This window comes from Inquilinus limosus (genome assembly GCF_051487185.1).
Classification (GTDB): Bacteria; Pseudomonadota; Alphaproteobacteria; order DSM-16000; family Inquilinaceae; genus Inquilinus; species Inquilinus limosus_F.
The window spans coordinates 1-57671 of the sequence record NZ_JAHVDK010000017.1 but is presented as its reverse complement, the minus strand read 5'-3'; the positions used below and the strand labels follow the sequence as shown (position 1 = coordinate 57671).

The following is a 57671-nucleotide window of genomic DNA, read 5'->3' as shown; positions in this document are numbered from 1 at the left end:
GTAACCGGCCTGCAGGCCGTCCGACCCGTCGGGACTGGAAGACTGGACCGTCGTGCTGTAAGTGGCCGAGGATGACGACGTCTCGTCGGCCGTGGAAATACCCGACTCTGAAGAGACAAAGGTGTTGCGCGTAAAGCTCATAGCCGAACTCCCGGGCTGGTGTTCATGTAAACCGTGCGCCCGCGCGTGATCGCCTGCGCCTCAGACAGCCAGATCGGACACATCCCGGCTTGGGGAGAGAGGTCGTCGATTTCAAGACGACCAATCGATATTGGCCGGCAAAATGTCCATTGTATCGACCTCGAGGTGGAGCTCCGGCGTCTCGAGTTCCATCGCGTCCACCCGAACCGCTTCGAGATAGGTGGACGATTCGGCGACCGGGTGGTCACCGCCGGTCTCCGTCGCCTCCTGATCCTTTGAGATCACCAGATCAGGACCGGTCGCGTCGGCGTCTGTTTGGGCATTGGCGACGGCAGCGCCGCCTTCCTTTGCCTCGGCCTCGGCCTCTGCGGTTGCAGAGCCCACCGCGACGGTCTTCCCGCCCAGCTTGTCGAAACCGACGGCGACATCGACCGAACTGGATGCCGTCTCGCCGCTCGCGGCAGCGCTACCGGTTGCCCCGACCTTCGTACCGCCGCTCTCCGCCTCGGCTGTTGCCGAGACGGTGGATTCCACACCCTGTTCATTGGCGCTGATGCCCAGATGGGCTGAAATACGTGCGGACTCGCCGCTGGCGGTAATCTTTGCCGAAACTTGCGAACCGTCGGCGTCGGGCACCGCGGACAGAAGATTATCGAGAACCAATTCCGGCAGAGTAAGGAGTGAGTTAAGCCATGCCATCGAAATCCTCCCTGCGTCTTAATCGAGCAACTTTGTTAGAGTCATTCTAGGTGACGCTGCAGCGCCTTTCCCGGACACAGAAGTATTAATCCGAAAGTCAAATTTCCCAGCGCATGCGGTGGTCATCGTCATCGGTGAAACGGCTGCGCGTTCCAATCAATTGACCGGTCATGGCCATGGCGGATGACCAGGCCTGACCAGCAAGACTGCCATTGTTGATGGCGATTCCAGCTACTCCTCCAGCTCAGCGGGTCGATCAGCCGGATTCCGCATCGACCGTTGCTTCCACTCCATCGAGAGCCCGTGCGGATCACAAGTGGCAAGCGTCAGAGTCGCACGTTTCCCGTCGAGATATCGGCTGAGCTTGAGGGGATTGAACGTCGCGGTCGGATTGGGGAAGGCGACTTCACCTTCGACCGAAACGCGCCAGACCGGAGCCGTCTTGCTCGCCGAGAGCAATATCTCCTCGATGCTCCTGACCTGCTCGCCATTGAGCTGGTAGCTCATCACCGTGTGATACACGCATCGCGCCTGATCTGACGGAATCTCCGCCAGCGCGCTGGCCAGATTCGCCACGGCATCGCCGCCCCTGATCCGGGGCGGGTGAACGGCTGCGATCCTCAAAGCGCCCTCGAGCTTCGCGAACCGGTCAGTGCGCTCGGGCCACACAAGGGCTTTGAGCCAGCGCCGCTCGTTCTCGTCGCCGATATCGATCGGGTAAAGCTCGAGACCGACGCGCGATGCCACGGGCGGCGGGCGCCTTCCCAAGAAGGGCACGCCGGCTCCTTTCAGCAGGCATGAAAGGACAAGGCCCGTATCGGTTCGGCGCTCGATCTTCGACTCGCCTTGCTCGTCTGTGTATCGATAGGCGTATCGATCGAAGTTCAGATTCAGGCCGGCGCTGGATCCGATCTCAACGAGAGCGAGGGGGGCGTTTGCCGCGTGTGCGACGATGTCGAATGCGGGCGCCAACAAGGCGCTCCGGCCAACTTCGTTGGTGTTTGTGACTCGATTCGAAATGATGTCGACGAGGTCGGCTTCATAAGCACGGCAAAACGCCTCGAACGACGCGAATGCGCCGTCATCCACGGGCCTTTTGCCGCCCACACTCGGGTAGTAATCCTTCAGCGGATGATCGACGCCCCCGAGCAGGAGGTAGTGTACCGCCCCGAAGATGAGATTGGCTGGCGGTTGACCCTTCTTGCGCCGTGCTGCCATGAGTTGAAGTGCGGGGCTGTCCGCAATACCCGATGCCAGATTTTCGTAAAGGGGTGAGCCGCCGCGCCGAGCCTCGTTGGCGAAGAAGCGAAAATAGTGAGCGCTTGTTTCAAACACCGCCATGATACGCATCCGTCAAGGTTAAAATACGCCGTGGATCTTTGGCCTGGGTACAAGGTCAGTGTATTGGAACGGCCTTCATTTTGCTGGGACAGAACTAGGCCAAAGCTTCTTCCATTTCTCTCGCCATCTGCTTTCTTTGCCGCTTGAGGCTATACGTTAGTACGTGTCCCACCAGCTCTTCGTATTGAATTCCATGCAATGCGGCTGCGCGATAGATCACCGAGGCCGGCGACATGTTGCAGGCGATGTTCACCTCGATGAACACCAGCCGATCGCTGTCCGGGTCGTACCGGAAGTCGAAACGCGCGTAGTCGAATGGCGAGATTTCGGCCGCCATCCTCGCAGCGGCCTCCAGAGCCTGCCGAGCCCCGGGCCCGTTGTAGGGAGCGGAGCTGTAGGAGTGGTCGAGGCCCCGCTTGCCTTCATGGGTGACGATGTTGTCGCCGGGGCGGCCGCGCTCCTCGAAGGCTGCAAGGGAACATGGGGGAAAGCCTTCCACGACCGGAACCGTTATATTGATGCCGGGCACGAACTCTTCGAGGATGAAGTCCCGTCCCCCGTTGCGCGGATCGGAGATGATTTCGAGCGCACGGCGCCAGTCTGATTCGGTGTCCACCTTTGCGAGCGCCTCTGACGCGATCCCTCCTCGTGGCTTGAGTACCCAGGACCCGGACGGGCTGGATTCGCCCATGTCCGGAAGGCCCTGGCTGATGATCCTGTGCTTGGCCACAACCAGCCCCAAGGAGGCGGCGACCTGCTTCGCCAGCACCTTGTCCTCCGAAATCGCACGGGTTGGTGCCGATGATCCGAGGCAGGGGACGCCGCGGAAGGCCGCGATCGCAGGTGCCAGGAGCTCGTGGCCGTCGAATACGGCATGAGAATGGATCGCGTAGAGGAAATCGAAGTCGAGGGGCCCAAACAGCACCTGATGCTCGCTCGCGGGTGTAACCCTGAAGCCGAGTCCCCGTATCGTTTTGAGCAGCACTTCATGGTAGGTGACGTGATAGCCATATTTGGCCTTGCGTTCCGTGCTGGAATCGAGGGCATGGCGGGCCAGGAACAACACATGGGCCGCCTGCTCCTGGGCAGACGGCCGCAACAACCACCTGGTCAACTCGCCTTCCGTGCTGGAGCGGACAAGCGGACCCCCGCCGTCGACCCTCTTTGGGAGACTTTGCCGATTCCTGGCACTTACGACGATATATCGGATGTGGCGTTCCCGTGCCCCGAATAGATACTTATATGGCTCATTGCCCCGCAGGAAATCGTAGCTTTTGAAGCCATTGTCGATGGCGTATCGGATGCTATGCGAATGCAGAACGAAACCCGGGGGAGGACTACTGACCGTCTCGTCACGGCTGCCCACATAGAAGAGCAGTGATCGATTTTTGGTATCAATTATCGAAGCGAGCGCCCCAAGCGGGATTCCTTGTTTCCACAAAACGGGCAGAAACAAAGATCCGCTTTTAAAACAATGCGTCAGCATCCTGCGTTGAATCTCCACTATGCTATCAATTCGATCTCCTTTTCGATCTGCCCATTTTGATTTCCAAAATCGAAGTAGTATATCCAGATCGCGATCAATTGTATCGTGATCAGAATGCGTGATCTGAAAGCCTCCGAAACCATCGAGCTTTCTCAGGAAGCGTCTAATTTTGGACCTAGTATTTGGCCGTAAGCTGCTGAGGTAATCCTCCCACTGGGCTGGAAGATCCACGTAGGGACATACATAGTTGTCTACGTTGTCTCTCTTATTCATGATCTTTATATGCTTCGTTTCGAAATCCTCAGATGAGAGAAGCCTTAGAAGCATTCGAATTCGATCGTTCGAAGCGAGTATATTTTCCAGATGAAGATCGTCCCAATCGAGATGTTTCAAGGCCTTTGCAAATGCATATATTGCATTTTCTTGAAATTCAGGTACACAGATGAATCCAGTATAGTCAGCTAGACGATTGCACGCCGTAGAAATTTCTTTGCGGATGTTGCCGTCTTGCGTCCTGCTCATCCTGTACTTGAGGGGGAAGAAGGCCACCGGGGATGAGGATGGGTCGGCATTCGGCTTCACGCACAGTATAAACCACCCGGATGCATCACCAAGCCACCCGGAAAGGAAAGTCCATGACAGAAAAAACTGAGCTTCCGGGTCTGCGTCATAGACGGCATCCCATTGGTCTCTGGACTTAACGAAGTCGGGCAGGTTGTTTATGAGATTGACATACATCTTGTCTACCTCGATTCCTCGTCTCGGGAAGCGCAGGCCTTTTGTGAGCGGGACGCGAAGACCTTTGATGCTACCCGGTCCAGGCTGGCCTGAGGCTGCTCAGACGGTGCATCCACTTGAGGAGGAGGGCGTCTGGTCCTACGTGAAGAATGCGATTCAGGCGGGCATGATCCGCTCGTCAACGGCACCTCGCCACGCCCGCCGAGTTCGGCGCCCTCATCGCCAAGCGTTGCCGCATGGCTGCAGTTGCAGCCATGTCGCCGCTGCCCTTCGTTCGATCGGAACTTGTCCGTGAGATAGGTCGGAGTTGGTCAGCCGACCGCCGACGTGGTCATGACGGTCGACTGAGAGAACTCATCCTCGACCGTGAGGGCATAGGCATCGGCGGTGACAAGCGAATCCTGTCCACTGGCCTGAGCATCGAAGGTCGCAGTCGCGTGATTGCCGTCGAGATCGATGTCGGCGTCACTGTCATGCGTCTCCGTAGTGTTGGCTATGACCAGCGTTGGGAGGTCAATCAGCGGGACATCAATCGCCGTGAATTTTGTGGCTGATTGGTCGTACACGCCGTCCTCACCAGTTCCCGAACTATGCTTGGTATTCGCGATAATGATGTCGGCACCCGAGACGGAAGCGTCGGTAGAAGCGCTGGCGAAGGCATCTTCGCCCTCGGCGGCCGCCGTGGCCGTCACTTCGCCTCCCCCTATGCTGGCGAGGCCGAGGTCGTGCATGCGGGACGTGGAGTCCACCTCTGTCAGCGTGTCCTCGCCGCTGGCGACGGCATCGCCATAGAGGGTCGCTGACATGCCGCTGCTATCGGCCGGTGGCTTACCGGTTGAGCCAGCCAAGATACTGAGAATTCCCATGTCTGCCCCCCTTTGGCTAATACTCCCGCGCCATGCCGCGAGTGTTGGCGACGATTTCGTCATCACCAGTGTAGGGTGTTGGTTGAAATCTGTCGAAACGCTAAGAAGCTTTACACCGAAAGACGGCGAGCCGCGGGAGGTTTGCCATAACGGCGGCGGCTTGGCTTCGGGAGGACTTTCGGCTCAGCGGCAGCGTGAATTGGCCAAAGGTTCGCATTGCGCAGGCCGGACATGGCGGGTCCTGGCCCGCGCAACGCCTTCAACGCGCACGGCCGCGGTGGGGCTGCTGAATGACAAGGCCCGACAACCCATCGATCTTGAGCGCAGCCTGGCGCCAGGCGCTGGGCCGACATGGTCGAGAGAGCGCAGGCCGGCGACGTCCTCGATGCCGCAGGTGGTCAGTCGACCACCGATGTGATCACGACGGTCGACTGGGAGAGTTCATCCTCGACCGCGAGGGCAAAAGCATCGACGGAGACCAGAGAATCCTGCCCGCTGGCCTGAGCATCGAAAGTCACTGTCGCAATATTGCCATCGAGATCGACGTCGGCATCGTTGTCATGCTTGTCCTTGCCTTTGTATATGACGACTGTTTCGCCGTCCTTTCCGTCTTTATCAGTCGCCTTGAATTTGGTGACTGACTCGTCATAACTGCCGTCCTCGCCGCTTCCAGATTTATTTTTGGTCTTCACGACGATCTTGTCCGCACCAGAAACGGAAAGGTCGGTATAAGCGCTGGCGAACGCATCCTGGCCTTCGGCGGCCGCCGTGGCCGTCACTGTGCCTTTCACGACAGTGGATTGAGGGCCATCGCGCATATTCACAGTGGCGTCCACCTTGGCGAACGTGTCCTCGCCACCGGCGACGGCGTCGCCGTAGACAGACGCTGTCATACCGTTGGTATTAGTCGGCGTCCCGCCGGTCTTGCCTTTCCCCATGTCCGATCTCCCCTAATGATTAATGCTTTCGTGCGATATCACGAGATCTGGTGAGGCCTGCATGATCACATTCTGGTGGCGTGGTTTCGATTTGTCGAAATACAAGGAGTTGTACACCGAAAGTCGGATTCTCTTGCACCATCGGATTTACTGCCATGGGTGAAGCCGGTCATTGAGGGCGGACACCAGCAGTGGTCCGCCTACGGTCCTGGTTGCGGATGATCGCGGCGGTCTCCGATCGGTGCTTCGATCATTTCCTGGTCAAGCTTGCGGCGAGCAGCGCCACCTGGGTGCGATTGGCCAATCCCATTTTCCTCATGATATGGCGCACGTGGACCTTGACCGTCGCCTCGCTCATGTTGAGCTCGCGTGCGATCTGCTTGTTCGATTTCCCCTGGCGCAGCCAGTCCAGAACCGCGAGCTCACGCGGCGTGAGGGCGCCCAGCACCGAGATGGCGAAGGCCGGATCGTCTGCTGGCGCAGTTCTCGCTGCCTCGGTGGCAAGCGGCGAGGTGGAACTGGGGCCCGCAGCATCGGAGAAAAGTGGCACGGCGTCCACGAATCCGCTCCTCGTCGCCTCCAGCGCGATGGGAGCCTGACCGCTCAGGCCCCCTTCGATTGCGCCGGGAATGCTCTCGCCCTTCGCCTCATCGGGGAGCTTTGCCGTCGGTGGATCGATGCGGCGCACACCGATCTCGCCCGCATCGAGCCCGCCTGGGACCAGTTCGGGCGGCGTGTCTTGAAGCAGCTGGCTCGATATTGCGAGTTCCGGCGGCGGCACCAGGGTGCTCTCTGGCGGAGTGCGGTTGGCTGACTCGTCTTCCGGCGTCGCGCCGGCCGCCTCTTCTGCGATCAGCGGCGGTGGCGAGGCAGGAGGATGGGCCCCTGGATCAAGGCTGGCGAGGAGGGGCTCGGCCGGTACGAACGTGCCCCCAGCCGCCACGAAACGCAGCGCGTCGACGACCTGTCGGAGCTCCAGGGAGAGCGGAATGTAGCCGCTCACGCCTCGCTCGATCGCACCCAGGATGTCATCGGCATCCGTGCTGTCGGACAGCACGACCACGGGCAAGCCGGGCAGACGGGAGCACGCGATCGTGATATCGGCCGACACGCGGGGATCGGCGAGACCGCTTCCGGTGGCGTTGATGAGGACGAGTGCCGAGCGGCCCGGCGGATCCGGTGGCGCGAGATCGGAGGCATTCTCGAAGCGCAACACCCGAAGATCCTGCTGCGCCGTTTCCAGAGCCTGGGCGAACGCCTCCCGCGTCCAGGAACGCGCATCCACCAGCAGGACCGTGATCGTCGCCTGAGGCCCGGCGCGGCCGTCCTCCGCGCCATTCCTGCTCAAGGGGTAGCACCCAAGGTTGGCGCGCCGAACGCTCCCGTCCGACGTTCGAGCACAGCCTGCTCAGGGCAGGCCGGCTGTTCCGGCTCTGGCTGGCCATTGCGCCGCGACCGCATCAACGCGTCGGCCGGAACAAACGAGCCGCCTGCCAGGACCATTCGGATCGCCTTGATGACGAGGCGGGGCTCCAGGCTGGTCGGAATGTAGCCGCGGGCGCCTTCGCGGAAGGATGCGACCACCTCTTCGGCCTCTTCGCGGTCCGACAGGACGATGACGGGGGTGGAGCTCAAGGCGCGGCCGAGATCCCGCAGCTGCGCAGCTATCGGTGCTTCGGTGACCGAGCGCATCCCGACGCACATGACGACGCAGCAAGGTGCAGGTGTGTTCACGAGCACTTCCTTCAGTAGCTCGGCGACGCCACTGAATGGCCGCGTACCCTTGCGGATGTAGGCGCGCAGCAAGATCTGCGTGCTGGCGCGGCGTAATGGAAATTCATCGATCAGCGCGATGTTGGCAGTTCGGCCGTTCCTGCCGCGCAATCTCACGTCGTTCGAACCTGGCGCCACCGGTGTCGCCGAAATGCAAGCGGACTCCGGAGTGTCGACCAATTCCCGTATCGCGACGTGCTGCTTTTCCTGCGACATGTGTTCCCCCTTCCTTTGCCGGTTCCGAGACATTGCCACTCCGGTAACATCTCGAGGGCACTCCTACGGAACGACAACCCGAATGGCAGACCGGGGCACGCTATGGTCGGGTGCCGGCTCCATGCGGGTTGTTCAGTGCTGCGTCTGGTGTCGGAGCTCATTTGAGCAGGGGAACCAAGTTTTCCCCCGACGATTCACGGCAAATCCATAGCGGGCACTGTCCCGGAGGCTGCCCCAACATCGTCTGTTCTACTGCGATTTCTTTCCTATCGTTGAGTGATCCCGTATTCGACTTAAGTTATCCTGCATTTTTGCACAAAAGTCCACTATCTATTCAGAGCATGGCTAAAGATAGTCACGATCCAGTCAATATAAGTTGAATTCGGAGATCGATTTATATCGGCAAAATGAGAATGTGTATTAGCAAGATTACAGATCAAAGGTGCTGTTAATCTTTGTTAATCTGGCCGGTATTCGACACGCGGTCGCGTACATTGCTGGCTGGGCGCCACTTCGGGGCGAGCTTTAATCGAGATAGGCGAGGTTAAATTGCGTCAGCTCGATAAGTGCCGCACGGTCGATAAATTCGACCTGGGAGTTCTGAAATGCGAGAAGCCGGCGCTGCCGCAAGTCTCTGAGCGTCCGATTTATATGAATTGTAGTCAACCCTAAAGCATCTGCAAGGTCTTGTTGAGTCAATGGGCAGGTGAATACGCCATTCGTTTCATGGTCGATCAAATTGAGCCTGGCCTCCAATTCGAGGAGGAGGTGGGCGGTGCGGACCAGCGCAGATCTCCTGCCAACATTGACCAGGTGCTCGGCCAGAATTGCTGCCTGCCGAGACATGGCCCAGCGCATTGCTGACCTGATCCGGGGCCATTGCCGAAAGGCCGAGGAGAGGACAGGCAGCGGAACTTCCGCGATCTCCGCTGCCGTGACCGTGGCGAAACCCCGATCGCTGCTGTGAAGAGGACCGCTGCCCACACCGAAGAGATCGCCGGGGATCAGAAAATCGATGATCTGCCGGCTTCCGTCGGGCAGCTTCTTGAAGGAACAGCACCAACCATCACAAACGATCAATACTGGCCTCTTCCTCTGCCCTTCCTGTACCAGCTCTCTTCTTGCGGTATGAATTTGGCGATTGCTCTGCAATGCTCGGATGGCCGAAGCCTCCTCCGGAGACAAGGTCAGGAAACGGCTGAGCTTTACGACAAGAGAATTCTGTCGTTCACTCATGGCTCTCATCCGCCTCAATAGATGATCTCAAAAAACTGAAGCATCTAGGAAATGCTATCACTATCCGACAGGGCTAATTGGCGGAGGCTCATACCCCAGTTTGCTCCATGCGGCGTATTCAACCTAGGGTGGGGCTGAGGCGATGTGGCGTATCCAGAAGGATGAGGACGGATCGGATGATGATCGACGGGGGAGGAGGCCGGGCGATGCCGGCGAAGCCGCTGGCCGCTTCCCGCCGTTCGGGGGATCCACTGGAGGCGCGTAACGGTCCCGTCCGATTCTGGCTCGGCACCAAAGTGCACCGTGGGACGAAGGCCGGTCTCTGGCGGTCGTTCATGGGGTGCGGGGAACGATACCGGGTCTGCGTGGCGGCTCGGTTGGCCTCGCTTCGCGATCCTTTCAAGTCCTGACGATTGTCGGTTGCGTATGCCGCAACCATCTTTGTTATAGCTGGCTACGCATTGATATTCCGACGCACAGCCCCGCCCACGAACGTCGGCGGGGCTTCCGCTATCCGCCTTTGGATATAACGGTGTAGCTATTGGCGCCCTGCTGGCGCAGCCCGCACCGTCTGACCTTCCGGTGCAGCATCGCACGAGAGATGCCGAGGGCCGCGGCGGCGGCAGTGACGTTCCCGCCCGTGCGCTCCAGGGCGAGCCGGATCACTCGTGTTTCGGGGGAGACCGCGCAGCCATCGCCACTGGCGGCCTCGTCGCGGCAGGTCCCGAGCGGCGGCGGCAGGTGATGCGGCAACACCATGCCGCCGTCGCCGTCCAAGGCGACGGCAAAGCGCAGCGCATTGCGCCGCTCCCGCAGATTGCCGGGCCAGAGGTTGACGGGAGCTCCAGCCTGATCGCTGCGGCGGAAGAACAGGTCCTCGCGGCAGAGGCCGTCCCGCACCCGCTGCGGCAGGTCGCCCACGGTCGCGTTCGACTATTCGGCCTTTTCGGTCGACGGGCGGACGGACCTCAGCACGGTGGTCTACAATCCAGCGATGCCGGCGGATACGCTGAAGATCAGCTCGTTGATCGGCTCGACGCCAAGCCGCGAGGGATATGATCATTGCTGCGAGCAGCCGGCGCGAGAGCCGGGTCGTCGCGGGAGAAAGTGGATCGGCATAACCGCCGGGTGTCCTGAACAGATCCTTGACACCCTGGCGACCCAGATGCGGGGGCCGAGACATGCATGAGACGCAAATTGATTCTTCTCAATCACGCCCGATTTAATCTAAAATTTCTCGATTCCTGTATCGGATGTGCGATCGGGAAATCGGATGTGACCCGATATAGATGGACGTTTGCGGGCGCTGTTCCGGCCGTAGGAGATAGGTCATTATTCGCTTTCGTCGCGGATGGAAGCATGGATTGCCGGGGAAGGCGGACCTCCTGACGGCACGTCAGGCTAGGCAGTTTTTTCTTGTATTCCAGCCGATTGTGGCCGTCGCCGATGGCGACTTGTGGGGATTCGAGGCACTGATGCGTTGGCGCCATCCGATCCACGGCGAGATCGCGCCCAGCACCTTCATTCCAGTCGCCGAGGCCTCCGGCCTCATCACCCATTTCGGCGAATGGGCTCTCCAGGACGCCTGCCGGCAGGCGGCCGCCTGGCCCTGGTCAGCGCAGGTCTCGGTCAACATCTCCGCCGCGCATATTCGATCTGCCGGCTTCCCTTCGATGGTGGCGACAGCGCTTGCGGACAGCAGGCTGGATCCGACGCGACTGGAGCTCGAGATCACGGAATCGGTTCGGCTCGAGGCATCAGCGGAGATCACGGGGGTGTTCGAGCAGTTGAGGGCTGTCGGCATCCGACTGGTTCTCGACGACTTCGGCACCGGCTGGTCGTCCCTCGACATGCTGCGGCGTTTCCCCTTTGACGGCCTGAAGATCGACCAGTGTCTCGTTGCAGATCTCCCGGCCAATCCGCGCGCCATCGCGATCATCCGCGCCATCGTGCAACTCGCCAGAGACATGGATATCCGCGTGACGGCGGAAGGCGTGGAGAATGCCATTCAACTGCGAATCCTGCGGGATCTGGGCTGCGAGCGGCTGCAGGGGTTTCTGGTGGCGGTGCCGGAACCGGAGGCGGTGGCGCCGAGCCGGGACCTTTGGCGTGCGCCGGTGCAGTGAGCGGTGGACACGGCGTGCGTCCTGTCGCTGAATGGACGTTCGGCAGAGGCCCAAGGTTGGATGTCCTAGGGCCGGAGGGTGGGGATGGTCGCGATCGGTCATGGCAGGAGCGTCTCGGCTGCGGCGGCGATTGAACAATGCCGTGCGGCGGTCGGCGACGTGGTCCCCCGCCTCCTTCTGGTTTTTTGCGGCGGCAAGCACGACGGCTCCGATATCCTCAAGGCGCTCCGGGCAGCGTTCGGCGACGAGGTCCCGATCGTCGGCGGATCAGCGGCCGGCGTTATCTGGCGAGACGGCCTCGGCTACAGCGGATTGGAGGTCGGGCTCGTCGCCTTCGGAGAGGGCGATGTCCTGCCCCAGATCGTGGTCAACCGCGACCTGCTGCAGGATGAGCATGCCGCCGGGCTCGCGCTCGGACGGAGGCTGGCTGAAACCGCTGCAGCAGGCTCTGTCGTGCTAATGCTCTACGACAGTGTCGCCAACCCGTCGCCGCTTCGGCTGCATCCGGCGAGCGACCTTGTCGAGGGGCTGCAGTCGGGCCTTGCCGGCCATCGGATCCGGCTGATCGGCGGCGGAACCCTGACCGACATGAATCTGTCCGACGCCTGGGTGCTCGATGGCGCGTCCGTCACCAAGCACGCGGCCGTCGCGCTGGTCTTTCCGCCCGGGATCGGGGACGAGACGGTCATCCTGCATGGCTGCCGCCCGGTCAGCACATTCATGGAGATCACGCGGATCGAGGGGGCAGAGGTGTTCGAGCTCGACGGCCGCCCCGCGCTCGAGGTGATCGAGCAGATGCTGGGCGTGACCCTGGGCACCACCGCGTCGCACGACCTGTCGCTGATCGCGACGCTGGGCGAGAAGCAGGGGGACCCATACGCGGCTTACGACGAGAACAGCTATGTCAACCGCCTGATCCTGCGCGCCAACCGGACCACCGGATCGATCACCCTATTCGAGAAGGATTTCCGCCTCGGCACGCGGGTTCAGATCATGTCCCGCGACAATGCGCTGATGCTGCAGAGCGTTCGAAACGGGATCAGCGCGATCAACCAGACGCGGCGAGAGGGGCAGCCGCTTCTGGCGATCTATATCGACTGCGCCGGCCGTGCCAGCGCCCGCAGCGGTGCCGCGGTCGAGGAGGCCCGGCTGGTGGCGGAGGGCCTCGACCCCGCGATCCCTTTCCTCGGCTTCTATTCCGGCGTCGAGATCGCGCCCTTCGATGGCTATAGCCGGCCTCTGGACTGGACCGGCCTCCTGACCGTGCTCTCCGTCCGATGAACGGCGAATCACGAAGGGCTGTCGGCGTGTCGCCCGGTCAACTGGAGCGGGAGCTCGCCTATTACCAGCGCGAGTGCAACGATCTCGGCGCGCGCCTGCTGCGGCTGCAGGAGGAACAGAGCCAGGCCTTCCGGGAAGCGCGGCGCAGCCGAACCCTGGCCAAGCTGATCCGTGAAGCGCATCGTCTCGCGGACACGGTGATCGGCCCGGATGATCTCGGCGACCAGATCCTGGAGATCGTCGTCGACAATGCGATGTGCGATCGCGCGGCGCTGCTGGTCGAGGAAACGCCGGGGAGCCGCACCTTCCGTGTGACGCATGCCATCGGGCTGCGTGAGAAGGCGAGCTCGCCGATCACGCTGCCGAGCGTGCCGGATTTCTTCTTCACCACCGCCCAGACCCGGATCGAGCCGCCGGCCTATGAGCTCACGGGCATCCTGCAACTGCCCTATGTTCTCTGGGCGTATGACCGCATGACGGGCCATGCGCTGATGATCGGCAACCGGTCCGAGGCGAATGTGAGCCGGGCCTTCGAGGCCGGCGACCAGGAACTCATCGAGGGGGGCCTTTCGGTCTATATCGACGTGCTGGCCCGCAAGCAGGCGGAGCAGGAGCTGCGGCGCGCGATGCGCGCGGCGGAGCAGGCCGACGAGGCGAAGGCCGCCTTCCTTGCGACGCTCAGCCACGAGCTGCGGACGCCGTTGAACGCCATCATCGGCCTGGCCGACATCCTGTCGTCGAAGCGGCCATCAGCCCTGACCGCGGAGCGGTCTGGCGCCTATGCGGCCGAGATCGCCGGCTCGGGCCGCCACCTGCTGCGCCTCATCAACGATATTCTGGACTATTCGGGTATCGCCCGAGGCCATCTGGCCATCCAGCCCGAATGGATCCGCCTGGAGCATGCGGTTGGCGCTGCCGTCCGAGCGGCGCAGGGCATGGCGGAGGAGCGGGGCGTCGCGCTGTCGATGACCCCGATCGATCCCGCCTTCGGCCTGCTCGTCGATTCGGTTCGTTTCCGCCAGATCCTCGACAACCTGATCGGCAATGCGATCAAATTCACGCCGCAAGGCGGCCAGGTGACCGTCGAAGCCATCGCAGCGGACACATCGGTCCGGCTCCTGGTCAGGGACACCGGGATCGGAATGCGGCCGGAGGACATCGCGGTTGCGATGGAGCCGTTCCGTCAGCTCGAAAACGCGGTGACCCGCAAGGCGGCGGGCACCGGGCTGGGCCTGCCGATCACCAAGGGCCTTGTCGAAGCCCATGGCGGTTCTCTCGCGATCACGAGCGAGCCGGGCCGCGGGACAACCGTCTGCGTCGAGTTTCCGGCAGATCTCGGCAGCCCGGGTCGGACGGACAGCCCGAAGGCAGGGGGCTGATCCGGCTCTTCTCGAACGGCGAGAGTGCGGGCCGATACGGAACGACCGGACTCTAGTGCGGCCATATCGGCACGACGCCCTTGGGGGTGGCCGACAAGGTCGCGAGGTTCTCGTCGATGGCGCGGAACAGCCCCCAGGTTTCGCCGTAGTTCCGGGGGAAGCCAGGGCATCCCGCATCCACGTCCCTCTGCCGGGCGTGGATGTAGTCGGTCCATTGCTTGGTCGACGGGCGGCGATGGTGGAAGTCGTGGCACGGCGCGTCCCCGACCAGGACGATGACGCGGACCAGGAGCTGGACTGTGAGCATGTTCAACCACCAGCCGCTCCAGGCGACGAGGCCCGCGAGCGACCAGGCCGAGTCCCGCGGCGGGTGGGCGCCCGGAAACACACCGGCGGTCGCCAGGCAGACGAATTCCTTGTCGCGCGCGGCGATGAGCGCCGGCTCCGGAAAGCGGTGCTCGCAGAGAATCCGGCCAATCGTCGCCCATTGCAGGAACAGCGTCAGCGGCAGGAACCAGATGACAAGGTAGGTGAGGGCATGGCCCGCGAGCGTCGAAGCCAACACCGGAAGCGCGAAGGCGGCCATCGCCACCACATTGTGCCGCGGGTCGTGCGAGCGCATGGCGGCACGCATGCGGCGAAGCAGGAACCGGAGATGGAAGCCGGGCGAAAAGACGACGTTGACCAGCACCCGCCGCCACAATTCGCGCTTCGGCAGCTCCGGCTCGAGACGGCACATGCCGAGGACGAAATCGGCGAACTCGTCCTCCTCCGTCAGCAGCTTGCGGGCGCTGTGGTGATGCATGTGCTCCTTTCGATAGTGGTCGAAATGCTTGAACAGAAAGACGGCGGAGATCAGCCGGCCCACGGCGCGATTGCGCTCCCAGGTGCGGAACACGGTCCCGTGAGCGCAATGATGGAACACCACCACCTGAAACAGCCCGAGACCGGAGGTGGTGAGCGTCAGTGAGGCGAAGAGCAGAAAGGCGCCGGTGACCATCGGGACGATGGTCGACAGCACGCCGAGCAGCAGGCCTGCCGCGACCAGGAGACATGCCTGATACACGAAGTGCGTCGGGGAGCGTGCGACCTCGGCCTCTTCCGGAGCCGGCCGGGCGGTCAGCCAGGACAGGAACGGCTGAACGGCGGCCGGCAGCCGCGCAGCCATTTCGGCACGGGGATCGCGCCGTGCAGTGAGCGCAGCCCCGCGCGCACCGGCATCCCCAATTTCGGCGACAATGGTGGACATGAAACGCTCCTTCCGCATCGGCACGGCGTAATTCGTCATGACTCCGAGAGGAATGAAAGCCGTCTCAAAGGATGCGAATTACCCAAAAAGACTGCCTGATGCTCGCGAGGCGTGAAAGCAACAGTGTCGCCCGTCAATAGATGGAGCATTTGCACGCCGGCTGCAGCGTAGTCTTTGGATCAAGATGACGCCTGTGTCGGGGGCGGAGCGGACAATCGGGCGGTCGGGGCGGAAGGATGCAAGACCCGGTCCCCGCCATCGGCCGATGAGGCCCGATCCGACTAGCCGCTCAGGGCAGCCCGACCGTCCTGGCCCGCCAGAAGCGTGATTTCGACCCGGTTTCGGCCCCGTGCCTTGGCGAGGTACAAGGCGCGGTCGGCCGCCCGCATCAACTCGTCGACGCCGATGTCGCAGGCCGGCGCCACCGCCGCGCCGATGCTGGCGGTCAGCGGAAACGCGCTCCCGCCGGCCGGGTTGAATTCCTGTGCAGCCAGCCTGGCCCGGATCCGCTCCGCCGTGGCGGCGACCTCGTCGAGGTCGGCGTCGACCATGACGACGGCGAACTCCTCGCCGCCGAGCCGGGCCACGAGATCCACGGCCCGAGTCTCGAGGCGCAGCCTCTCCCCCAGCAGCTTGAGCGCGGTGTCGCCGGCCTGATGGCCGAACTGGTCGTTGACGACCTTGAAGCTGTCGACGTCGATCATCAGCAGGGCGACGTTCGTGGCCTGGTTCGCCGCCAGAACGCTTCCCAGGTGCTGCATGAAATAGCGCCGATTGTAGAGGCCGGTCAGCGGGTCAGTCAGCGCCATCTTCAAGGCCCCGTCGAACGCGCTTCGCAACCGGTCCTGGTAGAGCTTCCTCCGGATCTGATTGCGGGCCCGGACCCTGAACTCATTCGGGTTGAACGGACGGGAAATCCAGTCGTTCACGCCCAGGTCGAAGCCGCGGAGGACAAGGTCTCGGTGATCGGGCTCGGCAATGAGGAGAAGAGGTATGTCGCGGCTGGCCACATTGGCCCGAAGCCGCGAAGCCAGGCGCAAGGGCTCGAATCCCCTCATCGAGAGATTGATGACGATCAGGCTGAGCTCCTGGCATGCGCTGATGGCGATGGCCTCCTCCTCGTTGGAGGCGCGCACCGCCTGGACGCCGTCTTCGCCAAGGGCCCTCTCCACGCTGGCCGCGCCGAGGTCCCAGTCGTCGACGATCAGGGCGCGTGTCCCGTTCACCTCGACCTTGCCGAGCGGCTCGGGAGCAAGGCCCAGAGCCCGCGTCGTCTCATGCCGGGCCCGCCATTCGTCGGAAAGCTGCTTGAGACGAACGAGGCCCTTGATCCTTGCGAGGAAGGTCTCCGTATCGATCGGCCGGGTCAAGAAATCGTCGGCGCCGCATTCGAGCCCGCGCAGCTTCTCGGCGGCGCCATCGAGCGCGGTGACCATGACGACCGGGATATGCATGGTCCGCTCATCCGCCTTCAGGCGACTGCAGGTCTCGTAACCATCCAGTTCCGGCATCATCACATCGAGGACGATCACGTCAGGTTGCCAGTCCTGTGCGAGCGCGATCGCCTCGGCGCCGCTCGACGCTGTCAAGACGGCATAATATTGGTCCTGCGCGACTACGCTCAGTATGTGAGCATTTGCTTCCGTATCGTCGACGATTAGCACCTGAGCTGTCATACGTTTCGTCTCAAGTTGAAATCATCGATGTAAAAAGTGGTGTCGCATTCAGTCAGCTATGTGATCAGGGCAGGCTCGGCTGCAGGTGCCCGTGTCGCAGTCACGGGAAAAGGATATCACGTCGGAACGGAATCTTACAGGATGACGGACTCCTCTGCCGGCTGAGAGCCACGGTCGTGCGAATGCGAGTCATATGCTGGATTCGAAACAGCTTCTCGCATAAAATCATATGAATGAGAGCGTTTCCGCTTCTTCGTCGAGCGGCTCTATTTGGTCGCGGCCGATGCGAACGGCGGAAACTTGCGGGCCGCCCCCCGGGCGCGGCTGGCTGAACCTCCGGGGGTGACAGCAATCGAACGGCGCCGGAGATCGGCGCCGTTCTCATGGTATTCCGCCAGAAGCGGCGGGTTCACAGCATGAAGTCGGCTGCGTTCAGCGCCGCCACGGCCACGCCGATCTCGAAATCGGCGTGACCGTCGCCATTGACGTCGCCGCTGACGATCCCGCCGGCGAAGCGCAGTTCCCCGGCATGGCCGCTGAAGGCGGCGGCACCGATGAAGCTGAAGGCCTGGTTGCCCGACACGCCGGCGACGGCGTCAACGTAGGAGAGGTTGATCTTGTCCTCCCCGGCGGTGAAGTCCGTGATCACGTCGCGGTCGGCGCCGACGGCGGAATCCACCGGGCTCATGAAGCGGAAGGTGTCCGCCCCGGCACCGCCGGTGAGGAGGTCCTTGCCGGCGCCGCCATCCAGGAGATCCTTCCCCAGGCCGCCGCTGAGGATATCGTTGCCGCCCAGCCCGGCGAGCGCGTTGTTGCCATCGTTGCCGACCAGACGGTTGGCCCCGGCATTGCCGATGGCGGTCAGCGCCCACAGTCCGAAGAACTGCACGTTCTCGACATTCTGGACCGTGCTGTCCAAGGTCGTCGAGAAGCAGGTCACGATCCAGTCGGTGCCTTCGCCCGCCTTCTCGTTCACGACATCGCCGCGGTCGTCGACGTAGTAGACATCGTCGCCGATGCCGCCGGTCATGGTATCGGCGCCGCTGTTGCCGACGAGGGTGTCGTTGCCATCGCCACCCGTCAGGGTGTCCGTTCCCGTGCCGCCCCGGATGAGGTCGTTGCCTGTGCCGCCATCGATGCAATCGGTGCCGGCGCCGCCGTCGAGGGTGTCGTTGTCGGCACCACCGTCGATCAGGTCGACCCCGTCGCCGCCAAGGATGATGTCGCGGCCGGCATCGCCGACCAGCCAGTCGTCGCCGAGGCTGCCGGAGATACCGTCGTCGCCCGTGTCGCCATAGATATCATCGTCACCGGCGCCACCGTCGATCGAGTCCTTGCCGTCGCCGCCCTCGAGGTGGTCGTAGTCGAGCCCGCCACCGAGAACGTCGTCGCCGGCGCCGCCCAGGACCACGTCTTCTCCTTCATAGCCGCTCAGCAGATCGGTGCCCGCTCCGCCATCCAGTATGTCGCAGCCGGCATTGCCGACAATGATGTCCAGCCCGTCACCGCCGCTGATCTCGTCGTTGCCGAGGCCGCCATAGACCGTGTCGTCGTCATTGCCGCCGTCGATCTCGTCGTCGCCATCGCCGCCGTCGATGAGATCGTCGCCGTCCTCGCCGAAGAGGTGGTCGTCGCCTGCATCGCCATTCAGCCGGTCGGCATCGGCGCCGCCCAAGAGACGATCGATGCCGATCCCGCCGAACAGGGTGTCCCGACCGTCGCGGCCCCAGAGGTAATCGTCGCCGTCGTCGCCATAGAGGACGTCATTTCCGTTGTCCCCGCTCAGTGCATCGGCCTCGGCGCCACCCTCCATCCGGTCGTCGCCTTCGCCGCCATACAGCGTGTCCCCGCCTTGCCCGCCATAAAGCAGATCATTGCCGTCATCGCCGTTCAGCCGGTCGTTGCCGCCGCCACCGTCGAGGAGGTCGTCGCCGTTGCCCCCGTTGAGCGTGTCGACTTCGTCACCGCCAGAAACCGTATCGTTCCCGTCACCGCCGTGGAGATAGCCGCCGCCATTCCCGCCGGATAGGGTGTCGTCGCCGCCATCGCCGAGAAGAAAGTCGTTGCCGTCACCCCCAGACAGGGCGTCATTCCCGTCGAGACCCGAGATGTGGTCGTCGCCGGCCAAGCCGTCGATAGTATCGGCTCCGCCTGAGCCCGTGATCACGTCGTCGCCTGATGTTGGGAAGTCTGCCATCTTGTCCTCATCAAATAAAAAAGAGTCGACGCCCTGGCAGGAAAGCAAAATCCGATGCGTTGATTTTTAAGTCTTTCTGCTCTTTACAGGTGCGTGGACCTAATGATCGGAGCTCCTTCGGCAATATAGACTTATAACATGGAAAGTAATCCACCTGCCATTTAGGGTATGGAGAGTTGCTCAAAGATCGGATGCTGATCGGCCGGAATAGAGAGAAAGAAGATAAAAATCATCCAAAATGCTGTATATCTTCTGCTGCCCGGTGGAGGGTGGGGCTAGCCTGGTCCTGCGGATCGACCGAAGGCTCTAAGCCGGGATATCCGTTTGTCGGGTATCGCCTCTCTCTGCCGTGTGGCGGGTGGGGTGCCAAGCGTCCCGTTGGGGGGTGGCCGGACACCGCTCTCATGACGGTCGTCGAATTCCGTCGGTCCCAGTGGCAGAAGTCGTTACGACCCACACCAGGCTGATCTACAAAAGAGGTACTCGTGTTGCATAATTTCTTCTTCTATCCTTGATCGAACAGGTGCTCTCGCGCCGAGTCCGAGAGTAGTCGGCGGCCAGAAGAAGCGGGGGTACACGGAGATGGACTGGACATCTCTTGGCGGCCTCTTTGCAGGCCGTGCATGGCTGGGCCGGTTCGGCACTTCACCTGGGCAGATCCAAAGGTGAAACACGGACTTCTGATTTATGGCGTGGCGCTCGCGCTCTTCCCGGCGTCATCGACCATCATATACAGGCTCGCGACCGAGTCACCGGAACCGCAGCCAGTCGAGCTGACGCCGGCTGCACCGTCGCTATCGCCCGGCGCCGATCGGCGGATGGCGTCGCTTGACCCGATGGACGGGGCGTCTGCCCCTGCTGCGGGCGGTGATGAGGCCGGGCGTGGCGTGGACGCCGAGCTCGAGGCCGAGGTGCGTTTCGACGCGATCAGGGTCAATTCGGGAGGATACCAGGTCATTGCCGGCCGAGGACCTGCCGGGGCCAGGATCACTCTGTTCGATGGTGAAGTGGCGATCGGTTCCGTCGATGCCGATGCCAATGGCGATTGGGTCTTCGTCTCGGAGGCGCCGATCGCGCCGGGTGATCATCAGCTTTCGCTGAGCGCAACCCGTGATGGCCGCACGACGGTCTCGTCCGATGTCGCGCTGGTCGTCGTGCCTCAGCGCGACGGGAGCGTCGCCGGCCTGACGGTGGGTTCGGGCCAGGGCGACGGCAAGCCGCTCGTTTTCCTGATCCCGAAAGCCGGCGGCGCGTCCACCATCCTGCAGGCGCCCGACGAGGCCACCCTGGGTTTACCCGGCTTGTCGATCGACGTCATCGATTACGGCGAAGACGGGGCGGTGATCATCAGCGGGCATGGGCTGGCGGGGGCCTTCGTCAGGCTTTACCTCGACAACCTTCCGATCGGAGAAGGCTGGATCGACGCGGCGGGCACGTTCCGCATCCCGGCAGGTCGCCCGATTGCCCCAGGCACGTATCGTCTGCGGGCCGATCAACTGGACGCTGAAGGCCGCGTGACCGACCGTGCCGAGACGCCGTTCCAGCGTGCAACCCCCGCTGACATTGCCGTGGCCGACGGGAGGATCGTCGTCCAGCCGGGCAACAGCTTGTGGCGGATCGCGCACCGCGCATACGGGCGCGGCACCCACTACACCATCATCTATATGGCCAATCGCGTTCAGATTCACGATCCGGACCTGATCTATCCGGGCCAGATCCTCACTGTCCCGGCTCCCCAGGCTCCAGCCCCAGCCGCTCGCCGCTCGTGATCAGCCGCCGTCGCGACCGGCCACGGCGCCACAAGCCTGCGTCGAGACGGCCGGCATTGCGGCGATGCGTCGACCGTGGCGCGTCTGGCGACATGACGCTCCGGATCCGGAGCGCGATGGGGCGCTCCGACGGCCTGCCGCCAGTCCAGCCGGGGCATGAGGATGAAAGCCCTACGCCAGCGATACAACATCCAGCAGTCGATCGTCCGGGCTCATCCTCCGATCAGGCGAATATGGGGGATCACCTGAAAGCAGGTGCAGGCCTCGCCAATTGTGCGGTGCCCTCGGATGTCCGTGGAAGGGAACGGCTCAATCCGATGGCGGCGAACACGGACGATTGCCGCGATGCTCCCTCCGATTGGACCTCTCGGAAGGCGATCACCCAATGACATAGCCTTTGACTCGTGCCGGCAAACCGGCGCCACGCCTGCAAGGCGAAGCTGTCCGTCCGTCTCCGCGAAGCAAAGAGGAACACCGGATGCGAGTTCTGGTTACTGGTCATCGAGGCTATATCGGCACCGTGATGGTTCCGATGCTGCTTCAGGCGGGTCACAGCGTGACCGGATGCGACAGCGATCTCTACGAACGGTGCACCTTCGACGCCGGCGGCGACATCGCGGACATCCCCAACATCCGCAAGGACATTCGAGACATTGCGCCGAGCGACCTCAAGGGCTACGAGGCGGTGATCCACCTGGCCGCCCTCTCGAACGACCCGTTGGGCGACCTCAATCCGGATCTCACCTACAGCATCAATCACCGCGGCAGCGTGCACGTCGCCCAGGCGGCGAAGGCGGCCGGCGTCGGGCGTTTCCTGTTCGCATCGTCCTGCAGCAACTATGGCCTGGCCGGCGACGGGATGGTCGATGAAACCGGGACGCTCAACCCGGTGACGGCCTATGGGCGATCGAAGGTGTGGGCGGAACGCGACATCTCCCGTCTGGCCGATGACGGCTTCTGCCCGATCTATTTCCGTCCCGCCACGGCCTATGGTCTCTCGCCCCGCGTGCGCTTCGACATCGTCCTCAACAATCTCGTCGCCTGGGCTGTGACGAAGGGGCTGATTTATCTGAAATCCGACGGCACGCCCTGGCGGCCGATCGTCCACGTCCAGGACATCGCACGGGCCTTCCTGGCCGGCCTGCACGCGCCGGTCGAAGCGGTGTTCAACCAGGCCTTCAATGTCGGGCGGACGGACCAGAATTATCGCATCCGGGAGATCGCCGCAGCCGTGGCGGAGGTCGTCCCCGGCTGCCATCTCGAGGTCGCGCCGGATGCCGGCCCCGACAAGCGGTCATACCGGGTCAGCTTCGAAAAGATCGCCCGGGTTCTGCCCGAGTTCAGGCCGCAGTGGGATGTGCGCAAGGGGGCCGAGCAGCTCTACGCCGCCTATCGCTGCTCACGCCTGACGCTCGAGGAATTCGAGGGGCCCCGCTACCAGCGGATCAGCCATATCCGGAAACTCATGACCGAAGGGATCCTCAACAGCGACCTTCGCCATGTGGTCCGTGCGGATACACAGGGCCTGGAAGCCTACGCCGCCGAGTGACGGCGCCACATACCAACAGGGGCGCGAGCCGGGATGGGGCTTGGGACGGGATCCGGGGCGACGTGACGGATATCGGCGCCGACCGACACCCCGGATCAACCGCATGGCCGATCCGGCTGCGCCCTTGGAGGTATGGGGTCTCCCAATTTCCGAGTGAGGGAAAGGCTCCGACTTCCATTAGTATTGCTGTTGTGGTCTAGTGCTGTTCTTAGCGAGTGATTTTCAGTTTTCTGAAGACGTTTAATATTGTGATTTGCATCGATCGTTCTATCCTTTTGTTTATTGAAAGTGATAGTTGCGTTGAATTGGGCAGTGGAGGTGAGCCATCGATTCCAATTTCGGCCCCCAGGGTCGAATTCGAGAGGGGCTGTCATGGATAATCAGAGGCATCGAATCTCGATCGGCTTGCCTGTTTACAATGGTGAGAACTATCTCGCCGAAGCGATCAGTTCGGTCTTGGCTCAAACCTATACAGATTTCGAGCTCATCATCTGCGACAATGCATCGTCGGACCGGACCGAGGAAATCTGCCGACGCTACGCCGAGGCGGATCCCCGCATCCGATATCATCGCAATCCCCGGAATCTGGGCGCGAGCGCCAATTTCCGCCGGACCTTCGAGCTTGCCACGGGCGAGTATTTCCGCTGGCTCGCGCATGACGACGTGCTGGCACCGGAATACCTCGAGCGCTGCGTGGCCGCGCTCGACCGGGAGCCGGACGCGATCCTGGCCCAACCGCTCGTCGGCATCATCGACGCGAAGGGGGTCGTCACGTCGGTCGGCGACGATGGCCTCCAGCAAGCAAGCTCTCCCCGGGTGTCGGACCGGTTCGCGGTGCTGGTCAGATACCCCCGCCGCTACTGGGAAGTATTCGGGCTGATCCGACGGGATGTCCTGGCCAAGACGGGCCTGCTCGCCCCGTTTACCTGCTCCGATGTCGTCCTCAGCATCGAGCTGGGGCTGCTGGGGCGCTTCGCTCTAGTGCCTGAGCTGCTGTTCCTGAACCGGCATCATCCCGAGCGTTTCAGCCAGGCGGTCCTGATCGACCGGGCGGCGTCTCTACGGTGGTGGAACAACAGCGATCGCGCCCGCCTGATCGATCTCTGCCCCACCTGGCAGATCCAGCTGAACTCCTTGAGGGCGATCCACAAGCACGTATCGAGCCCGTGGGAGCGCAGCAGGCTCTATCTCACGCTCCTCCGCCACGTCCTGACGCGATACACGCTCTCGCGGCTGGTCATCGAGCCGATCACCGCGGCCGATCCGCGGATCCTGAGGATGGGGCGGCTGGTCAAGAGCTGGCTGCGGGCCCGGAAGGTTCCCGATTTCGGCACGGCAGGAGCCGGATCCGGCCCCGAGGTGCGGAAATGAAGGTCGCCATTCTCGCCGGTGGCAAGGGGTCTCGGCTCGCGGAGGAGACCGGGACCAAGTCGAAGGCCATGGTCCGGATCGGAGACGATCCGATCCTCTGGCACATCATGAAATACTACGGCTCCTTCGGGTTTTCGCATTTCGTCGTCGCGCTCGGATATCAGGCGGAGTCGATCAAGACATATTTCGAGGCTGCGGGCTCCGGCCCTGTCATCAGCGACGGCCCGCGGACGGTCGTCTATCCGAGATCGGAGCCAGGCTGGACCGTCGAACTGATCGACACCGGTCTCGAGACGCTGTCGGGCGGCCGGATCAAGCGGCTCGCCCCGTATCTCGGCTCCGAGCCGTTCATGCTGACCTATTGCGACGGGCTTGCCAATGTCGACCTCGACCGGCTGCTCGCCTTCCACGCCTCGCATGGCCGGCTGGCGACGCTGACGGCGATCCATCCGCAGGCGAGGTTCGGCCGTCTGTTGCTGGACGGCAATCGCATCGCCGCGTTCCAGGAGAAGATCGTCAATCCGGACGAGTGGATCAATGGTGGATACTTCGTCCTGAATCCAGAAATATTCGAATACATCGCCGGAGATACGACCCAATGGGAGCGAGAGCCGTTGGCGGAGCTGGCGGCCGACGGCGAATTGATGGCTTATCGGCATCAGTCCTTCTGGCAATGCATGGACACACTGCCGGAAAGCCTCCTGCTCAACGACCTTTGGCGTAGAGGCGATGCACCCTGGAAACGATGGGCGCTGGCCATGGTCGGCTTCGGGATGGCATCCCCGCCGGCCGTCCAGTCGGCGCTCAAGACCCTACTCTTCTGCTGAGATCTCGCCACGGAGGCCGGTGCGCAGTCGGATCATCCAATGCGTGCGCGACGTTCCAAAGGAGTTGGCCATGCCCGTTGATTCCGCCTGCCCCAGCTGCGGGGGCGCGGTGGGCGCCTCGTTCTATGACCTGCCCGCGATCCCGACCAACAGCTGTCTGCTGATCGATGACCGCGAGGCCGCACGCGACTTTCCGGTCGCTCCCCTGCAGCTGTCCTGCTGCCCGGGCTGCGGCTTCATCTTCAACACAGCCTGGGAGGAGTCGCGCACGGTCTATTCGGATGCGTATGAGGAGACGCAGGGCTTCTCCCCGACCTTCAACGCCTTTCACGAGCGCCTCGCCCGCGACCTGATCTCCCGGCACGATCTTCACGGCAAGCGCGTGGTCGAGATCGGCTGCGGCAAGGGGGAGTTCCTCGCCCTGCTGTGCCGGCTCGGGGATAATGACGGGATCGGCTACGACCCGAGCTTCGTGCCCAGCCGCCTCGATGCCGCCGCGGCCGGGCGTGCCCGCTTCATCCGCGAGTTCTTCGACGAGGCGACCGGGCCGGTATCGTGCGACTTCCTGTGCTGTAAGATGACCCTCGAGCATATCCCGGATGTCGGCCGCTTCATCGGCATGGTCCGTCGTGCCCTCGACGGGCAGGAGGGCACGCACGTCTTCTTCCAGGTCCCCAATGCCAGACGGGTGCTACAGGACGGGGCCTTCTGGGACATCTACTACGAGCACTGCTCTTATTTCACGGCGCACAGCCTCTCGAGCCTCTTCGAGCGCTCCGGCTTCGCCGTTGACCGCGTCTGGACCGACTATGACGACCAATATCTGATGATCGAAGCCCGGCCGGCAGGCGCGCAGGGGCCGGTTTCGGTCGACACCGATGCGGTGGCCGAGACCCGGCAATGGGTCGAGGCGTTCCTGCAGAATGTCGGGGCCGCCACCGCGGCCTGGCGGCAGCAGCTGAAAGACGTGGCCTCAGCGGGCAGACGGACGGTGCTCTGGGGATCGGGTTCGAAGGCCGTCGCCTTCCTGACCACGCTCGGCCTCGATGGCGAAGTGGCGTCGGTGGTCGACATCAACCCGTTCCGCCACGGCCGTTACCTGCCGGTCACGGGGCACCAAATCATATCCCCCGATGAGCTGTCGACGATGCCGCCCGACCTGGTGGTGATCATGAACCCCGTCTATCGCGACGAGATCCAGAAGATGCTGCGGGCTCAGGGCTGCGAGCCCGAGATCCGGTGCGTGTAGCCATGGACGGGCTCGTCATCGATCGCCGGAGGTCCGACCCGGCGTGCCGCGGCGTGGCGGGCGGAGGGGGCGACCTGTGCCGCGCGGCCGCTGGCACTTCCCGGGTCTCACCCGGAGGACGCTCGTGATCGGCCGCAAGATCGCCCTTGCCGTCTCGGCCTCATGGCTCAGCCAGGTGATCCGGATCGGGCTCAACCTCCTCATTCTCCCGATCCTCTTCCATGCCATGAACCAGGAGGAGCTCGGGCTCTGGCTCATTCTCGGCCAGAGCACGATCTTCCTCGGCATTCTCACGGAGGCTGGCTTTACGCCCACCATCACGCGACGGATCGCCTTCGCAGCCGGCAAAAGCCGGGCCGGGCCCGACCAGCCGCTGGACGAGGAGGTGCGTCGCGATCTCGCGGATTTGCTGGCGTCCGGAAGGATCGCGTTCCGCTTCGTGTCCATCGGCGTGTTCGTCCTCACCTTCGTGCTGGGCAGCCTGTATCTTTGGCAGCTGGATCTGCGGGAGGTGTCGCCGACCACGGCCTGGGTCGCCTGGACCCTTCTGTGCATCGGCTATGCCACCACGACATGGTCCGGCCTCTGGACGGCCCTGACGACCGGCCTGGGCTATGTTGCCGCGGGAACGATCATCGTCACCGTGATCGGGGTCGCGACCCTGCTGATGCAGATGGCGGTGGCGCTTGCCGGTGGCGGCCTTCTTTGGCTTTCGATCGTTGCGGCGATCAGCGGTGTCGCGGTGCGCCTGGCAACCCGCCTCTATGTCCGGCGCCGGCAGCCGCAACTGTTCTCGGCCCGTGGTCGCTGGGACCGGACCCTCATGCGCGGCATGATAGCGCCTTCGATCCGGTCATGGCTCACGGCCGTCGGCTTCGCCCTGCTCTTCAAGACGGACCAGTATTTCATCGCGCTCTATGTCGATACGACCCAGGTGCCGGCCTACTATGCTGTCTACGCGCTCCTCCACAATCTCGCGATCCTGGCCCTGGCCCTGGGGCAGACCTCCAGCGTCTATGTCAGCCAGCTTTGGCACAGCGGCTCGCTGGAGAAAATTCACGACATCGTGCTGCGCAGCCTCATCATCACCCTGATCCTGATGACCTGCGGTGTGGCGACGCTCCTGGTCGTGGGCAAGGATCTCATCAGCGTCTGGATCGGAGCCGACCATTTCGCGGGCTACCCCGTGCTGACAGCCCTCGGCGCCATGTTCTTGCTGTGCGTGCAGCAGAACGCGATCCTCACCTTTTCCCGGGCGACCGAGAATGAGGTCTATGCCGTCCCCTTCCTCGTGGCGGGGGGGCTGAATCTCGTCCTGTCCTGGGCGCTCGTGCAGTATATGGGGTTGCTCGGCGCGCCCCTGGCCACGCTGCTGGCCCAGATGCTGACCACCAGCTGGATCGTCCTGCGCGACGGTCTGCAACGGTTGCAGCTCTCCATCGGGACCTATCTTCGGACCTGCCTTCTGCCGCTGCTGCCGATCTCCCTTGCGACCTATTTCGCGACGATGGCGGTCGTGAGCGGATCGGCGCTGCCCAGCGCCCTCGACCGCCTGCTGGCCGGCACCGCGGTCGCAGGATGTGTGTGCCTCGCCGGCCTGTGGCTGTTCGGCCTGACCGCAGCCAACAGGGCCCAGGCCGGAGCGGCGCTCCGCGCCGCCCTGCGCCGCCGCCAGCCCGCCAGTGCAGCGCGGCCGGAGCCGCCGATCCATTCCGGCTGATCACGTTCCGCGGGCCGGCTGCGAGCGTCTCCGGCGCGATGCGGGCCGTTTCCCTTTCCTACTCATTTCGTGGTAGCGCGCGACCCGATTGCATTACTTGAGTGACTGGTGTCGGCGCGAATAATTAAATCCAGTTACCTGCACCGATACATGTTAACTCAATCTTAATGGTGTGATCGTTCAAATCTGCTTCGCGGCTACACTTCCATCGAGCGCCAACGGCGTCTGGCCGCCGTTCGTAGAGAATCAGCCATGAAACAGATTTGAAGATTTGATGAAGCGGGGCCTGGCCTCAGTTTGCGGCTGTCGTCCTGGCGGTCGCTCGACACCGGAAAGGCGCAGCGGCGTCTATGGAGATCGGGATGAATGTTCAGCTGATCGATACATCACGCGAGATTGTTGACGCTCCGCATGAGGCACGGCGTCCCGCTGCCGCCCGCTGCCGCCTGTGCGGCAGCGGGCTCGAGCATGTGTTTGTCGATCTCGGTTCGTCGCCGCTTTGTCAGACTGTCATCGCTCCCGAACAGCTCGACGAGATGGAGCCGCATTTTCCACTCCATGTGCTGGTCTGCGGAGAGTGCTTCCTCGTCCAGCTCCGGGAATATGTCAGCCCGGAGAACATCTTTCGCGAGTATGCCTATTTTTCATCCTATTCGACGACCTGGGTCGCGCATGCCAAGACCTATTGCGAGATGATCAAGCAGCGGCTCGGGCTCGGGCCGGACAGCCTGGTCGTCGAGATCGCGAGCAACGACGGCTATCTGCTGCAGCATTTTCTGCCGCTCGGCGTCCCCGTGCTGGGCGTGGAGCCGGCGGCCAACGTCGCCAAGGTGGCGATCGACAAGGGCGTTCCGACCTGGGTCGACTTCTTCAGCTTCGAGCTGGCCGGGAAACTCGTCGCGGCGGGCAAGCAGGCCGATCTCATCGTCGGCAACAACGTGCTGGCCCAGGTCCCCGAGCTGAATGATTTCGTCTCGGGGCTGGCCCGGCTGCTCAAGCCGGAAGGCGTCATCACGCTGGAGTTCCCGCATCTCGAGCGGCTGATGGCGGAGAATCAGTTCGACACGATCTATCATGAGCACTTCTCGTATTTCTCGCTGGTGACGATCGATCGGCTGGCGGCCAGGCACGGCCTGCGGCTCGTCGATGTGGAAGAGCTTCCGACCCATGGCGGCTCCCTGCGGGTCTATCTGGCCCATGCCGGCTCGGCCCGGCCGACCGCGACGAGCGTCCCCGATCTCCTCGCCCGCGAACGGCGTCTGGGCTTTCACGACATCGCGACCTACGCGTCCTTTGCCGAGCAGGTTCGCCGCACGAAGCGCCGGCTCCTGTCCTTCCTGATCGCGGCAAAGGATGCGGGCAAGACCATCTGCGGATATGGGGCGCCGGGGAAGGGCAACACGCTGCTGAACTATTGCGGCATCGGCCCCGACTTCCTGGATTTCACGGTCGATCGGAACCCCTACAAGCAGGGCCAGTTCACGCCGGGCATGCGCATCCCCATCCATCCGGTGGACGCGATCGACTCTGCCAGGCCCGACTACATCCTGATCCTGCCCTGGAATCTCAAGGATGAGATCGTTCAGCAGATGCGCCATGTCGCCGAGTGGGGCGGAAAGTTCGTCGTCCCCATTCCCGAGGTGGCGGTCATCGATCCGAAGGAATTGCCTCGATGAAAGTGGTTCTCTTTTGTGGCGGCCTGGGTACAAGGATCCGGGAATACTCGGAGAGCATCCCGAAGCCGATGATCCCGATCGGACATCAGCCGATCCTGTGGCACGTGATGCAGTATTATCGGCAATATGGCCACACCGACTTCATTCTTTGTCTGGGCTATAAGGCCAATGTCGTCAAGGACTTCTTTCTCAGCTACCGGCCGCAGAATTTTGCCGACTGTGTCGTTTCGGGCTTCGGCACCCATGTGGAGCTGTTGAGCGAGCCGGACAAGGACTGGCGGGTCACCCTCATCGACACCGGAATCTGGCGCAATATCGGCGAGCGGTTGTGGGCCGTGCGGAATCACGTACAGAACGAGGAGATTTTCCTGGCCAATTACAGCGACGGCCTGACCAATTGCGATCTCGACGACATGATCGACCGCTTCAAGAAGAGCGGGAAGATCGCCTGCTTCATGGCTGTCCGTCCGCCCCTGACCTATCACCTGGCGAATATCGACAAAGACGGCGAGGTGCAGGATTTCCGTAGCTCCGATTCGTCCGACATCTGGATCAATGGCGGCTACTTCCTGTTCCGGCGCGAGATCTTCGATTTCATGCGCGAGGGCGAGGAGCTTGTCCTGGAGCCGTTCCGGAGGCTCATCGAGGCAAATCAGCTCATGGCCTACAAGCATGAGGGGTTCTGGCGCTCCATGGACACGCTGAAGGATCGGCAGGCCCTCGAGGATCTGGTCGAGCAGGGCAAGATGCCCTGGCGCGTGCAGAGCCCCTCCAAGAACGAGGCCAAGACCCTGGTGCTGGCCTGATGAGGGCATTGGGTCTCGCGCGGCCGGGTGAAAACCTGTCCGTGCTCTGTCTCGGTGCGCATTCCGACGACATCGAGATCGGGGCAGGGGGCACGCTTCTGTCATGGATCGCGGCCGGGATCCGGCTCCATGTCCATTGGTGCGTGCTCAGCGCCGCCGGCCCGCGCGCGGCGGAGGCGGAGGCCTCGGCCGCCGCCTTCCTCGCCGGCGCCGCGAGCTCCGTGGTCGAGCTCGCCGATTTCAGGGACAGCTTCTTTCCGTACCAGGGGGACGAGATCAAGGCCTGGTTCTCCGAGCTAAGGGCCCGCAGCCGCCCGGACGTCATCCTGACCCATCGCCGGACCGACGCGCACCAGGATCACCAGGAGACCTGCCGGCTCACCTGGAATGCCTTCCGCGACCATCTCATCCTCGAATACGAGATCCCGAAATGGGATGGCGATCTCGGCCAGCCGAACCTCTACGTGCCTCTCGACCCCGATGTCCTTGAGCGCAAGATCGAGCTTCTTCTTGCCCATTTCGGGACGCAGCGGTCCAAGGACTGGTTCGATGCCGAGACCTTCCGGGGGCTGGCCCGCCTGCGGGGCATGGAGTGCCGCGCGCCGGGGCGCTATGCCGAGGCCTTCGTCCTGCCCAAAGGGCTGGTCGGTTGACGTCGCCAGGATCGAGGCCTGTCCGCGGAGACGTTGAGGTGATGAAGCCCCGATTCGCCAGGATCCGCCGGATCTGCGTGGTGATCATGCTGATCTCGCTCACCAGTGGCGTGGCCGTCGCCGCGGCCTTAAAGGCCGCCGAACCGCTGCTTCTCGTCCGAACCTCCCTCGAGCCGGCCGATGTCATCGTCGTCCTCGGTGGCAATGGGCCGAGCCGGGCCTGGCGTGCAGCCGCCCTCTACCGGCAGGGGGTCGCGCCGAGGGTTCTCGTGACGGGCATCGACGATTGCGAGAGCATCCGAAGCCACATGGTGGACTCGGGCGTGCCTCGGAACGTGATCCAGATTGAATGCGCCGCCCGAAACACCTGGGAGAACGCCGTGTTCTCGGCTCCCATGCTGACGGCGATGGGCGCACGACGTGCCGTCCTGGTCACGAGCTGGTTCCACACCCGCCGGGCCCTCGCCTGCTTTCGGCAGGTCTTGCCGCAGCTGGAATGGATGTCGGGGCCGGTCGAGCGCGACGAATCCTACCGGCAGATGATACGCGACAACGGCGGCCTCATGGTCCTGAAGGAATACCTGAAGATCGCATGGTATTCGCTCCGATACGGCCTCGTCGCGTTCTGACGGCTGCCCACCATCACGTCCCCAGGCCTTGGCGGTGCGATGGTGCCCGAAAATCTCCGTGCTGCAGGCGCCCGCCTCGTCATCCCGCCAGTTGTCCTCCGAAGGGCGAAGTGGCCGGGCTCCTGCAGAAGGGGAAGGCCCGCAACGGGCGCGAGATATTCGCAGGTCGAATCCGACCCACCGGTCCAAGGGCTTTGTCGTCCCCTGCGCCCAAAGACTGCGTCCCCATGTCGGAATTCTCCTTCCGGATAGAGCGGACCACCAGTTTGTCCGAATCGAACAAAGCGGGGGCCACTGCCTAGAGTTTCCGAGGCGGACTTCGGGTCGCCGTTTCATCCGGCCTTTATGCGCCGTCCCGGCGCTCCACGAAGATTACGATTCCTGAAAGGGGGCGCGATGCCGAATTTTGCCGCCCATCTATTGAACGGCTTTCTCCTTGCAGTGGTTCTGGTCGTCTGGATGCAGCGGATCGCCCCCAGATTGGGGCTCGTCGACCGCCCGACCGCACGCAAGGCGCATGAGGGGCTGGTCCCGGTCTGCGGCGGGCTCGCGATGTTTGCCGCCTATGTCATCGGAACATGCGTGCTCGAACCGTCGTGGCGGGCCCCCTGGTCGTTCATCGGCGGGCTCGCGATCCTCGTCGCCGTCGGCGCGGTCGACGACCGCATCAATCTGCGCCCGCTCTGGCGGCTGATAGCCCAGGCGCTGGCGTCGATCGCCATGCTCGCCCTCGGCAACCACGCGATCGGCAATTTCGGCAGCGCCTTCCTGGACGCCCAGGCCGTGGCCGCGGATCCGATCCTGTCGGCCCTCGTCTTCTGCGTCACCGTCCTGTTCGTGGTCGGGCTGACCAATGCCTTCAACATGATCGACGGGCTCGACGGTCTGGCCGGGGGGACCGCCGCCTCGGCGCTATTCTGGCTGGCGCTGATGGCCTCCTTCCTCGGGCGCAGCGTGGCGATCACGCAGCTGGTCCTGCTGCTGGCCGTGGTTCTGGGCTTCCTCGCGTTCAACATGCGGCATCGATGGCGGCCGCGCGCACTGGTGTTCATGGGCGATGCCGGCAGCACGATGCTGGGCGCCGCGATCGCCTATTTCATCGTCGATCTGTCCTCCGGGCCGCAGCCGACCATCCCGTTCCCCGTCCTCCTCTGGGCCTGCATCATCCCGGTGGTCGACACGCTCAGCCTGATGGTCCGCCGGCTGCATGCCGGCCGCAGCCCATTCTCCCCCGATCGCTGGCATCTGCACCATCTGCTCCTGGAGCGGGGCCTCACGCATTCCGCGGCGACGGGCCTGATCGTCGGCCTGTCGATCCTGTTCGGTGCCATCGCCTATGTCGGGACCGTCTTCGCTGTCTCCGATCAGCTGCTCACCGTCGGGCTGCTGCTTCCGGTCGCGATCCATTGCTGCTTCGTCTGGATCTCGGTCCGCCGGACGCGGCCGCTTCGGCCGACGGCCCCCACGCGCATGTGACCCCGCAGGAGCGCCCGGATGAAGCTCGCCTATTTCGGCTATCCCCATATCGGCGGGACCTATTCGGTGTTTCGCCACCTGCGCACCGGCCTCGCCGGCGCCGGGATCGAGCTGCGCTGGCTGGGTTGCGGCCCGAATGCCCATGCTGCGGCGGACAGCCCGATGTTCCGCACGGAAAGGGATTACGGCAACACGGTCGGCCGGCCCGACGACGATGACCATGCGCGCACGCGGGCCGTGGTGACGGCCGTCGAGGATGGCTTCGACGGCGTGTTCGTGAACGTGCTTGCCGATCCTGTCCAGACCAACGCCGTCCGCTATCTCGATCCGCGCATCCTCCGGATCATGATCGTCCACAACATCACGCCGGGAACCTATGCTGCGGCCCGCGCGATCCGCGACCATGTCCATGCGACGGTCGGGGTCTCGCCGCGGATTCAGGCTGATCTCGTGCGCCGGTACGGCTTCGATCGCGGCTGGACGGTCGCCATCCCGAATGGGATCGATACCGCCAGATTGGCATTGGCGCGGCCCGAGCGAACGTCGAAAGGCCTGCGGGTGCTCTATCTCGGGAGGGTCGAGGACCAGGCCAAAGGCGTGCTCTGGCTGCCGCGGATCTTCCGCGACCTGCCGCCCGTCATCACCCTCACGGTGGCCGGCGACGGACCCGACCTCGCTCGGCTGAAGGCACGGTGCACAACTCTCGGAAGCCGTGTCCAGTTCCGAGGCGCGGTGGCGCCGAGCCTGATCGGCAAGCTCCTGGCGGAGCATGACGTGCTCCTGATGCCTTCCCGGTTCGAGGGTTTGGGGTTGACTCTGGTCGAGGCCATGGCCGCGGGCTGCGTGCCGGTCGCCTCGCACATCCAGGGCGTCACCGACCTGTCGGTCGAGCACGGTGTGAATGGATTTCTCTTTCCCGTCGGCGACACGCGGTCGGCGGCCCGGGCGATCATCCGGCTCGCCGAAGACGGGGCCGGTCGTGCGGAGATGTCCGCCAGGGCGATCCGGAAGGCGCGTGACCACTTCGGCATCGGCCTCATGGCGGAGCGCTATCGCGACCTGATCGAGAGCCTGCGATACTCGCAGCCTGCAATCGCGTCGTCGCTCGACCTTGCAGGGTGGCGCCTTCCGTCGGGACTGAGGCCCGGCCTCCGGACCTATCTGCCGACTTCGCTGAAGAACGCCATCCGGACGCTGCGCGAGCGTCAGGCCTGAGGCACCGGGTCCGGCATCAGGATCGCTTCCCTGGCGGTGTGTTGCCGCGGCGAAGCGATCGCCGCGATCTCCGGCATGGCCCGACACCGCCCCTGAATTGAGGTGCCACCTCGTCCCGATGCAAGGTGTTGGCGGAATGCGACACCAGGCGCCGCAGGCAGGGCCGCACGGCTGGTCGGATGATCTCGGGCGCAACGGGTAGGAGCATTGCAATCGGCTGCATGCGCCGGCCTGCCGCCGAGCGGCTCCCTCGCCAGAGCTCCCGGGCGATGCCCCTCCGAGGTGCGGTACGATAACGGCGCCCGTGCCCCGGACAATCAGGAGTCCAGGCTGCGCCTCGAAACCTGCTCGATCCACTCGTTGCCGAACACGGCGCACCACATGAAATATTCAGTTTGCGGCGGCAGCTTCTGCTTTGCTGCCAGCTTCGGCCTGATGCCAAGGAGGAACTTTCGATCGAGAAAGCGACCCAGCGGCGACCGTGGTTCCAGCAATTTGTCGAACGCCGTCAGAAATGCCTTGTGCCCAAGCTTGTCGGGCATCGAGGCCACAAATCCGCTCTTGGCTCGATAGACCATCGCGGCTGGCACGTGTTGCGCCAGCGCTGCCTTCAAGACCCGCTTCACTTCCGTCCCAGATCCGGCCCAATCGACTGACGCGAACGCCACATCGATCATGTCTGGTAGAAGGTATGGGTACACAACATCCAGTGACGTCCCGTCGAATAACGATCGCGATTTCTGCGCGGTAATCGAGGCACAGCCCAGCGAGAGATCGAACGCCGCCAGCTGCAGGCGAGGATCAGGCGGCGACATATGAGGCAGCCATTGAAGCAAGTGCGTTTCGATGGCGCTGATGATGTCCTTCGACGGGTGATAGGCAATGCCGCGCAGCGCATTTTCAGCAATAGCCGCAAACGGATGTTGTAACTGATCGGCGCGGCGAAGAATCCTCAAATAGTACTCGAGTTTGCTTTGTCTGCCCCAGGCCCTCGTTGTCCGATATGCCATGGCGCCGAGTTTCCGGCTCCATGCCGGTAGCGAATAGACACGCTGCCATTGCATTGCCCTGCCGAATTCCCCAAAGCCTGAGTCTGCTCCTGTCCCTTCAAGAACCACTCCACCGGATTCGCACTGCGGAATGATCGCACGGATCATCGCGCATGTCGGAGCTGCCGAGTGATCACCGAACAGAGTTCGGTAATATAGGCCGGCATGCTGCAGCACATCGGCGACATCGGAGCCGCTGGCATCCTCTACGATCCGCACGAACTTCAGCCCGAGATGCCGGGCCATCTGCTCCGCAAGCATCGACTCCGGGTCGTTCGGGCCGAAGCAGTAGTTGACGAGGGTGACGTTCTTCAGCCCAAGGACAGATGCTCTGGCTGCGAGGAGCCCCGAATCAACCCCGCCGCTGAACAGAATGGTGACCGGGCGCCCAGCACAGTGCTCAAGCAGACAGCGATCAAGTGCAGCTACGACCGTCGAGATCTGCTGCTCGATGTTCGGCGAAGGCGCGGCTTTGGACAAAGATCTCGGAGACGGTTGCTGGGGAATTGTTTGTGCGTTGGTGCCGGAAACCGTCGTGGTTGTGCCAGGGACAAATCGACGAATTGCCTTCCAGGGGCTGAGAGGCGGAACAACCGCACCGAACTGCAGGTACGAATAGATGGCCGCCTCGTCTAGTTCGTCGTCAGCCGCATGCAAGGTTCGCAGATCATCGCTTACTCGAAGCGGCATCGCATCTGTCCTGTAGTACAGCTGCTCTGTCGCGGTCAGCGGAACAGTTATCTCTGCTGCGGACTGCTTCTCACACCACTGACGGCTCATCGGCAACGGCGTCCTGCTACTTGCGAGCTCTCTGATCATCATCTCAATATCTCCACCGTGCACTGTGCCAGGTGCCGATTGTCGGCGGTATCCAGCCAGCGATCACAACAGCCACTCATCAAAAAAGGCGTGCAGAGACTGTGGCATCTTGCTGAAATCGGGGTCGCAACACTGTTCGGGCTCCTCCGGCCGACGGATGGACGGAGAAGCGGCCGGGTTCTTGGGTAGCGGCACCCGGAAGGCCGCCGGATGGGAAGGATTATTTCCATAACGCGCCATACGGCCCCAGCCAGGATCACTAGGAGCCAGATCGATCCATTGGATAACCTTCCGGAAATGGCCGGTTGCCAGCAGGTGTGATCTGACGGCCGGCATCGGTATCGTTCCATGACAGCCCTGGCGTGATACGCGAGGCCCTGATGATGACATCATGCAGCCTCGGCACGTAGAGCTGGGTTCCCGCCGTCGGGCCGGGGCCAGCTTTCCAGTCAATGTCGAAATACATGGAGTCGGCCTCGCCAGTGATATCGGTGATGATGCCCCAATTCGGCGACCGTACCGCGTCAGCGTAGATGATCGCGCCTTCCCAGGTGGCACGGCCCCAAATCTTCTTCCCATCGGACGAGGAGGATAGTGAGGGAACCGTCAGCCGTCGGCCGTCCCAGCTCACCCCATCCTGACCGACGGTCAGGCTTTCGGGCGGCCATTCGGCAAAGACCGGCCCGGCGCCGACAAATGCGCTGCCGGCGACGTCCACCTGTTGCGTCGTCCATGAGCCTTTGAACGCGAGCGGCGCGTGCGCGACGCCGCGGAGGGTTGAATCGATGGCGCGCAGCTGGCGCGGCGCGATCCCGTAGCCGCTGGTCACATTGGAATTCTTGAACAGCAGATAGTCCACGCCGGTTCCTTCATACAGATCCGCAGTGGTGGTGCCGTCGAACACGACCATGCTGACCAGCTTGTCCAGTTCGCCGCTCAGCACCGATCCGCCGCTGACCCGAGCGAAGCGAGCCTGCGTCGGCACGAAATGGGGGATGACGCAGTTCTCGAAACTCATGTCGAGGGCAGCGGCATAGAGCTTGTTGCCTGGCGAACCTTTGTCGGGATCGGCCAGGAACTCGATATCCTTGATGCGTGCGCGCAGCGTCAGGCGCTGGTCGTCACGATCGATCGCGTAAATGCGAGCGACGCCGAGGGAATTCGGATCCTGGAGGGTTTCCCAGTAATTGTCCTTGTGCCTGTGGCGAAGAGGCCGGTCCAGGACGACCCTCCTGCCGCTGATGGACACCACCTTCGCGTATTCGAAATAGCGGATGTTGGGGGGGAAGCCGTACATCTGCTGGTCGTAGGAACCGACCATCACGTAGCGGCCGATTGGGAGATTGCGGGCGTCGCTCGCGTTCTTCAGCATCACAGCATGATCGCCGACGGCTGTGGTATCGATCTTATAGCCGATCGATCTCGGTTGCTCGCAGATCCAATCGCCGACCGGACGAACGCACTGAAAATATTGACGGCCCAGCTGTAAGATGGCGGAGGCGATATGGTAAGGGCCGTTCGGCGCGATGTTGCGCAACTTCGCACGGACGCCAGGAGTGTCGCTCCGGATCTCGAGGTACTGGATCCCGAAGGTCCAGCGATTGTTCACATAATCGTACTGGCGGCCGCCATGAAAGATGATCGTCGGCCTCAGATTGCCGTCTCCCACCGCTTTCTGATCGAGGATGATAGCGCGCCGAATCTTCATCAGGACTTCGGTGTAGTCGGCGCCGACCGGCGTGCCGTACTCACCGGAGTCGACCACATAGTCCCGATGAAGAATGTCGTTCCTGGTTCGGCGGGCGGTGACCCCGGCCACCACCTCGAGCGTGACCGGGAAGTCTGCGACCCTCGAGATATCCCCCCGGTTCCGCACTGACGTCTTGAAGGCGTAGGTGCCGGCGGCGAGCGGCGTTTCGGCCGACAGCATGCCGGTGTCGGCATCCACGGTCATGCCCGCAGGCGCGCCCGAGATCGAATAGGAATAGGCGTAGCCGAATTCCGACCCGCCCCATGCTTCGAGATAGCCGACCGGGCCAGTTTCCATCGACGAGATGACGAACCGCGATTCGGAGAGCCACCTGGCCGGGCTTGCGGCTGAGGACGTGTCTTGACGGGCGGCCGCCCCCGAACACGCCAGGAGCAGCGCGGCGCAGATGAGACGCTTGATGATCATGGCTGCAAACAGCGCCGAACCCTCTGGGACCTCGCATCTACATATCGCGCATGTCCACGCATGGTGATCTGGCAATCGGGTGTAGCGCTGCTGTCGGGCTTCATCCTTTTGCCGGTATATCCCCTCTCTCGGTCGTGCGTTCCGGAGGGCGGGCACCTCGCTGAACGGACTGCCCCAGGCCATCGCCGACCTGAACCCGCCCTTCGGCGTAGCGCTTCACTCCAATAGGCAGATCAGAGGTCCGCGTAAGGGGTGTTAGCGTCCCGTATGGATCTGAGGATCTGCCGCGCGCCGGATCGGCGCGGGGCTTCAGCCGGACGCGGACTGCAACGGGGCCGCCCCACGGAGCGACGCGCACCGCGATATGCGGACTGCGGCTGTGGCTTCGGCCATCCGCGATTGGCGTACTGTCAAGGGACGTTGACCATAGTATGACGATTGGAGTTCCAATCACCCGTGCTGGCTTGCACCAGCCTCTGATCGAGGCCGGAGGGTGGGGGCCGGGCTTCAGCCGTGATCCGAGCCACGCCGGCTCGATGATGATTGCGGCGAGCCCGCTGTGAGCTGGATCCTCACTGGGTTGCTGGCTGGCCTGTGCCTATGGCTGCTGGTCGCGGCGGCGACACGGCGCGGGAAGCTGTATGAGTTTCCCTTCCTGGCCGGTGCAATCACTTTCTCCTTTATCCTGCCGCAGCTGCCCGGCCTGGCGGTCGATCAATTCATGCCAGCCGGGCTCTATGCCAAGACCGTCGGCTTCACGGTTCTGTGCCTTGCCATGTGCCGGCTGGGCTGGATGCCGAACCGCCTTCCGGTGATGCAAGCGTTTCAATGGCAGTTCAGTGAGGGGCGGCTGCTTCTCGTCTCCGCCATCCTCTCGATAATTGGATCCTATTTTTACTACAAGCTGAGCCAGATCCCGATCGAGATGGCAGTCGCTACGATGTTCACCGGCTACTACGTGGTGCTGTCTTTCTTCTCCGAGTTCCTTCAGTACGGCCTCGCCATCGCCCTGCTGTGTTTTTTCAACAGGATGTCGGTTCCTGCCTTCATGATCATTGCAGTTGATGGAATGTTTTATCTAGAGCACATCATGAGGACCGGAAAACGCGGCGAGACGACTGAGCTATTCATACTTTTCGCGATTGCGATTTGGTTCAAATGGCGCCGGGCCGTGCCGCATTTTCTGGCGCTGGCAGGAGTCCTGGGCGGCACCCTGGCGCTGACCAGTACCGCGGACTATCGCCAGCTGAATGTTAAGAATGACGGTCCGGCATTGTCGAAGATCGCAGAGATTTCGGTCTGGGAGAACTTTGAACGGATCCTTGCCAAGGGTGGCGAGGAGATGCGCAACGCGATGTACAGAATTCATATGGTCGATCGGAACCAATCATTCGATTATGGCGCCTTTCATTGGGATACTCTTGTATGGAATTACATTCCGGCTCAAATCGTTGGAAAGGATCTGAAGGATTCCTTCATGATCGGTATCGAAGATCAATTTGATCGAGCGTATAACAAGCCGACCGGTACGACTGAGACGGGTATGACCGATGCCTATGCCTCATTCTGGTATTTCGGTGCCTTTAAGTTCTTCATCATCGCCTATTTCCTGAGCCGGCTCTACGGCGCGGCGATGGCCGGCCATACGGCGCCGCAACTCTTCTACATGCTGCTGGCCGTTCCGGCGATGCACACGATTTCGCACTACACGCAGTGGGTCCTCTCGGCATGGGTCCAAATGGTGCTGTTCCTCATACCCGCTCTGCTCTTCGCCCGAATTCGCAAGCAACCTGCACAGCCTTCGGCCGCCGCGACGATGACGCCGCCCCCGGCCGTCGCAGCGATGGGGAGGGGGTCGTGAAGAGCCTTGATGCACCGCGCCTCGAGCCACGCCTCGGCGGGCCGACCTTCGCCCTGAGCGACCGTCTGCGCCGCTTCGCCTGGTCGGTCTGCTGGAGCTTGCTCGGCGCCTGGACGCCGCGGCCGTTCCACAAATGGCGGCGCCTGGTCCTGTTGGCCTTCGGGGCGCGGATTGATCCGACGGCGCGGGTCTACGGCCAAACAACCATCTGGTGGCCGCCGCACCTCACGGTGGGACGGCATGCCGTGATCGCCCCCGGCGTGACCTGCTACAACGTCGTCCCCATCACGATCGGCGACTTCGCTGTCGTGTCGCAGGGCGCCCATCTGTGCACCGGTACGCATGATGTCGATGATGCACGGTTCCCGCTGCGGGCGAGACCGATCGTCATCGAGGCCCAAGCGTGGATCGCCGCAGAGGCCTTCGTCGGGCCAGGCGTCACGGTCGGCGAGGGGGCGGTTCTCGGCGCGCGCGGCGTGACCTTCCGGGATCTCGATGCCTGGACGATCTATGCCGGCAATCCGGCCCGCAAGCTGCGGGAGCGGACACGGTTTCCGCCGCCGCAGGGATGATCTTCGCGGCCGTTCCCAGCTGCGCTCGGTTATCGACCCCGGTGGGCCGCGGCTTCAGGCAAATTGGTTCAGAGCAAAGGTTGTGCAGATGCGATATTTCGTAACGGGGACGGCGGGATTTATCGGCTTTCACCTGGCGCGCCTGCTTCTCGCGCGGGGCGCATTCGTCGTCGGCTACGACGGGCTGACACCCTATTACGATGTGTCGCTGAAGGAGCGCCGTCACGCCATCCTGTCCGAGAATCCGCGGTTCAGGCCGGTGGTCGGCATGCTGGAGGACGCCAGTAAACTCCGGCAAGCAGCGCAGGAGGCCATGCCGGATGTTGTCGTGCATCTCGCTGCGCAGGCCGGTGTACGATACAGCCTGGAAAACCCGCGTGCCTATATTGATGCCAATCTTGTCGGTTCCTTCAACCTGCTGGAGGTCGTCCGGGAGCTCAAGGTTCGGCATGCGATCGTAGCCTCGACCAGCTCGGTTTACGGCGCGAACGCCAAGAGTCCGTTCACCGAAAGCGACTGCACGGACGAGCCGATGACCCTCTACGCCGCTTCCAAGAAAGCCGTGGAGACAATGGCCCATGCCTATTCGCACCTCTATGACATTCCGACGACGGCCGTCCGCTTCTTCACGGTCTACGGCCCGTGGGGTCGTCCGGACATGGCGCTGTTCAAGTTCGTTTCGGCGGCGTTGAGGGGGGAGGCGATCGATGTCTATGGCGAGGGCCGCATGGAGCGGGACTTCACCTATGTGGACGATCTCGTCGAAGCCATCGTCGGCCTCACCGAGGTGGTGCCGATCAAGGGCCGGCCGGTGATCTTCGAGAGGGGTGTGGACAGCCTCTCACCGATCGCGCCGTTCCGGGTTGTCAATATCGGCGGTGGCGCACCGGTGGGGTTGCTGCCTTTCATCGACACGATCGAGCGGCATCTCGGGGTGCCGCTGATCCGGCGCATGCTGCCGATGCAACCGGGAGACGTGCCCAGGACCTTCGCTTCGCCCGATCTGCTCAAGGCGTTGATCGGCTACGTCCCGCAGACCAAGGTGGACGCTGGCGTGCGCGCCTTCATCGACTGGTTCCGGGAGTATCAGAGCGGTCTGGAACCGGCCGCGCCGAGCGCCAACGAACGCCTTCGCCAGCCACCCGCCAAGTCTCCTCGCAAGCCGAAGGCATCTTCGCCAAGACCAGCCGGGGCGGTAGTCGATACCAACGCAGCCTGAGGGCAGGGGCCCCGCCCGCTTCGCCTGGTGGGGCCTGGCATTCCCCGGAGAGGGGCGTCAAGCGAGGTCGACGGTCTCCGGACATGTCTGAAGGCCCAGCAACCAGCGATAGACCCCCTCCAGCTCGGCCGCCACGACCGGCCAGGAGAACCGTTTCGCGACCAGGGCGCAACCCCGGCCCCCCATCGCCCGGCGTTCGTCGTCGGTCATGCCCATCAGCCGCCGGAGCCCGTTCGCGATGGCGAGTTCGTTCGGCTCGATGGCGATCGCAGCTCCGTATTCAAAGCCTTCCGGCAGGTTGCACTGCGGGGTGAGGAGCGACGGCAGGCCGTGAGCCCAGGCCTCCAGCGCCGCGTTCGGCATGCCTTCGCTGAACGACGGCAGGATGAAGGCGTCCGACGATGCGAAGGCTGCCGCCTTATCCGGGCCGTAGAGCGGGCCGACGAAATGCACCGTCTCGCCGACTCCCAGACCCGTGGCCAGCGCCTTCAGTTCCGCACAATAGGCTTCGGGGCCGGATCCGACGAAGACGAGATGCCAGGGCGACGTTGCCGGAGCCGGCGCCCGGCTGTTGGCCCAGGCCCGGATGAGGGGGGCTGGCCCCTTCTTCGGCGTGAGCCGGCCGAGATACAGCAGGATGCGCGCATCCGCGGGCAGCTGCGTTCTCCAGCCCGGGCGCGGCGGCATGCCATCGGGTAGGGCGGCCCCATTCGGGATACGGCAGATCGGCACCTTCAATCCCAGGGCCCGGATCGACTGCGCCTCCGAATCGCAGAGCGCATGCAGGCAGGAGGCCCGCCGCAGATGAGCGCCCTCATAGGCTCGCATGGCGATCTGCTTCTTCCAGCCATGGTTTGCGAGCGCCCAGGGGTCGAGCATGCCGCGCGGGCTGATCACCAAGGGCTTCCTGGTATGCGCGGCCCACTGCTTCGCCGCGATCGAGGTGTACATCCAAAGGCCGTGGACATGCAGCAGATCGGCATCGCTGCCGCGCAGTGCCGCCTGAAGGCTTCGGGAATAGCCGAAGCTGCGGGGCCCCTGGACGGGCAGCAGATGGACGGGCACATCCCCCCAGCCCACCCGGTCGGAGGCAGCGTCGCGATCGAGTGCGAACACCTCGATCGAGATCGCCGGCGATTGATGCATCGCCTGGCACAAGGCCCGGAGCGCAGTGGGAGGCCCGCCATCGGACAACGAGGCAGACGCCGTCAGCATGGCGATCTTGATCTGGGACGCAGCCCGCCCCTGTCGGGCGCGGGAGGGCTCGGACCGAGACCCGATGGGTTCATGAAGCATAGCGAACCTTCCGGGGAGTGCTGGCTGCCGGGGCGGTCCGGGCCGTCCCGAGCGCATCGCAAAGCCGCCGTCCATAGGATTGGATGTCGAAATCTTGGCCCCAGAGCCTGGCGTTCTGCGACATATCGAGAAGCCGGACGCGGTCGTCGTGGAGCAGATGGAGGGATTGGACAATGGCGTCGACATCGCGGATGGGCACGACAAATCCGTCCACGCCGTCCCGGACGACGCTGCCGGTATTGGGCGTCGTGATAACAGGGAGACCGGCGGCCAGAGCTTCATAGGTCACCGTGGCCGATCCTTCGCACATCGACGGCAGGAGGAAGACATCGGCCCAAGCGTATTGGGCAATGATCTCCAGCCGTGGAATAGGGCCGGTGAACTCGACCACCCCTTCCAGGCCGGCGCAGGCCGCCGGCGGGGCCACGCCTCTTCCGACCAGGCGGAAGACAGCCTGTCCTCTCATCCGTCTGGCCGCTTCGAGGACGTAGGGCGTGCCCTTGCGCAGGCCCAGGCTGCCGACGGTCAGGACCCGCAGCGGACCGTGCCGCCGATCGCGCATCGGGATCTGGAACCGGGTATCGACGCCGTAGGGGACGACGACGCAGCGGTCTATCGGGCCTCCATGTTCCGCCACGCTCCGGCGGACGAATTCGGAAGGGCAGACGATGAGGTCGGCCTCAGCCCATTCCGCCCTCTCACGAGAGGCATATGCCTCCGCGAACACATCCTTGGTGAATTCGGAGGACGTCCAGGCCGGAAAGCGCTCCTGCTCCTCGCGTTCCAGACGATCGACCAGCGCCCAAGCCGCGATGTTCTGCTCGACGGCCGTCCACAGGCCACGGGCCCGTGCCGCCTGGAGCGACTCCAGACATTCGCGGACGAAGCCGTAGAAGCCACTGGCCTGGCCGAAGCCGTGGCGGACGACGAGCTCGGAAAGGCGCTGGCCGGCATCGAGTTCCGCTTTCATCCTGTCATCGGGACGTGCGTGCGCCCGCATGCGCCGAAGTGCGAAGGACAGGCCGATGCTGGGGAAGCACGTCATCCGCTGGGGCGGGATGCCGAACGGCCTTCGTCCGAGCAGCCGCCGGAGCCCTGCCGATTGAAGCCGACGGGGGACATATCCGACCAGACGGGGCCATCCCTTGGTCGCGCAGATGTCGGTGTAGAAATGTTCCAGCATGCCGTGCGCGTTCAGGATACGCGGCACGGCATAATCCATGCGGGCGCCGAGCTGGCTGACGACCACGCGTCCGTTCATGGCCGACCCCTCTCGTCGGCAGGAATCGCCGTGTCGGCCCGTCGGGACGGGACGTCGCTGGCCGCCGATGGCAGAAATCGCGACAGAAGCTCGGTCCATTCGCGGCACCCTCGGCCTTCGGTGTAGTCGGTCTCGAAAAAGCGCCGGGCGTTCGCCGCCAGCTCGTTCAGCTGTTCGGGCGCTTCCCGCAGCTCGAGGATATGGCGGGCCAGGGTCTCGCTGTCGCCGATGGCGACTGCATGCCCGCAACGATGCCGGCGCAGGATGCCGCCGATCTCGCCATCCGGATCGCCGACGAAGAGAGTCGGCCGGCCGGCGGCGAGGATGCCGTAGAACTTGCTGGGGATGACGAAAGGTTCGAGCGGGGGCAGGAGCGACACCAGATGGATGTCGGCCAGGCCGAGGCTTTCGGCCAGGAGCTCCCGCGGCTGCAGCGGCTTGAGGATGATGTTGTCCAGCCGCTTCGCTCGTATCTCTGCTTCGATGGCCGCCCGTCTGTGCCCGCCGCCGATGAACAGGAAGCGGATGTCGTCCCGGTGCTTCAGCCGCGCCGCGGCGCCGAGAATGGTGTCGAATTCGTGGGCGCGCCCGAAATTGCCCGAATACCCGACGATGAAGGCGTCCCCCAGCTGCCAATCCTGGCGAAGCGGATTTGCTTCCCGGGGGATCGGCTGGATCGCCGCGCCGTCCGACCAGTGATGAACGACGGCGAGACGCTCGGCCGGGACCCGGCGGCGCTCGAGGAAACGGGCCATCCGGTCGATCGGTGCGACGTTGCACTGCGCCTGGCGCAGCGACCAGTCGCGCAGGGCGAGCGCCAGCCGGCCGGCCCAGCCTCGCCTGACGACGGACAGCTCCAGCGCGACTTCGGGAAACAGGTCGTGGAGCCAGTTGATCATCCGGGCCCTTTTCAGCCTGAGGGGCAGGGCCAGGGTGACGGAGAGGAGCGGAGGGTCGGTGCACACGACGCAGACATCCCCCGGCTTCGCATGCCGCAGCACCCAGAGCGCTGCGCTGAGGTGGAAGCTGATGTAGTCGAGTGCGCGGCCCCAGAGCCGGTCACGGCCGAAGCCGGATGTCGCCAGACGGTCGATGGCGATGCCGTTGATCGTCTCGCGGGCCGACAGACGCCTGCTCCGATCATTGTGGAAGTGCCGACTGGTCAAGCCTCGGACGGCAAGCCCCTTCCGGGCGAGCGCGAAAGCCAGGCTGGACGTCATGCGGCTCGTCGCCGACTCGTCCGGATACAAATAGCGGTTCGCCAAAATAATCTTCATCTCGCCGTCGCTCACGGATTGCGGGGGCTAACGTCAAGTCACGGGTCAAGAGTGCTGTTGCTGATGGAGAAGCAGCGAGGATTCGTGCCGAGAAACGCAACGGCGCCGCCTAGTTCCCGCTGGTTCAACGATGTATCGAACTGAAGCCGGAGATTGACCGGAACCATTGTGGCGGAGGCCTTCTTGGCCCAACAAGGGAGGCAAAGGCGGTATGGCAGCCGATCCGTCCGGGGCCATTCCCTTCACTTGTCGTAGGCGCAAGTCGATCGGTACGGAATTCGCTGGTGTCGGGATCATCTGGATGGAGGAGGCGGCTTCGCTGGCTGATCGTTTTTGCCGATCGGCGCTATCCCTCTTTGCCCGCCCCTCGGTTTTGTCGAGGGATGTATGCTGGCCCAGCTTCGAGACTTATTATTAACCGCAATTCCCTATGGTCGTCGATTTTCAGAAATAGGGAATGCGGGAATTGGTAATTAGTCTCCAAATTCACAAAGTTTTGTAGAATTTCTGAGATGCGGGGGTAAGCCGATCCTTCTGACGCGTCATGTTTCTTTGCCTGTGCCTCGAGACCCTGTTGGGACGACAGCTCCTCATGGATCAGCGCGACAGGTCGATCGATCGCGACAACAGCCTCAAGGGGCCATGATTCCGTTCCTCGATTTGGCGGCACAGCATCGCAGCATCGCGGCAGAGCTGGAGCGCGCGGTGCTCGATGTCATCAGAAGCGGCGATTACGCCATGAACCCCGCCATCATCGAATTCGAGGATGCCTTCGCCGCCTATTGCGGCGCGCGCGACGCGGTTGCCGTCAACGCCGGCATCTCGGCGCTCCACCTCGCCCTGCTGGCGGTCGGCGTCGGACCGGGCGACGAAGTGGTGACGGTTCCGGCCGCCTTCGTCGCGACGGTCGCGGCCATCCTCTATACCGGGGCGAAGCCGGTCTTCGTGGACATCGACCCGCAAACCTGGACGATGGACCCGTCGGCGATCGAGGCGGTCCTGACCCCCGCGACCAAAGCCATCGTCCCGGTTCATCTGCACGGCCGCCTCGCGGACATGGACCGGATCCTGCCGATCGCACGCCGTCATCGTCTCTGGGTGATCGAGGACGCCGCTCAGGCGCACGGGGCGGAACGTCACGGCGTCGCCGCCGGGACCTTCGGCGACATCGGCTGCTTCAGCTTCCATCCCGGCAAGAATCTTTGGGGGTGCGGCGACGGCGGCGCGATCGTCACCGACCGGACCGACCTGGCCGAGACGATCCGCTGCCTCCGGGATCTGGGGCAGAGCGGCAGGCACAACCACGTTCGCCACGGTTTCAACTATCGAATGGATGCGGTCCAGGCCGCCGCCCTCGGCGTCAAGCTTCGCTATCTGGACGAGTGGATCCGTGCCCGGCGGCGCATCGCCTCGGCCTATGACCGGGCCTTTGCCGGGGCGGCCATCCAGGTGCCGGCGGGGCCCGTCGGCGGAGACCACGCCTACCAGATCTACGCCATCCGGATTCCTGAACGGAATCTCGTCCGCTCGCGGTTGGCCGGGATCGGCATCGCCACCGCCATCCACTACCCGCTCCCAGTCCACCTCCAGCCCGCCTATGCCGGTCTCGGCTACGGGCCTGGCCGATTTCCCGTCTCCGAGGCGTTGTCGGCGCAGACCCTGTCGCTGCCGATCTATCCCGAACTGTCTGCCGCCGCGGTGGAGCAGATTGCGCGGGCGGTGAATGAGTTCTGCCGATCATGAGGCGCTTCGGCCGGCAGCCGCTGCGCCATCCCCACGAAAGGTGAGCCGCGTCATGTCCAGCAAAGCCGCCGATCTCGCCGGGAAACGGGTGCTTGTCACCGGTGGAGCCGGCTTCATCGGCTCGACCCTCGTCGACCACCTCGTATCGGCCGGATGCGACGAGATTCTGGTTGTCGACAACATGCTGCACGGTCGCCCCGATCATCTCGCCGAGGCTGTGCGGAGCGACCGGGTCCGGGTCATCGATGTGGATATTCGCGATCGATCCGCGATGGCCTGCCTCGTCGCCGGCATCGACACCGTGTTCCATCAGGCGACGCTCCGCGCCGGCCACTGCGTCAGCGAGCCTCGCCTTGCGATGGAAGTGATGGTCGGCGCCACCTTCGATCTGCTCGAGCAATGCGTCGCCTCCCGGGTGCGCAAGGTCGTGCTGGCCTCCTCCGCGTCGGTCTACGGCATGGCCGAGGGACTGCCGAAGCCGGAAGGCCATCGCAGCCTCCACCTCGATCGCACCCTTCACGGCGTGATCAAATCCTTCTGCGAAGGCCTGCTGCGCGCATTCAAGACTATGTACGGCCTGGACGCCGTGGCTCTCAGATATTTCGACGCCTATGGCCCGCGCATGGACATCCACGGACCCTACACCGAGCAGATGATCCGCTGGATCGAGCGGATCGAGGCGGCAACGCCCCCGATCATCTATGGCGACGGGCTGCAGACGATGGATCTCGTCCATGTCGACGACATCGCCAGGGCGAACATCCTGGCGGCGACCATGGACGTCTCGGGCGTGGCGCTCGATATCGGCAGCGGCTCGCAAACCTCGCACCGCGACCTCGCGCGGATGCTGGCGGGCGTGATGGGGCGAGGCTGGCTGGCGCCGGCGCACATGGCCGACCGGGGGGGCTTTCCGCTGGCCCGGCCGGCGGCGGATCCTCGGCCGGCCGAACAGTTGCTGGGGTTCCGCGCGGGCATGCCGCTCGAGACCGGTCTGCGCGGCCTGGTCGCCTGGTGGCGCCAAGCCTCGTCCTCGACCGCCGCCGCGGAGCCGGAAACCGGGGAAATCCCGCCGGAGGTGACGGCCCGATGAACCGGCGCCCGTCAGCCGCCGTTCCGCAGCGTCGGCAAGACGCCTGGGGTGAGGGCCGGGCCATGCCTATAGATGGAGGTCCTTCCCCTTTTGTACAGGCTGTCGCTCTGCTGCAAACCCCATAAATTATAACTCACAGTCAAAATAAAATCCCTCTGCCTTATAGTGGTTCTTCGGAGCTGATCATGCCACAGAAGATCGCCTTGATTGTTGGAGTAACTGGTCAGGACGGAGCGTATCTGGCAGAGCTACTTCTGTCGAAGAATTACATTGTTCATGGGATCAAGCGGCGATCCTCCTCTTTCAATACCCAGAGGATCGATCATCTCTACCAGGATCCACATAGCGATTCCGTCCGTTTCCATGTTCACTACGGCGATCTCACAGATTCCACCAATCTCTGCCGCATCATCCAGGACGTGATGCCGGATGAAATCTACAATCTCGGCGCGCAGAGCCATGTCCAAGTCAGTTTCGAGACCCCGGAATACACCTCGAACGCCGACGCCCTGGGCACGATGCGGCTGCTCGAAGCATTGCGGATCCTGAAGCTCGGCGACCGGTGCCGGTTCTACCAGGCATCGACCTCGGAGCTGTTCGGTCGCGTCCAGGCGGTGCCGCAGGATGAGCGCACGCCGTTCTATCCCCGCAGCCCCTATGCGATCGCGAAACTCTATGCCTATTGGATGACGGTCAACTACCGCGAAGCCTATGGATTTCATGCCTCGAACGGGATCCTGTTCAACCACGAGAGTCCGATCCGAGGAGAGACCTTCGTCACGCGGAAGATCACCCGGGCGGTCGCGGCGATCGAGCGGGGCCTCCAGAAGTGCCTGTACCTCGGCAATCTGGACGCGCGACGCGACTGGGGGCACGCGCGCGACTACGTCGAGGGCATATGGCGCATCGTCCAACAGGACGAGCCCGACGACTATGTGCTCGCCACGGGCGAGACCCACACGGTGCGGGAATTCGTCGAACTCGCGTTCCGGGTGGCGGGCCGCGAGATCGAATGGACCGGCAAGGGCGTCGACGAGAAGGGGCTGGACGCCAAGACCGGTATACCGCTGATCGAAATCGATCCTCGGTATTTCCGCCCGACCGAGGTCGATCTTCTGCTCGGCAATCCGGCGAAAGCCCGGGAGAAGCTCGGTTGGAGCCACACCACCTCCTTCGGCGATCTGGTCGCCGAGATGGTGAATTCGGATCTGGTCGCCGTCATGCGAGAGGCCGGACGAAATGACCGCTACGAATGACGATGCCGGTCGCCCGCCCCTCGAACTGCGCGGCAAGCGGGTCTGGGTCAGCGGTCACCGGGGCATGGTGGGGTCGGCGCTGGTCCGCCGGCTTGCGCGGGAGGATTGCACGCTGCTCTTCGTCGACCGGGCGACGGTCGATCTGACCAGCCAGGCGGCCACAGAGGATTGGATGCGGCGGGAGCGGCCGGACATTGTCTTCGCCGCGGCGGCGCGGGTCGGCGGGATTGTCGCCAATGCGACCTATCCGGCCGAATTCCTCTATGAGAACCTGATGATCGGCGCCAATGTGATCCACGCCGCCTATCGGACCGGTGTCGAGAAGCTGCTGTATCTCGGATCGAGCTGCATCTATCCCCGCGACACGGCCCAGCCGATCCGCGAGGACCAGCTCCTGACCGGGGCGCTCGAAAAGACCAACGAGCCCTATGCCATCGCCAAGATCGCCGGGGTGAAGCTGGTGGAGTGCTACGCCCGCCAATACGGCTGCCGCTTCATCTCGGCGATGCCGACCAACCTGTACGGCCCCAACGACAATTTCGATCTGGAAACGTCGCATGTGCTGCCGGCGCTGATCCGCCGAATTCATGAGGCGAAGGTCCGTGGCGAGGCGACCGTCGAGATCTGGGGGTCGGGACAGCCGCGCCGCGAGTTCCTGCACGTCGACGATCTCGCCGACGCCTGCGTGCTCGCCATGCAGCGCTACGAGGACCCGATGCCGATCAATATCGGAACGGGGGCCGACATCTCCATCGCCGATCTCGCTCTTCTGATCGCCAAGGTGGTCGGTTATGAGGGGGCTTTCACCTTCGACGCACGCCGCCCGGACGGCACCCCGCGGAAGCTGCTCGACATCGGACGGATCACGCGCCTGGGCTGGCGAGCCGGAATCGACCTGGAAAGCGGAATCCGGAACACCTATTGCTGGTGGCTGGGGGCAACGTCGCCCTACGCCGGAGAGGACGGGCGCCAGGGAGAGCAGGATCGCCCAAGCCGAGCGCCCAGCGCCTTGGCATTCGGCTAGCTCCGTGCATGCCGGGCCTGGCCTGACGTGACCCGGGCGGAGTTGAGGTCAAGTCTAATTTAATTAGTCCAAAATGTGATACAAATGTGGTATGCGATCATCGGAACAACCGATGATGTGCAGGACCGACAACGCTGTGGTCGCCTTTAAAAGATGGCCGGAGGTCGCTGACATCGACCATCGATCGGGCGGCTGCATATCTGAAAAATGGAGCAGAGGGAAGACTTCATACCCGTCAAAAGCGGTTTCAGAAAATATAACCTTAGATCGCAAGGCTTAAATAATACTGAAGGAGGTGGGTAAAAGACTTTCTTTGTGAGGGGGCGCTTCATCAATAGGATGTCGTTTTATAAAACGCATACTCGTTTATGGAAGATGATTTTTGTATTGATATTATCAATACTGAAAACGAACAAGGCGGCATCATGGACGGAGCATAGGTACGCATATGGCTGGATTGGAAGAGGCCCTTCTGTTGAAGATTGGCCGCTATTTCACCCCATCGCCATCGGAGGCCCTTGCTGTAAAGAAATTGCTCGCGACCCGCCGGCAATATGCAGCCCGAATAGAGATGCTTGAGGATGTTGAGAGGCATCATCGGATCTTCGTTCTGAATGATGGGTGGGGATATTCGTTCAAGGACCTCCCAAATGGACTGCGGCAGATTGTAGACTTCATTCTTCCGGGAGATTTTTTTGGTCTTGGCGGCATTTTTCTGAATGGAACCGGCCTCAGCTTCGCCAGCGTGACGCCGGTCGAAGCTGCTTCGATCTCGCCCCAATCGCTGCTCGCCATGTGCAGGCAGTGGCCGCGTCTCGGCGGCGCAATCCTCTGGAGCGCCAGCCTCGAGGGCTCCATTGCGGGCGAGCGCCTGATTGCGGTCGGGCGCAGGTCCGCCGCGGCGCGTGTGGCCCATCTCCTTCTCGAACTGTCTGTCCGGCTGGAGTTCATCGGTCAGGGCAATTCGTCGGGCTTCCTCTGCCCGCTCACCCAGCATGACCTCGCCAATGCTCTCGGATTGACGGCCATTCACGTCAACCGGGTGCTGCGGAACCTGCGGCAGCTGGGGCTCGTCGTCTTCCGGAACTCCGAGGTCGAGTTTCTGGACCGTGCCGGCCTGGTGGAGCTCGCTCATTTCGACCCGGCCTATCTCGGTCGGGGCCGCGCATCGTCGCGGAAGATTTTCAGCAGCTGAGACGGTGAATGCGAGGTTCGGCCTCGCGGGCGCGCATGTCAGGGCTCTGATCGCATTCCGGGCGTCGGGCGGCCTCCGATACAAGTCGTGTCGGGCACGGGATGCAGCGTGCGCGAGGTCGCCGAGATCGCCGAACGGATGACCGGCCGCAGCTTCGCGCAGCCTCGCGGCCGCGGCGCGCCGGGGATGCCGCCAGCCTCCTTGCGAATTCCCGAAAGCCGCAAAGCGCGTCGGGCTGGAAGCCCTTGCACAGCGGCCTGCGGACGACCGCCCGGTCGGCACGGGCGTGACGTGCCCGTCTCCGGGTGGCTTCGACTCCCCGATCGTCATGCCTCTGACGGATGCCCAGGGTAAGCGAGTGGGCGAGAGCCGGACCATGCAGCCGGCCGATTGAGCTGCTTCAATGGCAGCAGGACCCTGCTTCATTCCGGTCGGACCTATCGACCAAACCGTGGACGAGGGGGGGCGCAGGCGGCCCTGAAGAGGGGTGGCGTCATCCGCATTTCGGGCGGGCCGTGCTGCAATAAGAATGCCTGCGGCGCGCGGAATCGGGTTGGTCAACATATTCGGAGCATGCCCCTGCGAAGGGGTGACCCCAAAGGAGTACAGATCGCCTAATTTAGGTTAATTCCCAAAACGTCCGAACCACATATTATACCTTATGACACCCATGAGCCTGAGGGCGTCATGCGCGATGGCTCGGATTGTCCAATCTATACTATGCGGTATATGAATGTAGTGTGATGAAGCGGCAGTTTTAACTGCCGCGCATCGAGGAAGCGGAAGATTGCGGGGGGAGGCTGCCAAAAGACCGCGAAAGAAAAATTTAAATAAAACTTGAAACAACCTCACTCTGAAGGCGGAGGCGACCTTCCACCACAAGGGGGAAATAATATGTCGTATCATCTGGAATTTTCCACCAACGGCGCCGCCAAGAACTACATCGGATCGGCGGAAGCAAACTCGAAGTTGCACGATCTACAGGATATAGCCGGGTCAAACTCTCGCGCCGCAGGCGAGCCAATGGTTGTCGAGAACTCCAATAGCATTCGCATAGCCGTGATCGAGTATCGCAAACTAGAGCTGGAATGCTTGATCAGAGGATTTCGATCCAGGAACGCGAATCTGGAGGCGTCCGCCTTCTCAAGTATTGAGGGATGGAGGAATGCCGTTGAGTTGCACGATCAAATGTCAGCGATACTGTTTAATATCGGATGGCGAAATGCGACCGATCCCGACGTCATGGATGCCGTGAAGTCTCTGGCATCAGACTTCGCAGATATTCCGACGATCGTGATCGGCGATGTCGAAGACATGACTCATGTCATGAAGATTCTGGAGTATGGCGCCCGTGGCTATATTCCCACCAGCGTGGGTCTCGACGTCGCCATAGAGGCGGTCCGCCTGGCGCGCGCTGGAGGGATTTTCGTTCCGGCCAGCAGCCTCACCTCCTTCCAGCAGCATCTGTCGGGGGAGAAGCCGCCCCAGAACAGCGTGATGAATGGCCTCTTCACCGCCCGCCAAGCGGCTGTGGCCGATGCTCTGCGCCGGGGCAAGGCGAACAAGATCATTGCCTATGAGCTGAACCTCTGTGAGAGCACGGTCAAGGTGCACATCCGAAATATCATGAAGAAGCTCAAGGCCAAGAACCGGACCGAGGTCGCCTACAAGATCAACGACATGATGCCGAGAGGGGGTGGGCCGGAAAGGTCCATGTAGACGATATTGAATATTTTCAATTTTCCATATGAGTGACCAGCCGTGATTGAGATCACGCCAAATTCTGCTCACCATACGCGGAACCTGCAAGACTACCTCCGGATCCTGCGTCGGCGGAAATTGGCCGTCTGGATTCCGGTGGCCGCGGCGATGGGGATTGCCGCCTTTCTCTACACGCAGGCGCAGCCCCGCTATGTCGCAGAGGTCGTCATCGCGCTCGATGTCCGTCGGGTTCAGGTTCTGCCTGCGGATGCGGTGGTCTCACCGCTGCCCCAGGACAGCCCCGTTCTCCAGACCGAACTCGACGTCATCTCGTCGAGGACGATGGCCGACCGTGTCGCCGACATCCTCGAGCACAAGGGTTATCAGCCGGCGGACATCGCGCCGCCGCTGGCGGAAACCTTCCGGCAGAGAATTGAGCGGTGGATCGGAGACGGATGGCAGGCGGTCGTCGGCCCCCCCTCGCCGGACCAGTCGGAGCCGCAGTCCGAGGCAGAGGAGACGCCAATCCGGCGCGACGTGATCGATCGCCTGCTCGGCGACCTCCAGGTGAGCAACGACGGTCGCTCCTACACGATTTTCATCTCCTATACGGCTGAGGATCCCGAGTTTGCAGCGACTGCCGCCAATGCGTTCGGCGAGGCCTATCTCTCCTATCAGGCCTCGGTCCAGTCGGAGGCCACCCGGCAGGCGAGCGAATGGCTCGGCGCGAAGCTCGACGACCTGCGGCAGCGGCTCGAAGCCTCGGAGGCGGCGGCCGAACGCTTCCGCCGCGACGCCGGGCTCATCGAATCCGACGGCATGACGCTTGCAACCCAGCGGATCAATGCCCTCAATATCGAGCTCGTCCAGGCCCGGTCCAGCCGCGCCGACGCCGAGGCCCGCCTCGAGACCGCGAGGACGCTGTCGCGGAGCGAAGAGGGGCTGGACAATTTCGCCCAGGTGCTGAACTCCGGGACCATCCAGGCGCTTCGAGCCGAGCAGGCGAGGGTCGAGCGCAGCCTGTCCGAGCTGCAGGATACCGGCGCCGTCAAGAGCAGCCAGCTGCCGTCCTTTCAGTCGCAGCTGGTTTCGCTTAAGCAACAGATCGCGACCGAGGTGGAGCGCATCCTCAAGAGTCTCGAGAACGAGCTCGATGTCGCCCAGCGCAAAGAGGCCGCCATTCTGGCCGCCTTTCAGGAGGCTGGGGACGATCTGACCAAGACCAGCGACGCTCGGGTGCAGCTCAACCAGCTCGAGCGTGAGGCGACCGCCGACCGCACCATCTACGAGACCTATCTCAACCGCTACAAGCAGACGATCGAGCAGGAAGGCTACGCCATTCGGGAGGCCCGCATGGTCTCTGAGGCCGAGCCGCCATCCGTGCCGGCAAGCCCGAAGCTCGTTCCCTATGCCGCCCTCGGCCTTCTGGCTGGACTCGGCCTCGGTTTCGGTCTCGCACTGCTGCGCGAAAGCACCGATGACCGGGTCCGGTCGCCGAGCGATCTGGAAAGCGCGATCGGACTTCCCGTGATCGATCTCGTTCCCCGGATTCGCGGGGCGAAGCGCCCGACCGCCGTGTCCGCCTTCGTGCTGGATCAGCCCCGATCCGCCTTCAGCGAGGCCATACGCGCCCTCCGGTCGACGCTCCAGCTGGCGCCGGCAACCCGACGCGCACAGGTCCTGATGTTCACCTCGGTGCATGCCGGCGAGGGCAAGACCAGCCTGGCGGTGTCGCTGGCGCGTTCGGTGGCCAGGACCGGCCTCAAGGTCATCGTCGTCGACGCGGATCTCCGCAAGCCCGCGATCGCCGAGCAGTTCGGAACCGCCACGGCCTTGCCGCTGCCCGACGTGATCGGCGGCGTGCAGTCGTTCGAGGAGGCGATCCAGGTCGACCCGCGTTCACAGGCGCATTTCATCGCCCCGGCGCCGTCCGGGGACTCCTTCGATTTCATCCTCGGGGGCGTCCATCTTCGGGAGGCGCTGGCGAATTTGAGGAAACGATACGATCTCATCATCCTCGACACGGCGCCGGCCTCGACCTCCACCGATGCGGCGCAGATGGGGGGATTGGCGGACGCCGTGATCCTGGTCGTGCGCTGGGGACGGACGACCACGCAGGCGATCGCGACGACCGTCCGGCAGCTCGCCTTCCGCGGGGTCACGGTCTCAGGCGTGATCCTCAACGGCGTCCCTTCGGGGCGCCAGGGGCGCTACGAGGCCGGGCCTCCCGCCGCCGAATGGCCACCGGAGATCGATCATTCGCGTCCGCCGGACCTGCGTGGCCAGGCCATCGGCCTTGTAAAAGAAGCGTAGAGGCGAGGGCTTATGACCACGGAGACCCCGATGACGGCGACAAGCGTGCCGTGCTCACGGCGACCTTCAGGCCTGCGGATGCCGGGCCGTCTCCTTCCCGGCCTGCTCGCGGCTTTTCTCTGGATGGGACTCGCGACCCCTGCCGCGGCCGGTGCCGGGGCCTACCGCATCGGCCCCGGCGACACGCTGGCGATCACGGTCTACGGGCAGGAGACGCTCTCGGGGCAGTTCCGCGTCGGCTCCGACGGGATCATCGGCTATCCGCTGATCGGCGATGTCGAAGTCGATGGGCTCACCACCGGCGAAATCGCCAAGCGGATCGGGGCGGGGCTGGAGGAACATATCCCGTCGGGCAGCGCCGTGAGCGTATCGATCCAGGAGTATTCGCCGGTCTTCGTCCTGGGGGAGGTCGAGAAGCCCGGCCCGTATCCGTATCGGCCCGGCATGATCGCGCTGGAGCTCCTCGCCGTCGGCGGAGGGTTGAAGAAGCCCACCTTGACCACGGAGAACAGCCGACTCCAGCTCATTACCACCGAGCAGGAATATGCCGATCTCCAGCTGCAGCGCTTTTCTCTTCTGGTGCGCCGCGCCCGGCTGAAGGCGGAGATGGACGGGGCTGAGACCTTCGAGTTCGTCCTGCCCACGCATGACAGCATCCAGGATGCCGATGCTCTGAACCGGATCGTCGACGGCGAGGAGACCCTGTTCAGGGTCCGCAAGGAGGCGCTGGAGAGCCAAGATCGCGCATTGCAGGCTCAGCGCGCCAGCTATGAGCAGGAGATCTCCACGCTGGAGCAGGCCATCAAGATGCACAATGAGGAGTTGGCCCTGTTGGCAGAAGACGTGCAGGCGATGAAGACCCTGGCCGATCAGAAGCTGACCCAGCTGACCCGGCTGCGCGAGACGCAGCGCAGCTATTCGGTGGCCCAGCGCGATGTGCTGGAGCAGCAATCCTATCTCGCGCGTGCACGCCAGAATCTGCTGGACCTCGATCAACGGCGCCTCGAGCTGCGGAGCACGCGGATCAATGAGGATGCTGCTGAATTGCGGGAGGCGGATCTCGAAATCGCCCGTGCCGACCAGAGAATGGGCTCCCTCCTCGCCACCCTCTCGGAAATCAAGCAGGAAATGACGAGCGCGACCGAGGCTGTGGCGACCGTGACGACGAGCTATTCGATCACCCGGCTCGTCGATGGGCAGTACCAGGAGATCGCGGCGGACGAGCGGACAGAGATCAGGCCTGGGGATATCTTGCGCGCGACCCAGAAGATTGATCTGCGCGGTCCGCAATTGACCCTTAACTGACCCACCTCGCGGCCGCGCCGGCCCTGCGTCATCGTTCCTTTTGTCTTCCTCGGAAACGAGGCCGCCCCATGGGGTGGTCTCTCTACTCCACGGTGACGCTCTTGGCGAGGTTGCGGGGCTGGTCGACATCGGTGCCCTTGGCCACGGCGGTGTGATAGGCCAGGAGCTGCACCGGCACGGCGTAGAGGATCGGCGCGACGAAGGGGTCGACGCCGGGCAGGCCGATCGCCGC

At 63.3% G+C, this 57671-nt stretch carries 44 protein-coding genes (1 of these 44 running past the window's edge); 26 read left to right on the top strand and 18 right to left on the bottom strand.

Features of this window, described 5'->3' with window-relative positions:
- From KXR53_RS19775 to KXR53_RS19730, 10 genes are all read right to left on the bottom strand, one after another.
- Positions 1-141 carry the 5' portion of a hypothetical protein gene (locus KXR53_RS19775; RefSeq protein WP_437376982.1) on the bottom strand. Its footprint begins 549 nt before the window's first position, so 141 of the gene's 690 nt are visible here — the first part of the coding sequence; its start codon is at positions 139-141; its stop codon lies beyond the left edge, outside the window.
- 111 nt (positions 142-252) lie between these two features.
- A complete protein-coding gene (locus KXR53_RS19770; protein ID WP_437376981.1) occupies positions 253-840 on the bottom strand; it encodes a hypothetical protein in 588 nt (195 codons plus the stop codon).
- 231 nt (positions 841-1071) lie between these two features.
- Positions 1072-2181 carry a DUF2332 domain-containing protein gene (locus tag KXR53_RS19765; protein ID WP_437376980.1) on the bottom strand — a complete coding sequence of 370 codons (1110 nt, stop codon included), beginning with the start codon at positions 2179-2181 and terminating at the stop codon, positions 1072-1074.
- 94 nt (positions 2182-2275) lie between these two features.
- Positions 2276-4405, bottom strand: a complete 2130-nt coding sequence (locus KXR53_RS19760; protein ID WP_437376979.1) for a GNAT family N-acetyltransferase — start codon at positions 4403-4405, stop codon at positions 2276-2278.
- 311 nt (positions 4406-4716) lie between these two features.
- The gene (locus KXR53_RS19755; protein ID WP_437376978.1) at positions 4717-5211 is read right to left on the bottom strand and encodes a hypothetical protein; all 495 of its coding nucleotides are present in this window, start codon (positions 5209-5211) and stop codon (positions 4717-4719) included.
- 458 nt (positions 5212-5669) lie between these two features.
- Positions 5670-6209 (bottom strand): hypothetical protein, encoded by a 540-nt coding sequence (locus KXR53_RS19750; RefSeq protein ID WP_437376977.1) that lies wholly within the window; start codon positions 6207-6209, stop codon positions 5670-5672.
- 250 nt (positions 6210-6459) lie between these two features.
- Positions 6460-7557 (bottom strand): LuxR C-terminal-related transcriptional regulator, encoded by a 1098-nt coding sequence (locus tag KXR53_RS19745; RefSeq protein ID WP_437376976.1) that lies wholly within the window; start codon positions 7555-7557, stop codon positions 6460-6462.
- A complete protein-coding gene (locus tag KXR53_RS19740) occupies positions 7554-8198 on the bottom strand; it encodes a hypothetical protein (RefSeq protein WP_437376975.1) in 645 nt (214 codons plus the stop codon). Before KXR53_RS19740 ends, KXR53_RS19745 begins: the two co-directional genes overlap by 4 nt.
- Positions 8199-8723: 525 nt before the next feature.
- A complete protein-coding gene (locus KXR53_RS19735; RefSeq protein WP_437376974.1) occupies positions 8724-9434 on the bottom strand; it encodes a Crp/Fnr family transcriptional regulator in 711 nt (236 codons plus the stop codon).
- A gap of 510 nt (positions 9435-9944) precedes the next feature.
- On the bottom strand, positions 9945-10355 hold the full coding sequence (locus KXR53_RS19730; RefSeq protein WP_437376973.1) for a helix-turn-helix domain-containing protein: 411 nt from the start codon (positions 10353-10355) through the stop codon (positions 9945-9947).
- Between the two features lie 443 nt (positions 10356-10798).
- Between KXR53_RS19730 and KXR53_RS19725 the strand changes: the two genes are divergently transcribed.
- The 3 genes from KXR53_RS19725 to KXR53_RS19715 all read left to right on the top strand — a co-directional run bounded on the left by KXR53_RS19725 (position 10799) and on the right by KXR53_RS19715 (position 14220).
- Positions 10799-11560, top strand: coding sequence for an EAL domain-containing protein (locus KXR53_RS19725; protein WP_437376972.1), 762 nt, complete (start codon positions 10799-10801; stop codon positions 11558-11560).
- 84 nt (positions 11561-11644) lie between these two features.
- Positions 11645-12841: an FIST signal transduction protein gene (locus tag KXR53_RS19720; RefSeq protein ID WP_437376971.1), complete on the top strand. Its 1197-nt coding sequence runs from the start codon at positions 11645-11647 to the stop codon at positions 12839-12841.
- A gap of 26 nt (positions 12842-12867) precedes the next feature.
- Positions 12868-14220 (top strand): sensor histidine kinase, encoded by a 1353-nt coding sequence (locus tag KXR53_RS19715; RefSeq protein ID WP_437376970.1) that lies wholly within the window; start codon positions 12868-12870, stop codon positions 14218-14220.
- 52 nt (positions 14221-14272) lie between these two features.
- Here the strand turns inward: KXR53_RS19715 and KXR53_RS19710 are convergent, their stop codons facing one another.
- The 3 genes from KXR53_RS19710 to KXR53_RS19700 all read right to left on the bottom strand — a co-directional run bounded on the left by KXR53_RS19710 (position 14273) and on the right by KXR53_RS19700 (position 19390).
- Positions 14273-15469 (bottom strand): fatty acid desaturase, encoded by a 1197-nt coding sequence (locus tag KXR53_RS19710; RefSeq protein WP_437376969.1) that lies wholly within the window; start codon positions 15467-15469, stop codon positions 14273-14275.
- A 281-nt stretch (positions 15470-15750) separates the two neighbouring features.
- On the bottom strand, positions 15751-17145 hold the full coding sequence (locus KXR53_RS19705) for a PleD family two-component system response regulator (protein WP_437376968.1): 1395 nt from the start codon (positions 17143-17145) through the stop codon (positions 15751-15753).
- Between the two features lie 409 nt (positions 17146-17554).
- Positions 17555-19390, bottom strand: coding sequence for a calcium-binding protein (locus KXR53_RS19700; protein WP_437376967.1), 1836 nt, complete (start codon positions 19388-19390; stop codon positions 17555-17557).
- A gap of 575 nt (positions 19391-19965) precedes the next feature.
- On the opposite strand from KXR53_RS19700, the gene KXR53_RS19695 reads away from it, so the two are divergent.
- From KXR53_RS19695 to KXR53_RS19640, 12 genes are all read left to right on the top strand, one after another.
- Complete coding sequence (locus tag KXR53_RS19695) at positions 19966-21111, top strand: LysM peptidoglycan-binding domain-containing protein (RefSeq protein ID WP_437376966.1); 1146 nt, start codon at positions 19966-19968, stop codon at positions 21109-21111.
- 397 nt (positions 21112-21508) lie between these two features.
- On the top strand, positions 21509-22660 hold the full coding sequence (locus tag KXR53_RS19690) for an NAD-dependent epimerase/dehydratase family protein (RefSeq protein ID WP_437376965.1): 1152 nt from the start codon (positions 21509-21511) through the stop codon (positions 22658-22660).
- 372 nt (positions 22661-23032) lie between these two features.
- Positions 23033-24031, top strand: coding sequence for a glycosyltransferase family 2 protein (locus KXR53_RS19685; protein ID WP_437376964.1), 999 nt, complete (start codon positions 23033-23035; stop codon positions 24029-24031).
- Positions 24028-24858 carry a glucose-1-phosphate cytidylyltransferase gene (locus KXR53_RS19680; protein WP_437376963.1) on the top strand — a complete coding sequence of 277 codons (831 nt, stop codon included), beginning with the start codon at positions 24028-24030 and terminating at the stop codon, positions 24856-24858. The genes KXR53_RS19685 and KXR53_RS19680 overlap by 4 nt, the downstream gene beginning before the upstream one ends.
- Positions 24859-24928: 70 nt before the next feature.
- Positions 24929-26107: a class I SAM-dependent methyltransferase gene (locus KXR53_RS19675; RefSeq protein ID WP_437376962.1), complete on the top strand. Its 1179-nt coding sequence runs from the start codon at positions 24929-24931 to the stop codon at positions 26105-26107.
- Positions 26108-26231: 124 nt separating this feature from the next.
- Complete coding sequence (locus KXR53_RS19670) at positions 26232-27827, top strand: lipopolysaccharide biosynthesis protein (protein ID WP_437376961.1); 1596 nt, start codon at positions 26232-26234, stop codon at positions 27825-27827.
- A gap of 362 nt (positions 27828-28189) precedes the next feature.
- On the top strand, positions 28190-29503 hold the full coding sequence (locus tag KXR53_RS19665; protein ID WP_437376959.1) for a methyltransferase domain-containing protein: 1314 nt from the start codon (positions 28190-28192) through the stop codon (positions 29501-29503).
- Complete coding sequence (locus KXR53_RS19660) at positions 29500-30309, top strand: glucose-1-phosphate cytidylyltransferase (protein WP_437376958.1); 810 nt, start codon at positions 29500-29502, stop codon at positions 30307-30309. The genes KXR53_RS19665 and KXR53_RS19660 overlap by 4 nt, the downstream gene beginning before the upstream one ends.
- A gap of 41 nt (positions 30310-30350) precedes the next feature.
- Positions 30351-30962 (top strand): PIG-L deacetylase family protein, encoded by a 612-nt coding sequence (locus KXR53_RS19655; RefSeq protein WP_437376957.1) that lies wholly within the window; start codon positions 30351-30353, stop codon positions 30960-30962.
- A 41-nt stretch (positions 30963-31003) separates the two neighbouring features.
- Complete coding sequence (locus KXR53_RS19650) at positions 31004-31591, top strand: YdcF family protein (protein WP_437376956.1); 588 nt, start codon at positions 31004-31006, stop codon at positions 31589-31591.
- A gap of 345 nt (positions 31592-31936) precedes the next feature.
- Positions 31937-33067 carry an MraY family glycosyltransferase gene (locus KXR53_RS19645; protein ID WP_437376955.1) on the top strand — a complete coding sequence of 377 codons (1131 nt, stop codon included), beginning with the start codon at positions 31937-31939 and terminating at the stop codon, positions 33065-33067.
- A gap of 18 nt (positions 33068-33085) precedes the next feature.
- Positions 33086-34282 carry a glycosyltransferase family 4 protein gene (locus tag KXR53_RS19640; RefSeq protein ID WP_437376954.1) on the top strand — a complete coding sequence of 399 codons (1197 nt, stop codon included), beginning with the start codon at positions 33086-33088 and terminating at the stop codon, positions 34280-34282.
- A 317-nt stretch (positions 34283-34599) separates the two neighbouring features.
- On the opposite strand, the gene KXR53_RS19635 is transcribed toward KXR53_RS19640, so the two are convergent.
- Together KXR53_RS19635 and KXR53_RS19630 are read right to left on the bottom strand one after the other, a co-directional pair.
- Complete coding sequence (locus KXR53_RS19635; RefSeq protein ID WP_437376953.1) at positions 34600-36153, bottom strand: asparagine synthase-related protein; 1554 nt, start codon at positions 36151-36153, stop codon at positions 34600-34602.
- A gap of 256 nt (positions 36154-36409) precedes the next feature.
- A complete protein-coding gene (locus KXR53_RS19630) occupies positions 36410-38326 on the bottom strand; it encodes a hypothetical protein (protein ID WP_437376952.1) in 1917 nt (638 codons plus the stop codon).
- A 559-nt stretch (positions 38327-38885) separates the two neighbouring features.
- On the opposite strand from KXR53_RS19630, the gene KXR53_RS19625 reads away from it, so the two are divergent.
- The 3 genes from KXR53_RS19625 (at position 38886) to KXR53_RS19615 (ending at position 41978) form a co-directional block, all read left to right on the top strand.
- A complete protein-coding gene (locus KXR53_RS19625; protein ID WP_437376951.1) occupies positions 38886-40187 on the top strand; it encodes an O-antigen polymerase in 1302 nt (433 codons plus the stop codon).
- Positions 40184-40759 (top strand): hypothetical protein, encoded by a 576-nt coding sequence (locus tag KXR53_RS19620; RefSeq protein ID WP_437376950.1) that lies wholly within the window; start codon positions 40184-40186, stop codon positions 40757-40759. Before KXR53_RS19625 ends, KXR53_RS19620 begins: the two co-directional genes overlap by 4 nt.
- A gap of 88 nt (positions 40760-40847) precedes the next feature.
- Positions 40848-41978: an SDR family NAD(P)-dependent oxidoreductase gene (locus tag KXR53_RS19615; RefSeq protein WP_437376949.1), complete on the top strand. Its 1131-nt coding sequence runs from the start codon at positions 40848-40850 to the stop codon at positions 41976-41978.
- 57 nt (positions 41979-42035) lie between these two features.
- Here the strand turns inward: KXR53_RS19615 and KXR53_RS19610 are convergent, their stop codons facing one another.
- From KXR53_RS19610 to KXR53_RS19600, 3 genes are all read right to left on the bottom strand, one after another.
- Positions 42036-43193, bottom strand: a complete 1158-nt coding sequence (locus KXR53_RS19610; RefSeq protein ID WP_437376948.1) for a glycosyltransferase — start codon at positions 43191-43193, stop codon at positions 42036-42038.
- Between the two features lie 70 nt (positions 43194-43263).
- Positions 43264-44535, bottom strand: coding sequence for a glycosyltransferase family 4 protein (locus tag KXR53_RS19605; RefSeq protein ID WP_437376947.1), 1272 nt, complete (start codon positions 44533-44535; stop codon positions 43264-43266).
- Positions 44532-45827 carry a glycosyltransferase family 4 protein gene (locus KXR53_RS19600; protein WP_437376946.1) on the bottom strand — a complete coding sequence of 432 codons (1296 nt, stop codon included), beginning with the start codon at positions 45825-45827 and terminating at the stop codon, positions 44532-44534. Before KXR53_RS19600 ends, KXR53_RS19605 begins: the two co-directional genes overlap by 4 nt.
- A gap of 627 nt (positions 45828-46454) precedes the next feature.
- Between KXR53_RS19600 and KXR53_RS19595 the strand changes: the two genes are divergently transcribed.
- The 8 genes from KXR53_RS19595 (at position 46455) to KXR53_RS19560 (ending at position 57439) form a co-directional block, all read left to right on the top strand.
- Complete coding sequence (locus KXR53_RS19595) at positions 46455-47555, top strand: DegT/DnrJ/EryC1/StrS family aminotransferase (protein WP_437376945.1); 1101 nt, start codon at positions 46455-46457, stop codon at positions 47553-47555.
- Positions 47556-47607: 52 nt separating this feature from the next.
- On the top strand, positions 47608-48645 hold the full coding sequence (locus tag KXR53_RS19590) for an NAD-dependent epimerase/dehydratase family protein (protein WP_437376944.1): 1038 nt from the start codon (positions 47608-47610) through the stop codon (positions 48643-48645).
- Positions 48646-48830: 185 nt separating this feature from the next.
- A complete protein-coding gene (gene gmd, locus KXR53_RS19585) occupies positions 48831-49901 on the top strand; it encodes a GDP-mannose 4,6-dehydratase (RefSeq protein ID WP_437376943.1) in 1071 nt (356 codons plus the stop codon).
- Positions 49885-50925 (top strand): GDP-L-fucose synthase family protein, encoded by a 1041-nt coding sequence (locus tag KXR53_RS19580; RefSeq protein ID WP_437376942.1) that lies wholly within the window; start codon positions 49885-49887, stop codon positions 50923-50925. The genes gmd and KXR53_RS19580 overlap by 17 nt, the downstream gene beginning before the upstream one ends.
- Before the next feature lie 448 nt (positions 50926-51373).
- The gene (locus tag KXR53_RS19575) at positions 51374-52120 is read left to right on the top strand and encodes a Crp/Fnr family transcriptional regulator (RefSeq protein WP_437376941.1); all 747 of its coding nucleotides are present in this window, start codon (positions 51374-51376) and stop codon (positions 52118-52120) included.
- An 894-nt stretch (positions 52121-53014) separates the two neighbouring features.
- Entirely contained in the window at positions 53015-53839 is an 825-nt protein-coding gene (locus KXR53_RS19570) for a LuxR C-terminal-related transcriptional regulator (protein ID WP_437376940.1), read from the top strand.
- A gap of 42 nt (positions 53840-53881) precedes the next feature.
- Positions 53882-56134, top strand: a complete 2253-nt coding sequence (locus KXR53_RS19565) for a GumC family protein (RefSeq protein WP_437376939.1) — start codon at positions 53882-53884, stop codon at positions 56132-56134.
- A gap of 30 nt (positions 56135-56164) precedes the next feature.
- Positions 56165-57439 (top strand): polysaccharide biosynthesis/export family protein, encoded by a 1275-nt coding sequence (locus KXR53_RS19560; protein WP_437376938.1) that lies wholly within the window; start codon positions 56165-56167, stop codon positions 57437-57439.
- Positions 57440-57671 lie beyond the last annotated feature (232 nt).

What these genes read in the sequence shown, in the direction of transcription:
- KXR53_RS19740 (WP_437376975.1), bottom strand. Translation starts at nt 8,198, where the DNA reads ATGTCGCAGGAAAAGCAGCACGTCGCGATACGGGAATTGGTCGACACT.
- KXR53_RS19765 (WP_437376980.1), bottom strand. Translation starts at nt 2,181, where the DNA reads ATGGCGGTGTTTGAAACAAGCGCTCACTATTTTCGCTTCTTCGCCAAC.
- KXR53_RS19580 (WP_437376942.1), top strand. Translation starts at nt 49,885, where the DNA reads ATGACCGCTACGAATGACGATGCCGGTCGCCCGCCCCTCGAACTGCGC.
- gmd (WP_437376943.1), top strand. Translation starts at nt 48,831, where the DNA reads ATGCCACAGAAGATCGCCTTGATTGTTGGAGTAACTGGTCAGGACGGA.
- KXR53_RS19675 (WP_437376962.1), top strand. Translation starts at nt 24,929, where the DNA reads ATGCCCGTTGATTCCGCCTGCCCCAGCTGCGGGGGCGCGGTGGGCGCC.
- KXR53_RS19755 (WP_437376978.1), bottom strand. Translation starts at nt 5,211, where the DNA reads ATGTCAGCGACCCTCTATGGCGATGCCGTCGCCAGCGGCGAGGACACG.
- KXR53_RS19650 (WP_437376956.1), top strand. Translation starts at nt 31,004, where the DNA reads ATGAAGCCCCGATTCGCCAGGATCCGCCGGATCTGCGTGGTGATCATG.
- KXR53_RS19635 (WP_437376953.1), bottom strand. Translation starts at nt 36,153, where the DNA reads ATGATGATCAGAGAGCTCGCAAGTAGCAGGACGCCGTTGCCGATGAGC.
- KXR53_RS19735 (WP_437376974.1), bottom strand. Translation starts at nt 9,434, where the DNA reads ATGAGTGAACGACAGAATTCTCTTGTCGTAAAGCTCAGCCGTTTCCTG.
- KXR53_RS19750 (WP_437376977.1), bottom strand. Translation starts at nt 6,209, where the DNA reads ATGGGGAAAGGCAAGACCGGCGGGACGCCGACTAATACCAACGGTATG.
- KXR53_RS19720 (WP_437376971.1), top strand. Translation starts at nt 11,645, where the DNA reads ATGGTCGCGATCGGTCATGGCAGGAGCGTCTCGGCTGCGGCGGCGATT.
- KXR53_RS19615 (WP_437376949.1), top strand. Translation starts at nt 40,848, where the DNA reads ATGCGATATTTCGTAACGGGGACGGCGGGATTTATCGGCTTTCACCTG.
- KXR53_RS19575 (WP_437376941.1), top strand. Translation starts at nt 51,374, where the DNA reads ATGGCTGGATTGGAAGAGGCCCTTCTGTTGAAGATTGGCCGCTATTTC.
- KXR53_RS19760 (WP_437376979.1), bottom strand. Translation starts at nt 4,405, where the DNA reads ATGTATGTCAATCTCATAAACAACCTGCCCGACTTCGTTAAGTCCAGA.
- KXR53_RS19685 (WP_437376964.1), top strand. Translation starts at nt 23,033, where the DNA reads ATGGATAATCAGAGGCATCGAATCTCGATCGGCTTGCCTGTTTACAAT.
- KXR53_RS19630 (WP_437376952.1), bottom strand. Translation starts at nt 38,326, where the DNA reads ATGATCATCAAGCGTCTCATCTGCGCCGCGCTGCTCCTGGCGTGTTCG.
- KXR53_RS19570 (WP_437376940.1), top strand. Translation starts at nt 53,015, where the DNA reads ATGTCGTATCATCTGGAATTTTCCACCAACGGCGCCGCCAAGAACTAC.
- KXR53_RS19640 (WP_437376954.1), top strand. Translation starts at nt 33,086, where the DNA reads ATGAAGCTCGCCTATTTCGGCTATCCCCATATCGGCGGGACCTATTCG.
- KXR53_RS19770 (WP_437376981.1), bottom strand. Translation starts at nt 840, where the DNA reads ATGGCATGGCTTAACTCACTCCTTACTCTGCCGGAATTGGTTCTCGAT.
- KXR53_RS19645 (WP_437376955.1), top strand. Translation starts at nt 31,937, where the DNA reads ATGCGCCGTCCCGGCGCTCCACGAAGATTACGATTCCTGAAAGGGGGC.
- KXR53_RS19560 (WP_437376938.1), top strand. Translation starts at nt 56,165, where the DNA reads ATGACGGCGACAAGCGTGCCGTGCTCACGGCGACCTTCAGGCCTGCGG.
- KXR53_RS19710 (WP_437376969.1), bottom strand. Translation starts at nt 15,469, where the DNA reads ATGTCCACCATTGTCGCCGAAATTGGGGATGCCGGTGCGCGCGGGGCT.
- KXR53_RS19610 (WP_437376948.1), bottom strand. Translation starts at nt 43,193, where the DNA reads ATGCTGACGGCGTCTGCCTCGTTGTCCGATGGCGGGCCTCCCACTGCG.
- KXR53_RS19595 (WP_437376945.1), top strand. Translation starts at nt 46,455, where the DNA reads ATGATTCCGTTCCTCGATTTGGCGGCACAGCATCGCAGCATCGCGGCA.
- KXR53_RS19695 (WP_437376966.1), top strand. Translation starts at nt 19,966, where the DNA reads ATGGCTGGGCCGGTTCGGCACTTCACCTGGGCAGATCCAAAGGTGAAA.
- KXR53_RS19705 (WP_437376968.1), bottom strand. Translation starts at nt 17,145, where the DNA reads ATGACAGCTCAGGTGCTAATCGTCGACGATACGGAAGCAAATGCTCAC.
- KXR53_RS19605 (WP_437376947.1), bottom strand. Translation starts at nt 44,535, where the DNA reads ATGAACGGACGCGTGGTCGTCAGCCAGCTCGGCGCCCGCATGGATTAT.
- KXR53_RS19590 (WP_437376944.1), top strand. Translation starts at nt 47,608, where the DNA reads ATGTCCAGCAAAGCCGCCGATCTCGCCGGGAAACGGGTGCTTGTCACC.
- KXR53_RS19680 (WP_437376963.1), top strand. Translation starts at nt 24,028, where the DNA reads ATGAAGGTCGCCATTCTCGCCGGTGGCAAGGGGTCTCGGCTCGCGGAG.
- KXR53_RS19660 (WP_437376958.1), top strand. Translation starts at nt 29,500, where the DNA reads ATGAAAGTGGTTCTCTTTTGTGGCGGCCTGGGTACAAGGATCCGGGAA.
- KXR53_RS19665 (WP_437376959.1), top strand. Translation starts at nt 28,190, where the DNA reads ATGAATGTTCAGCTGATCGATACATCACGCGAGATTGTTGACGCTCCG.